Origin of the sequence: Acetobacter lovaniensis, assembly GCF_014207635.1 — a bacterium.
GTDB lineage: Bacteria > Pseudomonadota > Alphaproteobacteria > Acetobacterales > Acetobacteraceae > Acetobacter > Acetobacter lovaniensis.
In genome coordinates this window covers 170,710-226,971 of sequence record NZ_JACHIE010000001.1, presented here as the reverse complement: position 1 = coordinate 226,971, position 56,262 = coordinate 170,710, and the positions used below count along the sequence as shown (strand labels likewise).

The 56,262-nt window shown below is 60.2% G+C and carries 51 protein-coding genes and 1 tRNA gene (2 of these 52 cut by a window edge); 35 read left to right on the top strand and 17 right to left on the bottom strand.

The genetic code is table 11. The features are described 5' to 3' along the window. The 3 genes from HNR55_RS01065 to HNR55_RS01055 form a co-directional block, all read right to left on the bottom strand. Nucleotides 1-1,013: the 5' portion of a PhoH family protein gene (locus tag HNR55_RS01065; protein WP_373318136.1), read on the bottom strand. The gene continues 85 nt to the left of window position 1, outside the view; only the first 1,013 of its 1,098 coding nucleotides appear in the window; its start codon is at nt 1,011-1,013; the stop codon falls past the left edge of the window. After that, complete coding sequence (gene miaB, locus HNR55_RS01060) at nt 1,010-2,428, bottom strand: tRNA (N6-isopentenyl adenosine(37)-C2)-methylthiotransferase MiaB (protein ID WP_166110157.1); 1,419 nt, start codon at nt 2,426-2,428, stop codon at nt 1,010-1,012. Before miaB ends, HNR55_RS01065 begins: the two co-directional genes overlap by 4 nt. Nucleotides 2,429-2,601: 173 nt before the next feature. Then, the gene (locus HNR55_RS01055; protein ID WP_166110155.1) at nt 2,602-3,690 is read right to left on the bottom strand and encodes a lysophospholipid acyltransferase family protein; all 1,089 of its coding nucleotides are present in this window, start codon (nt 3,688-3,690) and stop codon (nt 2,602-2,604) included. Nucleotides 3,691-3,937: 247 nt separating this feature from the next. Between HNR55_RS01055 and HNR55_RS01050 the strand changes: the two genes are divergently transcribed. Further along, nucleotides 3,938-5,875, top strand: coding sequence for an autotransporter assembly complex protein TamA (locus tag HNR55_RS01050; protein ID WP_373318137.1), 1,938 nt, complete (start codon nt 3,938-3,940; stop codon nt 5,873-5,875). After that, a complete protein-coding gene (locus tag HNR55_RS01045) occupies nt 5,875-10,095 on the top strand; it encodes a translocation/assembly module TamB domain-containing protein (protein WP_166110152.1) in 4,221 nt (1,406 codons plus the stop codon). The genes HNR55_RS01050 and HNR55_RS01045 overlap by 1 nt, the downstream gene beginning before the upstream one ends. 58 nt (nt 10,096-10,153) lie before the next feature. Here the strand turns inward: HNR55_RS01045 and HNR55_RS01040 are convergent, their stop codons facing one another. Continuing rightward, nucleotides 10,154-10,954 carry an exodeoxyribonuclease III gene (locus tag HNR55_RS01040; RefSeq protein WP_166111212.1) on the bottom strand — a complete coding sequence of 267 codons (801 nt, stop codon included), beginning with the start codon at nt 10,952-10,954 and terminating at the stop codon, nt 10,154-10,156. A 116-nt stretch (nt 10,955-11,070) separates the two neighbouring features. Between HNR55_RS01040 and HNR55_RS01035 the strand changes: the two genes are divergently transcribed. The 6 genes from HNR55_RS01035 (at nt 11,071) to HNR55_RS01010 (ending at nt 16,397) form a co-directional block, all read left to right on the top strand. Then, nucleotides 11,071-12,153, top strand: a complete 1,083-nt coding sequence (locus HNR55_RS01035; protein WP_166110149.1) for a dipeptidase — start codon at nt 11,071-11,073, stop codon at nt 12,151-12,153. Nucleotides 12,154-12,400: 247 nt separating this feature from the next. Continuing rightward, a complete protein-coding gene (uvrC, locus tag HNR55_RS01030) occupies nt 12,401-14,314 on the top strand; it encodes an excinuclease ABC subunit UvrC (protein ID WP_166110146.1) in 1,914 nt (637 codons plus the stop codon). A 120-nt stretch (nt 14,315-14,434) separates the two neighbouring features. Then, nucleotides 14,435-15,004 (top strand): CDP-diacylglycerol--glycerol-3-phosphate 3-phosphatidyltransferase, encoded by a 570-nt coding sequence (gene pgsA, locus HNR55_RS01025; protein WP_166110143.1) that lies wholly within the window; start codon nt 14,435-14,437, stop codon nt 15,002-15,004. A gap of 70 nt (nt 15,005-15,074) precedes the next feature. Then, complete coding sequence (locus tag HNR55_RS01020; protein ID WP_166110140.1) at nt 15,075-15,608, top strand: hypothetical protein; 534 nt, start codon at nt 15,075-15,077, stop codon at nt 15,606-15,608. 53 nt (nt 15,609-15,661) lie between these two features. Next, nucleotides 15,662-15,925: a molybdopterin converting factor subunit 1 gene (gene moaD / locus HNR55_RS01015; RefSeq protein ID WP_095348910.1), complete on the top strand. Its 264-nt coding sequence runs from the start codon at nt 15,662-15,664 to the stop codon at nt 15,923-15,925. A gap of 7 nt (nt 15,926-15,932) precedes the next feature. Beyond that, nucleotides 15,933-16,397 (top strand): molybdenum cofactor biosynthesis protein MoaE, encoded by a 465-nt coding sequence (locus HNR55_RS01010; RefSeq protein ID WP_166110136.1) that lies wholly within the window; start codon nt 15,933-15,935, stop codon nt 16,395-16,397. Between the two features lie 34 nt (nt 16,398-16,431). On the opposite strand, the gene HNR55_RS01005 is transcribed toward HNR55_RS01010, so the two are convergent. After that, nucleotides 16,432-17,703, bottom strand: a complete 1,272-nt coding sequence (locus HNR55_RS01005) for an adenosylmethionine--8-amino-7-oxononanoate transaminase (RefSeq protein ID WP_166110133.1) — start codon at nt 17,701-17,703, stop codon at nt 16,432-16,434. Between the two features lie 58 nt (nt 17,704-17,761). Between HNR55_RS01005 and HNR55_RS01000 the strand changes: the two genes are divergently transcribed. The 3 genes from HNR55_RS01000 to bioD are packed head-to-tail and all read left to right on the top strand — an operon-like array spanning nt 17,762 to nt 21,062. Beyond that, nucleotides 17,762-18,976 (top strand): aminotransferase class I/II-fold pyridoxal phosphate-dependent enzyme, encoded by a 1,215-nt coding sequence (locus tag HNR55_RS01000; protein WP_166110130.1) that lies wholly within the window; start codon nt 17,762-17,764, stop codon nt 18,974-18,976. Further along, a complete protein-coding gene (locus tag HNR55_RS00995) occupies nt 18,973-19,665 on the top strand; it encodes an alpha/beta fold hydrolase (RefSeq protein WP_166110127.1) in 693 nt (230 codons plus the stop codon). The genes HNR55_RS01000 and HNR55_RS00995 overlap by 4 nt, the downstream gene beginning before the upstream one ends. Then, complete coding sequence (bioD, locus tag HNR55_RS00990) at nt 19,662-21,062, top strand: dethiobiotin synthase (RefSeq protein ID WP_166110124.1); 1,401 nt, start codon at nt 19,662-19,664, stop codon at nt 21,060-21,062. Before HNR55_RS00995 ends, bioD begins: the two co-directional genes overlap by 4 nt. 69 nt (nt 21,063-21,131) lie before the next feature. Here the strand turns inward: bioD and lexA are convergent, their stop codons facing one another. Together lexA and HNR55_RS00980 are read right to left on the bottom strand one after the other, a co-directional pair. After that, nucleotides 21,132-21,785, bottom strand: a complete 654-nt coding sequence (gene lexA / locus HNR55_RS00985; RefSeq protein WP_166110121.1) for a transcriptional repressor LexA — start codon at nt 21,783-21,785, stop codon at nt 21,132-21,134. Between the two features lie 85 nt (nt 21,786-21,870). Beyond that, the gene (locus tag HNR55_RS00980) at nt 21,871-23,142 is read right to left on the bottom strand and encodes a molybdopterin molybdotransferase MoeA (protein WP_184382502.1); all 1,272 of its coding nucleotides are present in this window, start codon (nt 23,140-23,142) and stop codon (nt 21,871-21,873) included. A gap of 69 nt (nt 23,143-23,211) precedes the next feature. On the opposite strand from HNR55_RS00980, the gene rpmG reads away from it, so the two are divergent. Further along, a complete protein-coding gene (rpmG, locus tag HNR55_RS00975) occupies nt 23,212-23,379 on the top strand; it encodes a 50S ribosomal protein L33 (RefSeq protein ID WP_003623017.1) in 168 nt (55 codons plus the stop codon). 124 nt (nt 23,380-23,503) lie between these two features. Here rpmG and HNR55_RS00970 read toward each other — a convergent pair whose 3' ends face one another. Both HNR55_RS00970 and eno read right to left on the bottom strand, forming a co-directional pair. Next, the gene (locus HNR55_RS00970) at nt 23,504-23,833 is read right to left on the bottom strand and encodes an FtsB family cell division protein (RefSeq protein WP_166110115.1); all 330 of its coding nucleotides are present in this window, start codon (nt 23,831-23,833) and stop codon (nt 23,504-23,506) included. 178 nt (nt 23,834-24,011) lie between these two features. Next, complete coding sequence (gene eno, locus HNR55_RS00965) at nt 24,012-25,292, bottom strand: phosphopyruvate hydratase (protein WP_166110112.1); 1,281 nt, start codon at nt 25,290-25,292, stop codon at nt 24,012-24,014. Nucleotides 25,293-25,472: 180 nt separating this feature from the next. Between eno and HNR55_RS00960 the strand changes: the two genes are divergently transcribed. The 5 genes from HNR55_RS00960 to HNR55_RS00940 all read left to right on the top strand — a co-directional run bounded on the left by HNR55_RS00960 (nt 25,473) and on the right by HNR55_RS00940 (nt 28,628). After that, a complete protein-coding gene (locus HNR55_RS00960; protein ID WP_166110109.1) occupies nt 25,473-25,949 on the top strand; it encodes a DUF3429 domain-containing protein in 477 nt (158 codons plus the stop codon). Between the two features lie 105 nt (nt 25,950-26,054). After that, nucleotides 26,055-27,023 carry a glycine oxidase ThiO gene (gene thiO, locus HNR55_RS00955; RefSeq protein ID WP_086645873.1) on the top strand — a complete coding sequence of 323 codons (969 nt, stop codon included), beginning with the start codon at nt 26,055-26,057 and terminating at the stop codon, nt 27,021-27,023. Nucleotides 27,024-27,043: 20 nt separating this feature from the next. Beyond that, the gene (thiS, locus tag HNR55_RS00950) at nt 27,044-27,241 is read left to right on the top strand and encodes a sulfur carrier protein ThiS (protein ID WP_166110105.1); all 198 of its coding nucleotides are present in this window, start codon (nt 27,044-27,046) and stop codon (nt 27,239-27,241) included. 5 nt (nt 27,242-27,246) lie between these two features. After that, nucleotides 27,247-28,023, top strand: coding sequence for a thiazole synthase (locus HNR55_RS00945; RefSeq protein WP_165924968.1), 777 nt, complete (start codon nt 27,247-27,249; stop codon nt 28,021-28,023). Then, nucleotides 28,020-28,628: a thiamine phosphate synthase gene (locus tag HNR55_RS00940; protein ID WP_166110102.1), complete on the top strand. Its 609-nt coding sequence runs from the start codon at nt 28,020-28,022 to the stop codon at nt 28,626-28,628. The genes HNR55_RS00945 and HNR55_RS00940 overlap by 4 nt, the downstream gene beginning before the upstream one ends. Nucleotides 28,629-28,670: 42 nt before the next feature. On the opposite strand, the gene recG is transcribed toward HNR55_RS00940, so the two are convergent. Continuing rightward, nucleotides 28,671-30,818, bottom strand: coding sequence for an ATP-dependent DNA helicase RecG (recG, locus tag HNR55_RS00935; protein WP_166110099.1), 2,148 nt, complete (start codon nt 30,816-30,818; stop codon nt 28,671-28,673). A 68-nt stretch (nt 30,819-30,886) separates the two neighbouring features. Between recG and HNR55_RS00930 the strand changes: the two genes are divergently transcribed. Both HNR55_RS00930 and mfd read left to right on the top strand, forming a co-directional pair. Further along, on the top strand, nt 30,887-31,216 hold the full coding sequence (locus HNR55_RS00930; protein WP_166110096.1) for an FAD assembly factor SdhE: 330 nt from the start codon (nt 30,887-30,889) through the stop codon (nt 31,214-31,216). A gap of 50 nt (nt 31,217-31,266) precedes the next feature. Beyond that, nucleotides 31,267-34,743: a transcription-repair coupling factor gene (mfd, locus tag HNR55_RS00925; protein WP_166110094.1), complete on the top strand. Its 3,477-nt coding sequence runs from the start codon at nt 31,267-31,269 to the stop codon at nt 34,741-34,743. Nucleotides 34,744-34,807: 64 nt separating this feature from the next. Here mfd and HNR55_RS00920 read toward each other — a convergent pair whose 3' ends face one another. Next, complete coding sequence (locus HNR55_RS00920) at nt 34,808-35,734, bottom strand: hypothetical protein (protein WP_184382499.1); 927 nt, start codon at nt 35,732-35,734, stop codon at nt 34,808-34,810. Nucleotides 35,735-35,799: 65 nt separating this feature from the next. Between HNR55_RS00920 and HNR55_RS00915 the strand changes: the two genes are divergently transcribed. Beyond that, on the top strand, nt 35,800-36,792 hold the full coding sequence (locus tag HNR55_RS00915) for a bile acid:sodium symporter family protein (RefSeq protein WP_166110091.1): 993 nt from the start codon (nt 35,800-35,802) through the stop codon (nt 36,790-36,792). Nucleotides 36,793-36,831: 39 nt separating this feature from the next. Next, on the top strand, nt 36,832-38,307 hold the full coding sequence (locus tag HNR55_RS00910) for a pyridoxal phosphate-dependent decarboxylase family protein (RefSeq protein ID WP_184382498.1): 1,476 nt from the start codon (nt 36,832-36,834) through the stop codon (nt 38,305-38,307). Here the strand turns inward: HNR55_RS00910 and cobT are convergent. The 3 genes from cobT to HNR55_RS00895 all read right to left on the bottom strand — a co-directional run bounded on the left by cobT (nt 38,304) and on the right by HNR55_RS00895 (nt 41,930). Further along, nucleotides 38,304-40,214: a cobaltochelatase subunit CobT gene (cobT, locus tag HNR55_RS00905; protein ID WP_166110085.1), complete on the bottom strand. Its 1,911-nt coding sequence runs from the start codon at nt 40,212-40,214 to the stop codon at nt 38,304-38,306. The two genes, HNR55_RS00910 and cobT, sit on opposite strands and share 4 nt — an antisense overlap. Before the next feature lie 30 nt (nt 40,215-40,244). Then, complete coding sequence (locus tag HNR55_RS00900; RefSeq protein WP_086645883.1) at nt 40,245-41,252, bottom strand: AAA family ATPase; 1,008 nt, start codon at nt 41,250-41,252, stop codon at nt 40,245-40,247. A gap of 66 nt (nt 41,253-41,318) precedes the next feature. Next, nucleotides 41,319-41,930: a J domain-containing protein gene (locus HNR55_RS00895; protein WP_166110082.1), complete on the bottom strand. Its 612-nt coding sequence runs from the start codon at nt 41,928-41,930 to the stop codon at nt 41,319-41,321. A gap of 51 nt (nt 41,931-41,981) precedes the next feature. Between HNR55_RS00895 and HNR55_RS00890 the strand changes: the two genes are divergently transcribed. Both HNR55_RS00890 and HNR55_RS00885 read left to right on the top strand, forming a co-directional pair. Continuing rightward, nucleotides 41,982-42,320: a BolA family protein gene (locus HNR55_RS00890; RefSeq protein ID WP_166110079.1), complete on the top strand. Its 339-nt coding sequence runs from the start codon at nt 41,982-41,984 to the stop codon at nt 42,318-42,320. Further along, nucleotides 42,317-42,874 (top strand): LolA family protein, encoded by a 558-nt coding sequence (locus HNR55_RS00885; RefSeq protein WP_166110077.1) that lies wholly within the window; start codon nt 42,317-42,319, stop codon nt 42,872-42,874. The genes HNR55_RS00890 and HNR55_RS00885 overlap by 4 nt, the downstream gene beginning before the upstream one ends. On the opposite strand, the gene lipB is transcribed toward HNR55_RS00885, so the two are convergent. After that, nucleotides 42,852-43,562: a lipoyl(octanoyl) transferase LipB gene (gene lipB / locus HNR55_RS00880; protein WP_166110074.1), complete on the bottom strand. Its 711-nt coding sequence runs from the start codon at nt 43,560-43,562 to the stop codon at nt 42,852-42,854. The genes HNR55_RS00885 and lipB overlap by 23 nt on opposite strands. Nucleotides 43,563-43,636: 74 nt before the next feature. On the opposite strand from lipB, the gene HNR55_RS00875 reads away from it, so the two are divergent. The 4 genes from HNR55_RS00875 (at nt 43,637) to moaA (ending at nt 47,510) form a co-directional block, all read left to right on the top strand. Further along, nucleotides 43,637-43,722, top strand: a tRNA-Leu gene (locus tag HNR55_RS00875). A gap of 334 nt (nt 43,723-44,056) precedes the next feature. After that, nucleotides 44,057-44,941: a UTP--glucose-1-phosphate uridylyltransferase GalU gene (gene galU / locus HNR55_RS00870; RefSeq protein ID WP_166110071.1), complete on the top strand. Its 885-nt coding sequence runs from the start codon at nt 44,057-44,059 to the stop codon at nt 44,939-44,941. Then, complete coding sequence (gene pgmG / locus HNR55_RS00865; RefSeq protein WP_166110068.1) at nt 44,941-46,350, top strand: phosphoglucomutase/phosphomannomutase PgmG; 1,410 nt, start codon at nt 44,941-44,943, stop codon at nt 46,348-46,350. The genes galU and pgmG overlap by 1 nt, the downstream gene beginning before the upstream one ends. Nucleotides 46,351-46,493: 143 nt before the next feature. Then, nucleotides 46,494-47,510 (top strand): GTP 3',8-cyclase MoaA, encoded by a 1,017-nt coding sequence (gene moaA, locus HNR55_RS00860; RefSeq protein ID WP_166110065.1) that lies wholly within the window; start codon nt 46,494-46,496, stop codon nt 47,508-47,510. A gap of 29 nt (nt 47,511-47,539) precedes the next feature. Here the strand turns inward: moaA and HNR55_RS00855 are convergent, their stop codons facing one another. After that, a complete protein-coding gene (locus HNR55_RS00855; protein ID WP_166111207.1) occupies nt 47,540-48,406 on the bottom strand; it encodes a methyltransferase domain-containing protein in 867 nt (288 codons plus the stop codon). A 63-nt stretch (nt 48,407-48,469) separates the two neighbouring features. Between HNR55_RS00855 and HNR55_RS00850 the strand changes: the two genes are divergently transcribed. The 4 genes from HNR55_RS00850 to HNR55_RS00835 all read left to right on the top strand — a co-directional run bounded on the left by HNR55_RS00850 (nt 48,470) and on the right by HNR55_RS00835 (nt 50,741). After that, nucleotides 48,470-49,252: a double zinc ribbon domain-containing protein gene (locus HNR55_RS00850; protein WP_166110062.1), complete on the top strand. Its 783-nt coding sequence runs from the start codon at nt 48,470-48,472 to the stop codon at nt 49,250-49,252. Nucleotides 49,253-49,329: 77 nt separating this feature from the next. Further along, a complete protein-coding gene (gene grxC, locus HNR55_RS00845; RefSeq protein WP_166110060.1) occupies nt 49,330-49,590 on the top strand; it encodes a glutaredoxin 3 in 261 nt (86 codons plus the stop codon). 42 nt (nt 49,591-49,632) lie between these two features. Beyond that, complete coding sequence (locus HNR55_RS00840) at nt 49,633-50,112, top strand: DUF1178 family protein (protein WP_166110058.1); 480 nt, start codon at nt 49,633-49,635, stop codon at nt 50,110-50,112. Between the two features lie 113 nt (nt 50,113-50,225). Then, nucleotides 50,226-50,741: a DUF2147 domain-containing protein gene (locus tag HNR55_RS00835; RefSeq protein WP_166110055.1), complete on the top strand. Its 516-nt coding sequence runs from the start codon at nt 50,226-50,228 to the stop codon at nt 50,739-50,741. Nucleotides 50,742-50,793: 52 nt separating this feature from the next. Here the strand turns inward: HNR55_RS00835 and ubiG are convergent, their stop codons facing one another. Next, nucleotides 50,794-51,534 carry a bifunctional 2-polyprenyl-6-hydroxyphenol methylase/3-demethylubiquinol 3-O-methyltransferase UbiG gene (ubiG, locus tag HNR55_RS00830; protein ID WP_166110052.1) on the bottom strand — a complete coding sequence of 247 codons (741 nt, stop codon included), beginning with the start codon at nt 51,532-51,534 and terminating at the stop codon, nt 50,794-50,796. A 171-nt stretch (nt 51,535-51,705) separates the two neighbouring features. On the opposite strand from ubiG, the gene HNR55_RS00825 reads away from it, so the two are divergent. The 4 genes from HNR55_RS00825 to ispG all read left to right on the top strand — a co-directional run. Beyond that, nucleotides 51,706-52,959, top strand: coding sequence for an aspartate kinase (locus tag HNR55_RS00825; RefSeq protein WP_086645896.1), 1,254 nt, complete (start codon nt 51,706-51,708; stop codon nt 52,957-52,959). Then, a complete protein-coding gene (locus HNR55_RS00820) occupies nt 52,952-54,040 on the top strand; it encodes an NAD(P)H-dependent flavin oxidoreductase (protein ID WP_166110049.1) in 1,089 nt (362 codons plus the stop codon). The genes HNR55_RS00825 and HNR55_RS00820 overlap by 8 nt, the downstream gene beginning before the upstream one ends. A gap of 37 nt (nt 54,041-54,077) precedes the next feature. Beyond that, on the top strand, nt 54,078-55,322 hold the full coding sequence (locus tag HNR55_RS00815) for a helix-turn-helix domain-containing protein (protein ID WP_260400819.1): 1,245 nt from the start codon (nt 54,078-54,080) through the stop codon (nt 55,320-55,322). A gap of 138 nt (nt 55,323-55,460) precedes the next feature. After that, nucleotides 55,461-56,262, top strand: the 5' portion of a protein-coding gene (ispG, locus tag HNR55_RS00810; RefSeq protein WP_166110046.1) for a flavodoxin-dependent (E)-4-hydroxy-3-methylbut-2-enyl-diphosphate synthase. 359 nt of this gene lie beyond the right edge of the window; the window shows 802 of its 1,161 coding nt (coding positions 1-802); its start codon is at nt 55,461-55,463; its stop codon lies off the right edge, out of view.

The following is a 56,262-nucleotide window of genomic DNA, read 5'->3' as shown; positions in this document are numbered from 1 at the left end:
GCTTCAATAATGCGCGCGACCAGCTTGTGTCGCACAACATCAGCGGCTTCAAAACGGCAAATGGTAATTCCCTTGACGTTTTCAAGCGTATCCACCGCATCCTGCAGGCCCGAGGGCGTGTCATGCGGCAGGTCAATCTGGGTCAGGTCCCCGGTTACAACCATGCGTGAGCCCGGCCCCAAGCGGGTCAGGAACATCTTCATCTGCGCGATGGTGGTGTTCTGGGCTTCGTCCAGAATAACATAGGCATGCGAGAGCGTGCGCCCGCGCATGAAGGCAAGGGGGGCGACTTCAATCTCACCCGCACTCATGCGGCGCATGACCTGATCACCGGGGAGCATGTCGTGTAGCGCGTCATAGAGAGGGCGGAGGTAGGGGTCGATCTTGTCCTTCATGTCTCCGGGCAGAAAGCCGAGCCGCTCGCCCGCTTCCACCGCAGGGCGGGAGAGAATGATCCGGTCAATGGAACCTGCCAGCAGGAGGGAGACCGCCTGAGCCACCGCAAGGTAGGTTTTGCCCGTCCCCGCAGGGCCGATGCCGAACACAAGCTCCCTCGTGGCAAGGGCGCGCATGTAGCTGGCCTGTCCGGGGGAGCGGGGCTCTATGTTGCCCTGACGCAGCCGGATAACGGGCAGAGTGGGGTCCTGATTGGCAAAGGGCGTTGCCGGAGCAACAGACAGGGGGAGGGTAGGTCTGCTTTCATGCACTCTGGACATGCGTATGGCCGCCTCTACTGCGCTGATGTCTATGGTCTCGCCTGCTGCCAGTTTCTGGTACAGCAGGCTCAGGGTCGTGCGGGCGAGGGATGTGGTTTCTGGCAGACCCCGGATGGAAATGCGGTTGCCGCGTCGCGCAACGTCCACTTCCAGCCCTTCTTCCAGGCAGCGCAGGTGCCTGTCGTGGTCTCCGACCAGTCGGGCAAGCAGCGCGTTGTTTTCAAATTGCAGGGTGACGGGCTGAGCCAGCTCCGTAACCGCGACGGAAGGAGGGGGGGACGTGCGCGTGGTATTCAAGCGTATACATTCTCCTCTTCCAGAATACCGCCCAGCGAGTTTGTCAGGCGTTCTGTTATGCGGACTGGCACCGTCTGGCCGATCAGGCGGTCAGGGCCGATCACATGGACCGGCTGGAGCCAGGGTGAGCGTCCTGCAATCTGCCCGGGCTTGCGCCCTTTGCCAGTAAACAGGACGGGCACGGTCTTGCCAACCATGGATGCGTTAAACGCATCCTGCTGTTCGCGCAGGAGTTTCTGCAGGGCTTGCAGGCGGGCATCCTTTACGTCCTCGGGCACCTGCAGGGGCGCGCCTGCTGCCGGGGTGCCGGGGCGGGGGGAGTATTTAAAGGAATAGGCCAGCGCAAACCCCACATCCCGCACAAGCTGCATGGTGGCTTCAAAATCCTCATCCGTCTCGCCCGGGTGGCCGATAATAAAATCGGAGGACAGGGCAAGGTCCGGCTTGGCCGCGCGCAGGCGGTGCACAAGGTCGCGGTATTCATCGGCCGTGTGGCCACGGTTCATGGCGCGCAGAATACGGTCGGAGCCGGACTGCACGGGCAGGTGGAGAAACGGCATGAGCTCTGGCAGGTCGCGGTGGGCTGCGATCAGCGCATCATTCATGTCCCGCGGGTGGGATGTGGTGTAGCGGATGCGGGACAGACCGGGGATTTCCGCCAGCGCATAGGCCAGACGGGTCAGGTCCCATACCGTGCCATCAGGGCCTTCGCCATGATAGGCATTGACGTTCTGCCCCAGCAGGCTGATCTCGCGCACGCCGCTTTGGGCCATGCGGCGGGCTTCGGCCAGAACGGACTGCACGCTGCGGCTGCTTTCCGCTCCGCGGGTGTAGGGGACCACGCAGAAAGAGCAGAACTTGTCGCACCCTTCCTGAATGGTCAGGAAGGCTGTGTAATTTCCCGGTGTCTGCGGGGCTTCGGCTTCGGGCAGGAAGTCGAATTTCTGCTCGGTGGGGAAGTCGGTTTCGATCACGGCATTCCCCGCACGGGCCGCACGGGCCACCATTTCTGGCAGGCGGTGGTATGTCTGCGGGCCAAGCACAATGTCCACATACGGTGCACGGGCCAGAATTTCCTGCCCTTCGGCCTGTGCTACACACCCGGCCACGGCAATAATGGTCTGCTGGCCTTCCGCCTTGCGGGCTTCCTTGATCAGCCGCAGGCGGCCGAGTTCGGAAAAAACCTTTTCCGCCGCACGGTCACGGATATGGCAGGTATTAAGGATGATCATATCCGCCGTATCGGGCGTATCCACCGGCTGGTAGCCTAATGGCCGCAGCACATCCCCCATGCGTGCACTGTCATACACGTTCATCTGGCAGCCCCACGTAATTACATGCAGGGCGCGTGATGGTGCTGTCTGGTCGGGGGTTCGGGTCATGATGGCTGCCACTCCGCTCTGCCGCAGGCCCATTCCATACGGCGGAAAGAGGACATCAGGCGTGCGGTGGCGTAGGTCAAGCCTCTTTTCTCACCGCTTGGTGGGGTGTGGTCTGGAATGGTGCTTGATAAGAGCCATGCCGTGCCGGACAGAGTGGCCTCCCGCCGTGAACAATGCGCAGGTCGTTTTGAGGCGACGGACGCTGGTTATGTCCTCTTTTTCAATGAAGCAAAAAATAGGGCTGCTCTGTCAAGCAGCAGTTTTGTTTTCTTCACATGCGCGGGCAAAAAATTGGCGGGCAGGGATGCGGGGTTGAACCGGCCAGGCTGAACGCGCGGCTCGCGGTTCTGCCGCATATCGGCACAGCCATCGGCCACGGCTTTCCATGCGGCCTCCGCCAGCGCCTTGCGGCTGGGGAACAGGTCGGGGTCCAGAGGCTCGTGCAGCACAACGGTTACGTGTGAGCGCTTCCACTGCAAAAGCTGCCAGAGGTGCGGGCCCAGATCCATATCCCCGTACCATGAAAAAACAGGGCGGCGGAACCGGCTGACCGGCAGGCCTTCCAGTTCGTCATAAACAAGGGAGACGGGCTGTATAAGAGGCGCCATGCCGGGTTCGTAGGTTACGGGCAGCAGGCTTGCGTCCATGCCGTCCTTGAGTCTGGGGAGTTTGGCAATGGCAAAGAAGGCGGACATGAACGGCAGAACGCGCGAGCCATCGGAGGATGTCCCCTCGGGGAAGAGGATCAGGTTATCCCCGTTCACCATACGCTGGATCATCTGGTCCCGTTCGCGCCCGGTGGTGCTGCGCTGGCGGCTGACAAAAATGGTGCGGCCGATATGGGAGACCAGCCCCATGACCGGCCATTTTTCAATATCCCCCTTGGCCACAAAAACAGAGGGCAGCAACGTGCCCAGCACGGGGACATCCAGCCAGGACATGTGATTGGAAATATAGATAACAGGCCGCTCGCCCCGCCTGCGGGCCTTGATGCCCCCAACCGTGCCCACCCTTTTGCCCCGGACTGTCATACGCAGGCCAATGATACGGCACAGCACACCCCAGATCACCCGTGTCCAGCGGATTTTGGCCGTGCCGGGTACGGGCAGCAGGCAGGCTTCAAACCCGACGGAAAGTGGCACCCATACCAGCACTCCGGCCAGACGTATGGCCGAGCGAGCCTGCCCCACACGGCGGAACAGCATATCTACCCATGACGGAAGGGGTGAGATCGGAGCGGTGGCAGGCGTGCCCGGAGGCAGGGACTGCGTAGGTTGGTCAGGCTTGGTGCGCATGGTCCTGCTTCTGCCAGAGGCTGGCCGGATGGGCCAAGGAGCGGGCAGCAATGTGGAAGAAACACATAAACATGCGTTCTCATACCGCGAAGAGGGGGGAGGGGACAATCCACCGTGTGAGAAGGTTTTTTTGGCGGAATACCCAATTTTTGTCATGGTTATGGTTGTAGGTGAGGGGAAACATGTAAAAATAAGCCCGGGCAACGCGCCGCATAGCCTTCATGCAGCAACAGACAGACAGGACAGAGTGGCCGTTTACAACCGCAATAGACTTGGCAGGTTTACTGGCTCTGCGAATCGGCTTCTGGCTGGAGTGGCGCTGTGGAGCGTTCTAACGTGTGGTGCGCACGCGGCAGACCCGCAACCCTATGTGACAAATCTTGACCCAACCGGGCAGAGCGATCTGGATACCGCGCTCAAGGCTTCGTCCGATCTGTTAAGCCTGCAATCCACGCGGGCGGTTGGCCCGTTTGCGCTGGCCGGGCGCGTGCGCAACGAATATGATCGCCTGCGCGGTGCGCTGGAAAGCTGCGGGTATTACGGCGGCACGGTGCATATCATGCTCCGCAATGGCAAACAGGGCATTGCCATGGATGGGATGTCCAGCGCTCTGGCGTCATGGCTTGGGGCTGTTCCCGAGCATGACAGGGTGGATATTACCGTTAGAATTGATAAAGGCCCGCTCTTCCACCTTGGTTCGGTCAAGCTGGTAGAAAGTGCTACTGGCGTTGCGCCGCACCTTACCCCCGACCAGCAGAAAGCGTTTGGCCTGCACACAGGCCAGCCCGCCATAGCCGCAGATGTGCTGGCCGCAGGTGGCCGCCTGATGGACGCGCTGCGCGAGAGCGGGCACGCGCTGGCACAGGTGGACAAGCCCATGGCCTACCTGCGCCCGGATACCAGAACAGTGGATATTGTGTACCCTGTTGTTCCCGGCCCCATACTGGATGTTGGCAGGATCAGCATGGAGGGACTCAAGCAGGTGCACCAGTCGTTCGTGCGCAGGCGGCTGAGTGTGCATGAAGGGGAACTGTACCAGCCATCCCGCATAGAAGCCGCACGGCAGGACCTGACCACTCTGGGTGTTTTTTCCAATGTCTCGGTCAGGGATGCCTCCAGCAAGGCGGTCAATGGCACCATGCCGCTGGACTTTTCCTTTCAGGAAGGCAAGCGCCATTCCATTGGAGGCGAGCTTGGGTATTCCACGGACCTTGGCGCGCGTGTGGGGGCGTCATGGACTCATAACAACCTGCTCGGCAATGCCGAGCGCCTGCGCCTGACAGCCCTGATTACCGGCCTTGGCGGGTCTGCCCAGCAGGGGCTGGGGTATGATGTGTATGCAGATTTTTTCAAGCCTGACTTTCTGGAAAGCAAACAGAACCTGAATGCCCGCATAGAGGGCCTGCGGCAGTTGTTCTGGTCCTACCGGCAGACGGCATTGCTGCTGCGTGGGGGCATAACCCGCCCACTGGCCAAAAACTGGAACGGCAATTTTGGTCTTGCCGCGGAGCAGGAAAGAATCGAACAGTTCGGTGTCTCCCGCAGTTATACCATTCTCTCGGCTCCATTGTCGGGCATGTATGACAATACAGGGGTGGGTAACCCCATAGAACCCGCAACACATGGCGTGCGCGCAAGCATTAACGTGACCCCCTCTGTCTCTCTGGGCAGCAAGGGAGCTGGTACATCGTTCTTTGCAATCATGAACGCAACAGCCTCAACCTACGTGGACCTGCACAAGCTGGGCATAAGCCCTCCGGGGCGGAGTATTCTGGCATTCCGTGGGACCATTGGCAGTATTCAGGGCGCAGGCACATGGGACATTCCGCCAGACCAGCGCATGTATGCGGGGGGAAGTGCTACGGTGCGTGGTTATCGCTGGCAGGGCGTTGGGCCGCAGTATGGCCATACCAAATATGCCATTGGCGGCACCTCGCTGGATGCGGGAACGGTGGAATACAGGCAGCGCCTGTTTAAAAGTTTTGGTCTGGCCGCCTTTGCCGATGCCGGGCAGGTGGGCAGTAACAGCATGCCCTTTACCGGAACCCTGCGTGTGGGTGCAGGTGGTGGCGTACGGTATTACACACCTATCGGTCCGGTCCGGCTGGATGTGGCGGTACCACTTAACCGCGCGCCACGTGGGGATTCGTGGGATTTGTATATCGGGCTGGGGGAAACGTTCTGATGCCGGAAGTCATACCCACATCCACTCCCCCGCGCAGCCTGTGGCGGCGTGCAGGCCGCTTTGCGCTGATAACCGCAGGCTCGCTGGCTGGTATTGGCGTGCTGGCGACAGCCTTACTGCTGGTGGGCGTCAATACAGGGCCGGGGCGGAGGATGCTGGTGCGCCAGACCGCATCCCTGACCGGGGGCATGGTCACGCTGGAGGGGGTGTCTGGCCGTTTTCCCGATAATCTGCATGTTAAAACGCTGGCGATCCATGACCGGCAGGGTGCCTGGCTGACACTGCATGATGTCCGGTTCGACTGGTCCCCCATGGCCATGATGTGGCGGCAGGCCCGCATTTATGAGTTTAGTGCGAGTGTTCTGGATATACCACGCCTGCCCGTGTCCGACCCCACGCCACAACCAGCCCAGCCCGAGTTATCCTCTCCCTCAGCCCTGCGTATGGGGGTGGATATCCGCAAGCTGGAAGTCGGGCGGATTAATGTGGGAGCTTCTCTTGCCGGGCAGGCTGCCAGCTTCCGTGTGAGCGGTCATGGCAGGCTTGCCAGCATTGACGCGGTTATCAACGGGCTGAGCCTGCCAAAGCTCCCCCGTTCCGATATTGCCATACAGGTTACGCGGCTCGACCAGACCGGGCAGGTCAGCCTGACCACGACAACGGGGAAAGGCAGACTTGCCCTGCACCTGAATGCGAGCGAAGGCGCAAATGGCGGGTTTGTGGCAACCCGGCTAGGTATGCCGCAACTGGCTCCCATAGCGCTCAGGCTGGATATGCAGGGCCCGGTTACGGCCAGCACTCTGGCATTTTCGGCCTCCGCCGGAGCGGTGAGCGCACAGGCACGCGGCACGCTGGACCTGCTTGCACAGCAGATGGCCCGGCTGGAGGTTTCCGCCCAGTCACCACAGCTTGATCTTGCGTCCGATATCGGGTGGCAGGCCGTACGTCTTGCTGCCCGTCTGAATGGCAAAATGGTGGCGCCTCACGGTACGGCGCAACTGGAGGTGGACCAACTGGCCGCTTCGGGTGTGCAGGTGGGTACGTTGAATCTCCGTTTTGCGGGGGAAGGGGGTGACGCCACCGCCGTGGCCGAACAACTTCACCTGACACTCACAGCCGACGGGCTGCGCCTGCCGGGTAAGGCGCCCACACTGCTGGCGGCGGCCCCACTCAGGCTGGACGCCGTAGCCAGACCAGCCGAGCCAGGGGTGCCGGTGGTTTTTACCCTTGACCATCCTGTTATTGCCCTTTCGGGTTCTGTGCAGGCTGCGGCCCCGCAGCGTGGTACACTCAGCCTGAACGTGCCTGACCTGCTGCCTGTTGGCGAGGCGGCAGGGGTGCCCCTGCGCGGGCATGCAAGCCTGAATGCACGTTTTGACCGCCCCCGTGACGCGCAGGGGGAGACGCATTTTGCCACCGACGGCCAACTGGCCATAACGGGTGGGCAGGCGCAGGCCGCAGGGCTTATTGGCCCGGATGGGCATTTTGCCCTTGCCGCAGCCATGCACCCGCTCCCGGCGCAGGGGGGCATGGCGGCCGGGCAGCAGATTGACCTGTCCTCATTCACCCTGTCGGGTCAGGCGCTGGACGCCAGGGTGCAGGGCCATGTGCAGACAGGCCGCAATGTGGACATAACGGCCAATATCGGCCTGCCCGTGCTGGAAAAACTGGCCCCTGCCTTGCGGGGAGATACCAGTATGGTGCTCGCCCTCAAGGGACCATTGCAGGATGTTGTCGCCACATTGGGGGCAAAGGCCAATCTGGGCACTGCGACAATGCCCAAGGGGGCTCTGGCGCTGGATGCGGCGGTTGCACATCTGCCATCGGCCCCTCAGGGCACATTGGCCCTTGAAGGCACGCTGGACCGTGCGCCAGCGCAACTGTCTGTGGCGTTTGGGCAGGCAATGGATGGCACGCGCCATCTTGACCTGCAAAAGCTGTCCTGGAACAGCACAAAAGGGGAGGGTGCGCTGACGTTCGCCCCCAAAGAGCTGGTGCCGCAGGGGGACCTGAACCTGACTGTTGGCAGGCTGGCCGATTATGCTTCCCTTGTTGGCCAGACAATAGCGGGTTCGCTGGTGGCGTCAGTCAATACCACCACGGCCGAGGACAGGCCTGTTGTGGCCCTCAAGCTCAAGGGGAATGTGCAGACCTCCACATTCAGGGTGGGGTCGATTGCGCTGGCGGGTTCCATAACCGACCCGGTTGCCCACCCCACTCCAGACCTGACCCTGCGCCTTGGGGGGCTTGTGGCTGCCGGGGTAAGCGGGCAGGCGCAACTGAGTGCTAAAGGGCCGGATACGGGTATGGTGCTTTCCGCACAGGTGGGGCCAGCAAGCTGGCTGGGCAGCCCCCTGATGCTGAACACACAGGCTGTGCTGAACCTGCCGGATAAACAGCTCAAACTCCAGAATCTGAGCGCTACGGCAAAGCAGGAAACCCTGCGCCTGCAAGCGCCAGTGCTTGTTTCGTTTGGAGAGACACTGGGGATTGACCGCCTGCGTGCGGTGCTGAGCACGCAAGGCAGTCAGCCCGCCACGCTGGATGTGGCAGGGCGGATAAAACCCGGCCTGTCCGTTACAGCGGATATTCGCAATGTAACCCCGGCACTGGCGCACCCGTTTATGCCGAATTTTAACGCTACGGGTGTCGTATCACTGAACGCCAGACTTTCTGGCACGCTGGATAAGCCTGAAGGTCAGGTGCAGATCAGGGGCAGCAACCTGCGCATGGCGGGTAGTTCTGCCGTGGCCTCTATTCCTGCAATGGAGGTGGCGGGCACGGCCAATCTTGCCCGCACACAGGCGCAGGTGCAGCTTGATGCGGCAGCCGGAAGCAAAATGGGCCTGCATGTGCGTGGCAATGCGCCCCTGTCCAGAACGGGGCCGCTGGATTTACAGGCCAACGGGAATCTGGACCTGAGCATAGCCAATGGCCTCCTCGGAGCGCAGGCCCGGCAGGCGCAGGGGAAGGTGCAGATGGCTCTTCAGGTTCGTGGAACGCCAGCCTCTCCCGCCATTATGGGGGCGATTGACCTGATCAATGCGGATTTTCAGGATTTTGCGCAGGGGGTTCATCTAAGCGCCATTAACGGGCGTGTGGTGGGGGCGCGGGACCGGATTGTTATTCAGACACTCAGCGCAAAAGCCGGGGATGGCACGCTGGGTGCAAGCGGCTTTGTGGGTGTTGCCATGCCGGGTATGCCCATGGACCTGCATCTGTCTGCCAAGGACGCGCGCCCGGTTACAAGTGACCTGCTGACCGCGGTACTCAATGCCGACATAACCGTGCGCGGGCAGGTACAGACACGCATGGACGTGACCGGTGGGGTAGACCTGCGGCGTGTGGAAATCAATATTCCCAATTCGCTCCCCGTATCTGTTGCGCGTCTGGATATCATCCGCCCCGGTGAGGAAAAAAAGCAGGTGGAGGAAGCCATGGCCGCCTCCACGCATCGGTCCGTTATCGGGCTGGACCTTAAGCTGACATCACCGGGCAAGTTTTTTGTGCGCGGGCACGGGCTGGATGCGGAAATGGCAGGTCGCCTGAATGTAACGGGAACGGCACAGGCCCCCGTTGTAACCGGCGGGTTTGACCTCAAACGCGGCAATTTTGATCTGGCAGGGATTTCGCTCAACTTTACCAAGGGTCGGGTCGGCTTTAATGGTTCGGGCGTTGGACACAAGCTTGACCCAACGCTTGATTTCGAAGCCGACCGCGCCGTGGAAGGCCAGACGGCCATGCTGAAGGTAGGAGGCTATGCCAGTGCCCCCAAAATCAGCTTTGATTCCGTACCTTCCCTGCCACAGGATCAGATTCTGGCCATGCTGCTGTTTGGCACGGATGCCCGCTCGCTTTCTTCCACGCAGATGGTGGAAGTGGGCACAGCGCTGGCGACCCTGACCGGGCTGACCACCTTTGACCCCATGGGCACCCTGCGTAAAACCCTGCATCTGGACAGGCTGGCTGTTGGCGGCGGTTCGGGCGTTGGTCGTGGTGGCGCCAGTGTGGAAGCTGGCAAATACGTCATGAAAGGTGTTTACGTGGGGGCCAAGCAGGCCACCTCTGGTTCGGGCACACAGGCGCAGGTGCAGGTGGACCTGACAAACCACCTTAAACTCAATACCACGGTGGGTACCGGTGGGTCCGTAACAGGCTTTACCACGCCAGAAAACGACCCGGGGAGCAGCGTGGGGCTGGTCTGGCAGTATCGTTATTAAAGGGGCGTGAGCGTTAGTCACGCTCCGTGGAGCGCTGCATCCGGAGCAGCGTGTCTGTTCAGGACTGAGGCTGAATGTCCATGACCACAGGCACATGGTCGGAGGGGGATGGCCAGTCTCTGGCCTCTTCCAGCACGGACATGCTGGCCAGTTCGGGCACCAGATCGGGGGTGACCCAGATGTGGTCCAGCCTGCGGCCCCGATTGGACTTGCGCCAGTCCTTGTTGCGGTAGGACCACCATGTGTACAGCTTGTCCGTGGGGGGGACAAAACGGCGCATGGCGTCCACAAAGCCGGTCTGCTGCCACTGGGTCAGGCGCTGGGTTTCCGGCGGTGTGTGGCTGACAATTTTCAGCAGTTGCCTGTGGTTCCACACATCATGCTCAAGGGGGGCGATGTTCAGGTCGCCCACCAGCACCGTGCGGGCTGATTTTTGCTGTGCAAACCACTGTGTGGCTTCGTCCACAAAGGCAAGCTTGTGGGCAAATTTGGGGTTGGTCTCGGGGTCCGGTTCATCCCCACCCGCGGGGACGTAAAAATCATGCAGGGTGATGTCACCCCCCGGAGCATGGACGGTGGCGGCAACATGGCGGCAGTCTTCCTGAGCGTACCATGTCGGTGTGTCCACAACCGGGCTGAGCGGCAGGCGTGAGAGAATGGCCACGCCGTTGTACCCCTTCATACCCTTGTAGTGCAGGTGTTCAAACCCAAGGGCGCGCACGCTCTCAAGCGGGAAAAGTGCGTCTGTCACCTTGGTTTCCTGCAGGCAGACAACGTCTGGCAGCAAGGCGGTGGTCAGCTTTTCCAGCAGCGGCATACGCAGGCGGAGGGAATTGATGTTCCATGTCACAAGTCGCATGGGCAGGGCATGGCGTATTGTGTGAGGGAGGGCAAGCAAAAAGACGGATGTCCCCATGAACACAGGGGCGGGAGGACTCTTGCATTTTCTGGCAACCACCCCATGATATGAGAAGCATGGATACCCAACGCCCCCAGCCAGCCCCCCCGCAGGATGCCGTAATCCTGCACCGCGCCCTCCTGACACTCGATAGCCATATCGACATTCCATGGCCTGACCGGGCCGATGCGTTTGAGGATACTCCCCAGCGCAAGGTGGACCTGCCTAAAATGCAGCGTGGCGGCATGTCGGCGGGCTGCTTTGTGGCCTATACGGCACAGGGGCTGGTTACAGCGCAGGCGCACGCACAGGTGCAGCAGGAATGTCTGGCCATGCTGGACGCCATCAATACCATGCAGGGCACACATAATGGAGTAACGGCCCGGATATGCTCCCGCGTGGCTGATATTCGGGCGGCCCACGCCCAAGGTGTGATCGCGGTTATTCCCGCCGTGGAAAATGGTTATGGCATGGGCGAGGACCCGGCTGGGCTTGGCGCATTTGCCCAGCGCGGCGCGCGGTACGTTACCCTGACCCATAACGGGCATAACGCTCTGGCGGATGCGGCCATCCACCGCCCCGGTCTGGGGGATACACCGCAAAAACACGGCGGGCTTTCCACCCTTGGACGTGAGGCCGTGCGGGAGATGAACAGGCTTGGCCTGCTGGTGGATGTGTCCCATGCGTCCAAGCAGACCATGTTGCAGGCTGTTGAGGCCTCGGCCACGCCGGTTGTCGCCAGTCATTCCTGTGTGCGCACATTGTGTGACCATCCACGCAATCTGGACGATGAGCAGCTTGATGCACTCGGGGCCAGTGGCGGGCTGATCCAGATAACCGCCATGCCAGCCTTCCTTAAACCCAAACCGGAGGAGGGGCGGCGCTCTGCCGGTGTGGCTGATCTTGTGGACCACATTGACTATGTGGTGCGCAGGCTTGGTCCTGCGTATGTCGGGATTTCTTCCGATTTTGATGGTGGCGGCGCACTGGCGGACTGGCAGGATGCAACGCAGGGCGCCAACATTACCGCCGAGTTGCTGCGCCGGGGGTATGACCGCAGCGAGATAGCAGCCTTCTGGGGAGAGAATTTTTTGCGGCTTCTGGAAAAGGCGGAGCAGGTAGCGGAACAAAGCAGGATTACAGTTCACGCCGCAGGTTGAAAATTTTGTCCACTATTCCTCTTGACACGCTCTATTTTCAACAAAGAGTTTGAAAAAGCAATGACAAGTTAAGAGTGTTTTGGAGTAAAATCCTTTTAAATCAATGACATGATGTGTTTGATTAAAAAATATGCAATCCGTTGGAAAGGCTGAAAATCTGCCGTTTGCACCCTTTCAGCCCCGCATCGTCCACAGACTTATCCACAAAAACGGTGGATGAAATTGATCGCCCCCCAAAGAGTGCCAGATGACTGCACAGAATTCGTCACAGGATAACGCGGAGGCTCAGACCAACGCCCAGCCCGGCCTTCCGGACAGAGGGGTGGAAGTCATACGTCACGCCCTGCGCACCATGCCTTTTGCTCCGGGGGTTTACCGCATGCTCGGGGGCAAGGGGGAGGTGCTGTATGTGGGCAAGGCGCTCTCTCTTAAAAAACGTGTCACGTCCTATACGCAGGTTGGCCGTCTGCCCGAACGCCTGCGGCGCATGGTGTCGGAAACGGCCTCCATGGAAATCGTGACAACCCATACAGAGGCCGAAGCCCTGCTGCTGGAGGCCAATTACATCAAGCGGATGAAGCCCCGCTTCAATATCCTCCTGCGTGATGACAAGAGCTACCCGTGGCTGATGCTGACAGATGGGCAGGACTTCCCCCAGATTGCCAAGCACCGTGGCAAGGCGGTCAAGGGGGCCAGCCTGTGGGGGCCTTTTGCCTCCGTATGGGCGGTCAACCAGACGCTGAACCTGATCCAGCGCGTGTTTTTGCTGCGTTCGTGCGCGGATTCCGTTTTTAACAGCCGGAGCAGGCCGTGCCTCCTGTTCCAGATCAAGCGCTGTTCCGCTCCGTGCGTGGAGCGCATAGACCGGCAGGCTTACGGGCAACTGGTGGAGCAGGCGCGGGATTTTCTGTCCGGCAAGGACACCGCATTGCGTGAGACACTGGGTGCGGACATGAACAGGGCGGCGGATGAGATGGATTTCGAGCGCGCCGCCGTGCTGCGCGACCGTATTCGCGCGCTGGCGCAAATGCAGGATTCCAGCGTGATCAACCCTGCCTCCTTGCAGGATGCGGACGTGTTCGGGCTATGGCAGGAGGCGGGGCAGACCTGCATTCAGGTCTTTTTTGTACGTGGCGGGCGCAACAATGGCAGCCGCTCGTTTTTTCCGGCTCATGCGCAGGATGAGGCCCCGGCTGATATTCTTTCCGCCTTTATTGCCCAGTTTTATGATGACAAACCTTGCCCGGCACAGATTCTGGTCAACCATGCTCTGGCGGAAAGCCCGCTCATGGCCGAGGCGCTTGCCCTGCGGCGCGGCAAAAAGGTGGAGATTCTCAACCCGCAACGCGGCGAGAAAAAACAGGTGGTCGATCACGCCGTAGCCAACGCGCGGGATGCGCTCAACCGCAGGCTGGCCGAAACAGCAGGGCAGGCCAAGCTGCTTCAGGGCGTTGCGGATGTGTTTGCGCTGGATGCTCCGCCTGAGCGTATAGAGGTGTATGATAACAGCCACATTCAGGGCGCGCATGCCTATGGGGTGATGATTGTGGGCGGCCCGGAAGGGTTCAACCGCAAGGCGTACCGCAAGTTTCGCATCAAAGGCCCTGTTACACCGGGGGATGACTTTGCCATGATGCGCGAAGTGCTGGAGCGCCGCTTTGGCCGCGCCCTGCGGGAAGCAGAGGAGGGAGATACCTCCAACTGGCCCGATGTGCTGCTGATAGACGGCGGTGCAGGCCAGTATTCCGCCGTGCGGGCGGTGCTGGATGAACTGGGTGTAACGGGCGTCAAGCTCGTGGGGATCGCCAAGGGGCCGGACAGGGACGCAGGGCGGGAGTGGTTCCATACCGACCATACGGAGCCTTTCCAGCTTCCGCTGCGTGACCCGGTTCTGTATTATCTGCAAAGGCTGCGGGATGAAGCGCACCGCTTTGCCATTACCACGCATCGTTCGGGGCGCTCCAAGGCACTTGTCACGTCTGAGCTGGATGACATTCCCGGTATTGGCCCCGCGCGCAAAAAAATGCTGCTCAACACCTTTGGCTCGGCCCGGGCAGTCAGGCAGGCGGGGCTGGAGGCGCTGGAGGCGGCGCCGGGTGTCAGCCGGGAACTCGCACGGGTGGTTTACGGGCATTTTCACCCCGGCTGGTCGCCAGACTAGGCGGGGTGGGTGTTTTTTGCGTACCGATGGCTGCCTTGCAGCCAAATCGTGGATGGGTGACGACTTTGCGATAGGTCAAACCATTCCAGTATGGTGGAAAATGCGCTAGCATGCGCTCCAATGCTGACAGACCTGCCCAACGTCCTGACTCTTTCGCGTATTGTGGCCATTCCCATTGTGGTTGGATTTGCCGCATGGGGTACGCCGCAAACAGATGCGTTGGCCTGTCTGCTGTTTATTCTGGCCGGTATTACCGATTATTTTGATGGCAAGCTGGCACGTTCTCGCCACCAGTTGTCCGACTTCGGGCGCATGTTTGACTCCATAGCCGACAAACTGCTGGTAGGGGCCTGCCTTATGGTGCTGGCGGGCTTTTTGCGCCTGCCATACCTGAGCCTGTGGCCTGCCATTATCATTCTGTGCCGCGAAATTCTGGTATCTGGCATGCGTGAGTATCTGGCCGAGCGGCGTGCCAGCCTGCCCGTAACCCGGCTGGCAAAATGGAAAACCGGATTCCAGATGACCGCCATAGGCTTTTTGCTGGCGGGGGATGGAACGGGCACGCTGCTGGGTATTCCCTGGCTGCCCGTTGCCCTGATTGGCGCGATACTGCTCTGGATTGCCGGTGTGCTCACAATGATTACCGGCTGGGATTATCTGACCAAGGGTTTGCAGCACGTCGATCTGTAGTAGCCTTTGCGCCAGAATGGGCAGCATTGGTCCTGTGGCAGACAATACTGACGGAATGCGGAGTCTGGGTATGCGAAAAGCCGCTCTTCTTGGAGTGTGCGTGATGATGAGCGGATGTGCAGGCTTTGAGAAAGTCATGTCCGACACCATCTCCCTACCCGGTGAAAACCCCAATGCCCCGGCTGGTTCGGACCTGAACATGCGGCGTGTGCAGGGGCAGGCCACAAAGGAAGTGCCTATTCTGCCGCAGGGGGGCAATATATGGCCCGGCCCACCTGAGCCGCTGCCAACGCTGGAAGATGTCGCCAGAGGCCGCATGAGCAGCCAGACAGGGGCGGAACTGCCAGCAACAGGCCCGCAACTGGCAGATGGGCAGGAAATCAGTCTGGGCGAGCAGGAGAGCATCCACAAAGGGGTTGTCAGCCCGGCCCGGTACGCTGCGCCAGAGCTGGGACGCACCAGCGGCCAACCCGTAAACGCAGGCAGGCCCGTGCCTGCACCTATTGAAATTCCCAATGGGGATGGCACAACAACCCTTGTTCATTCGGATGGTTCCATCAGCACCATTGGCGCCCCCGGCCGTCAGGGGCTGCCTGTGCATTAGCGCAAGCGGTGCGCAGGACGTGCTGGTAAGGTAAAAGGTTGGTAAGGCGGATTATGGCAGACCGGGTAACAGTTTTGTTTTTTGCAGCACTGCGTGAGCAGATCGGTCAGGAAAGCCTGAGCGTGACCATACCCGCATCCGGGGTTTCGGTTGCCGCCCTGCGTACCCAGATTGAAGGGGCAGACCCCGCCATTGCGCAGGCGCTGGCGGACCAGCCCAAACTGCGCGTTGCTGTGAACAGAACACTCAGTACATTTGAGCAGTTGGTTACGCCGGGGGACGAAGTTGCCTTTTTTCCACCCATGACAGGGGGCTGAGCAGGCCATGGTGGTGCATGTTGCGGTGCAGGCCGCTCCATTTGACGTAGGGGTGGAGGCTGAACGCCTGAGTGCGCTTTCTCCCCTTACGGGTGGAGTGGGGCTGTTTGTCGGGCAGGTGCGTGGCGGGCAGGGACTCCGTGCCATGACGCTTGAACACTATCCGGGCATGACCGAAGGAACCCTGCACGCGCTGGCGCAGGAAGCACTGGCACGGTTTGACCTGACCGGCTGCACCGTAATCCACCGCGTAGGGCGGCTGGAGGTAGGGGCGGGCATTGTTTTTGTCGGGGCCGGGGCCGCGCACCGGGGTGCGGCACTTATGGCCACCTCCTTTTTGATCGACAGGCTAAAAACCGGCGCACCATTCTGGAAGCGCGAAGAATATGACGATGGTCGTACTATCTGGGTCGATGCGCGCGAGACGGATGAAGAGGCCGCCCGCGCGTGGATGAGTAATCCGACCGCCTGAGCGTGCCCCTTCCTGCCCGGCGCTTAAGCCGGGCTTATTCTGCCAGTACGGTATGGATTGTGCGGCACAGGAACCGCAGGTCTGCCTCGGTTATGGTAAAAGCCGGGGTCAGGTACACAATATTCCTGAAAGGCCGTATCCACGCGCCGTGTGCTATCAGCTTCTGGCGCAGCCTGTCCGGGTTGCCCAGTGTTTCCAGCTCTACAACGCCAATGGCACCAAGTGTGCGCACGTCCCGCACACCGGGGAGCGTGCGGCATGGTTCCAGTGCTTCGGTCATGATCGTGTTGATCGCGGCAACCTGTTCCAGCCGTGGTTCTGTTTCAAACAGGTCAAGGGCCGCATTGGCGCAGGCGCAGGCCAGCGGGTTGGCCATAAAGGTGGGGCCATGCATCAGGGCATGCTCGGGGTTATCGGACAGGAACGCCTCAAACACATGCCGCCGTGCAACGGTCGCGGCCAGGGCCATGGTGCCGCCCGTAAGGGCTTTGGACAGGGTGATGATGTCTGGCGTAATACCGGCCTGATCGCAGGCAAACAGGGTACCGGTACGGCCAAACCCTGTAAAAATTTCGTCCAGAATCAGCAGCACATCATAGCGGTCTGCTGCTTTGCGGACTGTGCGCAGGACTTCTGGCGCATGGAAAAGCATACCCCCGGCCCCCTGCACCAGCGGTTCCATGATAATCCCAGCCAGTTCATGCGCATGGCGTGCAAGGAGCGCCATAAAAGCCTGCGTGCTGGGGGCATCTACTGGCAGGGGAGCTATAACGTGCTCGGTCAGTGCGGGGCCGTACAGGTGGTGCATGCCTTCTTCGGGGTCGCATATGGCCATGGTGGCCAGTGTGTCCCCGTGGTAGCCGCCCCGAAAAGCCAGTAATCGGGTGCGCTGGCGTTCGCCCCTGTTCAGCCGGTACTGGATGGCCATTTTCATGGCGACTTCCACCGCAACCGAGCCGGAATCGGTAAAAAACACCCGTTCCAGATCGCCGGGCAGTAGTGCGCATAATCTGCTGGCAAGGCGTAAGGCGGGTTCGTGCACCATGCCGCCAAACATGACATGGGGCATGGTCCCCAGCTGCTCCGTAACGGCCTGGCGGATATGGGGGTGGTTATAGCCGTGGCAGGCTGTCCACCATGCGGCAACACCATCTACCAGCACGCGTCCATCGGTCAGGGTAATGTGGCTGCCCTGGGTGCTCCGTGCCGCCAGAGGCGGGGAGGCTGTCTGCATCTGGCTGTAAGGAAGCCAGATATGGGGCAGACCCTGCTGGTACCAGTCGGGCATGGAGGCGGGTGCGGACATGCTGTGGTGTTCCTGTAGATGATTGACCCGGAGGGCTGGCTCCGGCACCACAGATGTCATGACGCGGTTTGACAATCTTTTCCAGCAGGGGCTGGCCGGTTTTGCGGAGCAGGGGCGTATGCGCTCCTGCAAACAATGGCATGCGGCAGGCCCCGGCCTTTTGCAGCGCCCCGATACGGGTGCTGTTCTGGTTGATTTTTCGTCCAATGATTATCTGGGCCTGCGCACCCACCCGCGCCTGCTTGAGCGGGCCATTGCATGGGGGCAGGCAGAAGGGAGTGGAAGCGGGGCTTCGCGCCTTGTTACGGGCACTCCACCCCAGACCATGGCGCTGGAGCAGCGGCTGGCTACGCTTAAAGGCATGGAGGCGGCCCGCATATTTTCGTCCGGCTGGCAGGCCAATGCATCCGTGGTGCCTGCTCTTGCCCGTTTTTCTGCTCAGGTTATGGGGGCGCGGGCCGTTATTGTGGCGGACAAGTTCATCCATGCCAGCCTTTACCATGGGTGTGCTGCCGCAGGGGTAACGCCCAAACGCTTCAGACATAACGATATGGCGCATCTGGAGGCTCTTCTGGCGCAGGATGCAGGGGCAGGGCTGAAAATTGTCCTGACCGAGAGCGTGTTCAGCATGGACGGGGACCGGGCGGACATGGCCCGGCTCCGTGCCATAACCCGGCGGCACAATGCCTTTTTGTGTGTGGATGAAGCCCACGCCACAGGTATTCTGGGCGCGCAGGGCAGGGGGCTTGCCATTGGGCAGGCGGACCTTGTTGTTGGAACTTTCAGCAAGGCGCTGGGTGGAATGGGAGCCTTTGTCGCGGCATCCGATGCCGTGTGCCGTTGGCTGGATAATACGGCATCAGGCTTTATTTATTCCACGGCACCTTCGGCCATGGTGCTCGGGGCTGTGGAGGCCGCACTGGACCTTCTGCCCGATATGGAAGAGGCCCGCGCACATGTGGCGGAGCTTGCCTGTGGCTTCAGGCAGCGCATGGGGCTGGCCGGGCTGGAGGTTGGTCCCTCCACGACCCAGATTGTTCCCGTTGTGGTGGGGGCGGAGCAAACGGCGCTCGCACTGGCGCAGGCTGTTGAGCAGGCTGGTTTTCTGGCGGTTGCCATTCGCCCGCCAACGGTGCCGCCGGGTGGCTGCCGCCTGCGGGTTGTTTTTCACGCTCACCATACGCAGGAGCAGATGCACGCTCTGGCTACCGCCATTATCAGTGCTGCGGCTCAAAATGGCATTTTGCAGGAGCATGGAGCCTTGGGCGCATGAGGCCGGTTAAGCCCGTATTTGTGCATGGCTGGGGGTTTGGTTCGGGGTTCTGGGCACCGGTGGTGGACGCTCTGGGGTGGACGGATGCGCTGATTCTGGACCTCGGTTTTCTGGAAGGTTCAGCTCCCGCATCCCCAATGCTTGCCGCGCAACATTTGCAGGCCGTGCAGGTGCCAGGCGAGGCATTGCTGGGGATTGGCCATTCGCTGGGCTTTTTGTGGTTGGCCGAGCATATGGCGCTCTCCCCCACGGATCGGTTGGTGGGGATTAACGCTTTTGCCGCCTTTGCCGCGCGGGAGAGCTTTGCTTCTGGCGTGCCAGTCCGGGTTTTGCAGCGTATGCTCAAAGGGCTGTCAAACACGCCGGAAAAGGTTCTGGCCGATTTTTACAACCTTTGTGGCGCATCTGGCCCCAGCATGGCGCCATGTGCGCCTAATCTGCGCGACGGGCTGGACCTGCTGCTGGCAGGCGATGCCCGACCTGCACTGGCAGCCAAAGCTGGGCAATACGGTATTCTGGCGGCCCGGCAGGACCCGGTAGCCACCCCTGCCATGACGGAGCAGAGTTTTGCCGGGTGCGCAGCCGTGCAGTGGGTGGACGGCGGGCACCTGCTCCCGCAAACGGATGTGTCAGCCTGTGTAACGTTCCTACAGGCTGCGCGCAGGACAATGGAACAGGACGTACAATGACAGACCCACAGCACAGGGAGCGGATACGCCGCAGCTTTGACCGGGCCGAAGGGTATGACAGCGCCGCAACGGTCCAGCGCTTTGCCGCCCACAGCCTTGCCGCACGGCTTGTCCATGCGCTGGACGGCAGAAAACCCATCCGTATTCTGGAAATAGGGTGTGGTACCGGCTTGCTGACTGAACTGTTGGCCCGGCACTGGCCAGAAGCACGGATTATTGCAACCGATTTTGCCCCGCAAATGCTCGAACGCGCCAGACGTCGCGCCTCCCCGCGGACAGAGTTCAGACTCATGGACGCCGCCAACCCCACGGTTGAAGGCCCGTTTGATGTGGTCTGCGGTAATCTGGTCATGCAGTGGCTGGAGCAGCCCGGAGAGGTGCTGGAAAGGCTGGGTGGGCTTTTGGCTCCGGGGGGTGTGCTGGCGGTTTCTACCCTGCTGGACGGGACATTCGCGGAATGGAAAGCCGCCTGTGCGTGCGAAGCTGTGCAACCTGCCACACCGCATTATCCTCAGGCCGGGAAGATACAGGCATGGACGCCATGGCTGTTCGCAGGTCTGTGGGAGAGCGAGAGCTGTGTGCAGGCTTTTGGCTCCGGTCTGGAGTTTGTCAGGCACCTCAAGGCAACGGGGGCTTCTGTTTCGCTGGCCGGGCGTAAACCAATGGGGGCGGCAGCGCTCCGGCGGGTTGCGCGAAGGCTGGATCAGTCCGGGGCCGCCATAACGTGGCAACTGGCTTATGGCTGTTTGCGCAAACCGCCGGTTGCGGGTGTGTTTGTTACGGGCACGGATACGGGGGTGGGGAAAACTCTTGTTTCCGCCTGTCTGGTCCGGCGCTGGCAGGCTACTTACTGGAAGCCCCTGCAAAGTGGTCTGGCGGATGAGGCAGGAGATACCACCACCGTTGCCCATCTTGCGCAGGGGGCTGAGTGTCTGCCGCCTATTGGGGCATTTCAGGCTTCTCTTTCTCCTCAGGCCGCAGCCGAGGCGGAGGGCGTGCATGTAAGCCGCGCGCAGCTTGCGTTGCCTGAAGTTGAGGACGGCAGGCTGCTGGTGGTGGAAGGTGCTGGTGGGGTGATGGTCCCCGCAACGGATGACCTGATGATGCTGGACCTGGCCGCAATATGGGGGCTGCCGGTTGTGCTGGTGGCCCGTAGCGGGTTGGGCACGCTCAACCACACACTGCTCAGCCTACAGGCATTGCGTAGCCGCGGGGTAGCTGTGGCGGGGGTCGTGCTGAATGGCCCGCCTAATCCGGCTAATAGCCGCACCATTGCGCAACTGGGCAAGGTTCGCATTCTGGCAGAGGTGGCGCATCTGCCAGCACTTTCACCTGCTTCCGTGGCGGAGGTAGCGGCCACATTCCCGGCGTGGGAGGCCGTCTGCACAAGGCCTTGACGGCATATGCGCGTTTAAAGGCAGGGAAATCACAATGGCCACGTCCTAATCAGGCGTGGCCCCTGGTGTTTAGTACTGGCGGATCAAACCGGCCAGATGGCCTTGAATAACCAGCCGTTCAGCAGGAACAATGCGGGTTTCGTAGCGGGCATTGGCGGGTTCAAGGGCGATCATGTTGCCTTTGCGGCGCAGGCGCTTGAGCGTGACTTCCTGCCCGTCAATCAGGGCGACGATAATCTGCCCGTTTTCAGCCTGATCCGATTTTTTGATAATGACCTGATCGCCATCCAGAATCCCGGCTTCGATCATGGAATCCCCGGCCACTTCCAGCGCGTAATAATCTCCCGAACCCAGCATGTCTGCGGGGATGGAAAGGGTGTTGGAGGTGTCCGCCATGGCTTCAATCGGCAGTCCGGCAGCAATGCGGCCATAAAGCGGGATTTTAACCGGGTCCTGCTTCTGCCGGGTAAAACTGCCGCGGATGACGTTGGTGGGCAGTTCCTCTTTCATTTCGGGGAGCTGGATGACTTCCAGCGCACGGGCGCGGTGATGGTGGCGACGCAGAAAACCGCGTTCTTCCAGCCCCGAGATCAGGCGATGGATACCGGACTTGGAGCGCAGGCCCATGGCTTCGCGCATCTCGTCAAAAGAAGGAGAAAAGCCGGTCTGCTTGAGGTGCGAATCAATGAAAAAAAGAAGCTTGTGCTGTTTTCGGGTCAGCATGTCGCACCTCGGTCTGGCTGTTTGGAATGGAACATCAATCTTATGGTTTGTTCTATGTAAGTTCTTGTTTTTGTCAATATTAAAATCAGGGCAGTGGCATAATCTGGCAAGGTGTGCCTGCTTTTTGGGCGGGAGCGCGGGGAGGGCGTACAATAAGTGCCTGACTTTTGGCCAGAATATTCAGTTGTGCCGACCCCTGCTGTTCAAACGGTGTGGCTACAGGCAGGCCGTCGGCGGTGGTCTGGAGTGTGGCCCGCAAAAAATCCTGCCGCTGGTCATTTTCGGGTACATCCGCGCCCAGTAATGCGGTCTGGGTCTCCAGAGTGTCTGCCACGCAGGCCCCCATGAGTTTGCGCAGGGCAGGCAGCACAAACACCAGACTGCAAACCAGTGCTGCAACGGGGTTGCCGGGCAAGCCAAGCACAGGCATGCCGTTGAGTGTGCCGGACATGAGCGGTTTGCCCGGACGCATGGCAATTTTCCAGAAGTTCTGGACAAGCCCGGCTTTTTCCAGCGTTGGGCGCACCAGATCGTAAGCCCCCACACTGGCACCGCCAATGGTGATCAGCATGTTCAGATCACGGGTATGGGCAAATGCGCTGGAGAGCGATGTGGCATTGTCGCGCGCAACGGGCAGCACAATGGAGTCTGCTCCGTTCTGCCCCAGCAGGGCTGCCAGCATGAAGGAGGCGGAGTTGAAAATGCCATCAGGTGGGGCGGTATCACCGGGCAGAAGGATTTCGTCCCCCGTAGCCAGAATCCCCACACGGGGGCGGCGGAACACCGGCAGCCAGACCAGCCCGCCAGCGGCCGCCAGCCCTATATCCCGCGGGCCGAGTCTGCTGCCTGCGCTCAACAGCACGGCACCTTGGGCAAAGTCCTGTCCCTGTGGGCGAACGAACTGCCCTGCTGTGACAGCCTGCGTGAGCAGGACCTGCTGGTCTGTCCGCTGTGTGTTTTCCTGAATAATAACGGCATCCGCCCCGGCAGGTATCTGGCTACCTGTAAAAAGCCGGATACAGTCACCCGCAGCCACGGTGCGGGCAGACGGCCTGCCTGCGGGGGCCTCGTCTATAATCCGCAATACAGCGCCCGGACGGGTATCTGCCGCCCTTACGGCGTATCCGTCCATTGCAGACACACAGACTGGCGGGTTGGCCCTGCGTGCCTGCACGTCCTGAGCCAGAATGCGGCCACATGCGGCACTCAGGGCGACGGTTTCCTGACCGCACGGCAGCAGATTTTCCAGAATTCTGGCCCGCGCGGTTGCCACATCCAGCATGAATTCGTCTCCTTTTGGCGTCCGTGGCGCCATATTGATGTAAGAAAGCTTGACCTTTTGCCTTTGTATGCGCATTTTGCCGCAACTTGAACACCGCCGGAGCCGTATGGACCGGCTCTGTAAATATGTTCTGCTGAGGAAGTCATGGCCAAGACCAACGTCATCAAGATCCGTCTCGTCTCGACGGCTGACACCGGTTACTTCTATGTGACCAAGAAAAATGCCCGCGCTCACACGGGTAAAATGGAACTGAAGAAGTACGACCCGGTTGCACGCAAGCACGTCGTATTCCGTGAAGCCAAAATCAAGTAATTCTGGCCAGATCGGTATCTTATAAAAAAACGGCGCCATTGCGCCGTTTTTTTATGTGGGTTTTTTATGCAGGGCATACAGGCTCACGCCCGGTCAACCCGGCTGGCACATGTGCTGGGTAGGGTTAAAAAAGCGGATCGCGCCGGTCGTAGGGGACAACCACATCATTGCGGTTGGCCATGTTCAGCATGGCACGGGCACGTTCATCCAGAATATCCGTATCCAGCGTGTTTTCACGCAGGCCATTGACGCGGCGCTTCCATGCGTTCTGTTCGGCCTGTGCGTCCGTGCGGGCCTGTTTGGCCTGTTCCAGCAGGCCAAGCTGCTGCTGGTAGGCCTGCATGCCGTGGTCGCCCTGTGTGGCGTTCCAGCCAAAGTAACCGGCAATGCTTAAAAATGCCAAAGGTGGCACCACGGCGCGTACAACGCGGCGAAAGAAACGGCCAATCTGCACTTTTGGTCAGCTCCTTGCCAGAGTCGTGGTTACCAAGAGACATGAATACAGCGTAATCTGTAACTCATGTTACGCCAGATAGGGAAGGGTGTTGCATACAAAAAAAAGCCGGTCCCACAAGGGACCGGCCTGATCTGGCGTTGCATAGGGGCAGAAAACCCTGCCTGCGCTCCAGTCTTTAGCTGTTTTTGAGGATCGTACGGCCTGCATACTGGGCGGCTGTAACCAGTTCCTGCTCAATACGGATGAGCTGGTTGTATTTGGCCGTCCGGTCGGAGCGGGAGAGCGAGCCGGTTTTGATCTGCCCGCAGTTGGTGGCAACGGCCAGATCGGCAATGGTGGAATCTTCCGTCTCACCCGAGCGGTGGCTCATAACGGCGGTGTAGCCTGCCCGATGGGCCATTTCCACGGCCTGAAGGGTTTCTGTCAGTGTGCCAATCTGGTTCACCTTGACCAGCAGGGAGTTGGCAATGCCAGCCTTGATCCCGCGGCTGAGGCGCTCAGGGTTGGTGACAAACAGGTCATCGCCCACGAGCTGCACTTTTTTGCCCAGTGTCTGCGTCAGCAGTGCCCAGCCTTCCCAGTCATCTTCTGCCATGCCGTCTTCAATGGAAACAATCGGGTAGCGGTTTACCAGATCTTCCAGATAAGCGACCATGCCTGCGGAATCGAGGCTCTTGCCTTCACCTTCCATGACGTAGTGGCCGTTTTTGAAGAATTCCGTGCTGGCGCAGTCCAGTGCAAAGGTTACGTCCTGCCCGGGGCGGTAGCCTGCGGCTTCCACGGCGCGGGTAATAAAGCCCAGTGCCTCATCAGCCGATTTAAGGGCCGGGGCAAAGCCACCTTCATCACCGACATTGGTGTTCAGGCTCGCAGCGCTCAGCGCTTTTTTCAGATGGGCAAAAATTTCAGACCCCCAGCGAATGGCGTCCGCAACGGTTGGCGCGCCCACGGGCTGGATCATGAATTCCTGAATGTCGATCGGGTTATCCGCGTGCTGGCCACCGTTCACGATGTTCATCATGGGAACAGGCAGGACATGGGCGAACGACCCGCCAACATAGCGGTACAGCGGGACTTCCAGTTCCGCCGCCGTTGCCTTGGCCACAGCGAGCGAGACGCCCAGAATGGCATTGGCCCCCATGCGGCTTTTGTTGGGGGTGCCATCCAGATCAATCATGGCGTTGTCGATGTCGATCTGGTCAGAGGATTCCGCCCCCTGCAAGGTGGGCAGGATTTCGCTCTCAATGTTTTCAATGGCGCGGAGCACGCCTTTGCCACCATAGCGCCGTGCATCACCATCGCGCAGTTCCACGGCTTCATGTGCGCCGGTTGACGCGCCAGAGGGAACAGCCGCGCGGCCTTTGGCACCGGATGCCAGTTCCACGTCCACTTCCACGGTGGGGTTGCCACGGCTATCCAGAATTTCGCGGGCGATAATGTCAACAATGGCGCTCATGGTGTTTGTTCCTGCTTGTCAGTGGCACTGGCTGGGGCTGGTGCCGTCGTTTCTTATTCTTGAATCTATGATGCTACCTGTATGGAGCTTTCCTCCACGCGGTTGCTAGTGGCAGCGTCTTGGGCTTTTCTGTCAACACTGAGAACAAGAAAATACAGAGAAAAGGGTGTCTGTTCCCCTATGAAGAAGCTTCCGTTTCTGGGTGTGGTTCTGATGCTGGCAGGGGTTGTGCCCTATGTCTTATGCACATGCGCCATAGTGTTTTACGATTCCCACGTCCCCGTGCCCAATCTGCTCATGGCCGAACTGTTTTACGGAGCCATCTCCCTTTCCTTTCTTGGTGCCGTGCACTGGGGGCAGGCGCTGGAGATGGAACGCACCATTATTGTAGCGTCTGCCGCACATACGGACCATGTGCGTCTGCTGGCGGGTGTTGTGCCCGCTCTGCTGGGCTGGGTTGCAGCCTGCACGGGGTTTATGTGGCATCCTCTGGCCGGGATTGCCGTGCTGATAGCTGCATTTGCACTTGTCGCCATGGCCGAGCGCGCGGCATGGCGGCGCGGCTGGGTACCGCCGGGCTATATGGGCGTACGCTGGATTGTAACGGCGGTTACGGAGTGTTGTCTGCTTATGGTGCTGCTGGTTCGTTTTTTGTGAATGGCAGACGCTGGACCGGTGCGCTAAAAACTGTGCCGGGTATGTTATAACACGCAGGTGTCGCATAAGACGCGCATATCAGTCAGGAAGTGGAAAGCAGGGCTTATGAACGGCAAACCGCGCATTCTGGTAAAAGGTGCAGGTGTGGCGGGGCTGACCGCCGCCGTAACACTCGCGGAGCGTGGCGGGGTTGTAACCCTGTATGACTGTGCGGAGCGGGTCGGGGCTGGTGCATCATGGATGGCGGGCGGCATGCTGGCCCCATGGTGCGAGGCGGAATCGGCTCCGGCGGAAGTTACGGCCCAGTCGGTCGATTCGGTGGACTGGTGGGCAACCCATGTTCCCGGTGTTGTAAGGCAGGGCAGTCTGGTGCTGGCCCCCGCGCGTGATGTGGGGGAACTGGCCCGCTTCGGGCGGCGTACCTCGCACTACGAAACCGTAGGTGAGGCCGATATTGCACGGCTGGAGCCGGACCTTGCCGGGCGTTTTCAAAAAGGCCTGTTTTTTGCGGATGAAGGGCATGTAGACCCACGCAAGGCCCTGCCTGCACTGGCCCATGCGCTGGAGCAGATGGGAGGGCAGGTGCTGGTGGCCCCCGAGCCCGCCCCGGACGAGGCCGGGTTTGACTGGGTGGTGGACTGTACGGGCCTGAGGGTAAGGGATCAACTCGACCACCTGCGCGGCGTTCGTGGCGAAATGCTGCTGCTCCATTGCCCAGATGTTATTCTGCACCGGCCCGTACGCATGCTGCACCCGCGTATTCCGGTTTACATCGTGCCGCGTGATAACCATGTATTCATGGTCGGTGCGACCATGGTGGAAAGCGAGAATGCGGGCGGCATGACCGTACGCTCCATGATGGAGCTGCTCAATTCCGCATGGACCCTGCACCCCGGCTTTGCCGAAGCGGAAATTCTGGAAATGGGAACAGGCCTGCGTCCATCCTACCCCGATAACATGCCCCGTGTGGTGCGGCAGGGGCAGCATATTTATGTTAATGGTATGTACCGCCATGGTTTTCTGCTCTCCCCCGCTCGGGCACGGGAGGCCGCAGATCTGGTTTTTGGGTCCTAAACCCCAAGGAGTAATGCCCGATGAAAATAACCGTCAATGATGAGGCGCAGGACGTATCCGCCACAACCCTGGCAGGGCTGATTGATGAGCTGGGATACGCCGGTGCGCGGATTGCCACTGCGCTGAATGGGCAGTTTGTCCCAAAAACCGAGCGCGAGCGTGCAGCGCTCGTAGTCGGCGCGCGGGTGGAAATTGTTGCCCCTATGCAGGGGGGGTAAAAAGCATGACGGCGTTATTTTACGGGCAGGCACTCTCCTCCGCCCTTATGCTGGGCACAGCGCAGTACCCATCCCCCGAAATCCTGCGTGATGCCGTTCTGGCCGCGCGCCCGGGGGTGTTGACCGTCTCCCTGCGCCGCGAGTCCGCCGGGGAGCGGGCCGGGCAGGCATTCTGGTCTTTGGTGCATGAACTGGGTGTGCCCGTTCTGCCCAATACGGCGGGGTGCCACACGGTCAAGGAGGCCGTAACAACCGCGCATATGGCGCGCGAGGTGTTTGGCACGGACTGGATCAAGCTTGAGGTGATCGGTGAGGCAGATACACTCCAGCCCGATGTGTTCGGGCTGGTGGAGGCCGCACGGATTTTGAACGAGGAAGGGTTTAAGGTTTTCCCCTACACCACGGAAGACCTTGTGGTAGCCGAGCGTCTGCTGGCCGCAGGGTGCGAGGTGCTTATGCCGTGGGGGGCTCCCATAGGCTCTGGTAAGGGGCTGAACAACCTGTTTGGCCTGCGGGCCATGCGGGCACATTTTCCCTCCGTGCCGCTGGTGGTGGATGCGGGCATTGGTGTGCCCTCCCATGCCGCTCAGGCGTTGGAACTGGGGTATGATGCCGTGTTGATCAACACCGCCGTAGCCAAGGCGGGGGACCCCGTGCGCATGGCGCAGGCTTTTGGTCTGGCTGTGCAGGCCGGTATGCTGGCACGTATGGCCGACCCGATGGAAGCGCGCGATATGGCCGCCCCATCCACTCCCGTTGCAGGAAAGGCATTTTTGGGATGAGCACACTACCACAGAAGTTCTATCCGGTTGTGGATCACGCCCAGTGGGTCAAACGCCTTGGCGCTGCGGGTGCGCGTTTTATTCAGCTACGGCTCAAGGACCTGCCAGGTGAGGAACTGCGCGCACAGGTGCGTCAGGCGCGCACGTATGCGGCAGAGCATGACGTTTGTCTGGTGCTGAACGATTTTTGGCAGCTCGCGCTGGATGAGGGTATTTCCTACATCCATCTGGGACAGGAAGATCTGGATACGGCAGACATGCCGGCCATTCGCAAAGCGGGGCTGCGCGTGGGCATAAGCACGCATTGCCCGGAGGAACTGGAACGCGCTCTGGGCCTGACTCCCGATTATGTGGCGCTGGGGCCGATATGGGAAACCCGGCTCAAAAAAATGGCGTTCGGCCCGCAAGGTGTGGAAAAACTGCGTGAGTGGAAGCAGCGTATCGGCACCATGCCACTGGTTGCCATTGGCGGCATAACGCTGGAGCGTGCGCCGTCGTGCCTTGCCGCCGGGGCGGATTGCGTTTCGGCCGTATCCGCCTTTACCCAGCACGCGGACCCGGAAGGGCAGGTTCGGGCATGGCTGGAAGCCACCACAGGCGTGTGACGCCACCGCAGGCGTACAGCTTGCCTGCGTGGTGGGTGCGTTTTATCCGCCGCTAAAAATGCGGGAGGCGTCCGCCTTGCCAAAAAGGGTAAGCAGCACACGGGCCGAGGCCGGGAGCCGGTAGGTGCCGGTTGGTCTGGCCCCTGTGTCGGGCAGAATACGTTGGGCTTCGGCGTGGGCGGTGTCGAGCAGCAGATCAACCAGAATTTCCGGGGCCATGCGGTATTCGGGTAGGCCCGATTGCCTGCGGCCTGTCGCTTCCCCCCCGCCGCGTAGGCGAAAGTCCTCATCCGCGATCAAAAAACCATCTTCCGTCTCGCGCAGGCAGGCCAGACGGCGGCGGGCTGTCTGCCCCAGTCCCGCATCATGCAGCATTAGGCAGTAAGAGGCCTTGGCCCCCCGGCCCACGCGCCCGCGCAACTGGTGCAACTGGGCAAGGCCAAAGCGTTCGGCATGCTCAATGACCATGATGGTTGCACTGGGCACATCCACCCCGACTTCGATTACGGTTGTGGCGACCAGAATACGGGTGCGGCCGTTGGCAAAATCCTGCAGGGCCTGTTCGCGCGTGTTTGTGTCCTGCCGCCCGTGGGCGATGCCCACCAGATCACCAAACCGGTCGATCAGAGCGGCCTGCCGGGCTTCGGCTGCGGCAATGTCGAGCGCTTCGCTCTCGGACACAAGCGGGCAGACCCAGAATATCTGGGCCCCGGCCTCAAGGGCGCGGCTAATGCCCTCAAGCACATCGTCCATGGTGCTCAGGCTGTGCAGGGAGGTGCGGATAGGCTTGCGGCCAGATGGTTTGCCCTCCAGACGGCTGACCTGCATATCCCCAAACTGGGTGAGCAGCAGGGTACGCGGTATGGGGGTTGCGGTCATGACCAGCATATCCGCCTTGTGGCCTTTTTCCACCAGTGTCAGGCGCTGGTCCACGCCAAAGCGGTGCTGCTCATCCACCACGGCCAGCCCAAGGTCTGCAAATTTTACGCTTTCCTGCACCAGTGCATGGGTGCCGACCACCAGCCTGGCTGTGCCGTCCGCCATATCTGCCAGAGCCTGCTTGCGGGCCTTGCCTTTGACCGAACTGCATAAAAACGCCACCGGCACGGGGGACAGGCGCGTAAAGGTTGCAGCATGCTGGCGGGCCAGAATTTCGGTCGGGGCCATAATGGCGGCCTGCGCGCCTGCCTCCACCGCCCGGAGCATGGCCAGCAGGGCCACCAGTGTTTTGCCTGCCCCCACATCGCCTTGCAGCAGCCTGCTCATGCGGTGGGGGGCGGCCATATCGGCTTCTATCTGCCGCAGTACATGCGCCTGCCCGTGTGTGAGCGGGTGTCCGAAGGCGGCAAGAGCCTGCTGTTGCAGGTGCCCATTGCCCTGCATGCTGCGGCCGGGGCGGCTGCGGGTGGCCTGCTGGGCAATGCGCATGGCAAGCTGGTCGGCCAGTAGCTCGTCACAGGCCAGACGGGTCTGTGCGCGGGAGCGCTCTGCCTGCCAGCTGGTGCCTGTGTGGCTGTCGGGAATACTGTCTGGCCTGTGCATCCATGTGAGAGCGGTGACAAAATCGGGCCAGTTTTTTTGCGCGATCAGGGCTGGGTCATGCCATTCGGGCAGGTCCGGGGGGAGCAGGGCCAGCGCTGCGGTCATGGCCTGGCGGACCTGCCCGGCAAACAGGCCCGCAGTCAGCGGCCAGACCGGGTCCAGCAGGGGAATGCGCTCAATTTGGCGGGCGGGAAGCAGGTAGTCGGGCGAGGTCATGCACAGCCGCTCACCAAACCGTTCGATTTTGCCCGATACGGCAATCTCCGCCCCGGTGGTGGCCTGCTTGGCCTGCCATGGCGAGAAAAAAGCAATTTCCAGCAACCCGGTCCCGTCCGAGAGCGTGGCCCGCCACGGCTGGCGGGTGCGTGGGGTAGGGGCGCGCACGTCCTGCACCGTGCCGCAAACTGTTGCAATTGTGTCAGTCCTGAGTTGTGCCACAGAAGGGCGCAGCCGCCTGTCCGTTACACTTTCGGGCAGGCAGAACAGCAGGTCCGTGACCCGAGAGCCACCGGCAATTCTGGCCAAAAGCCGCGAGCGGGCGACATTAACGCCGCTCAGGCTGTCGAGCGGGGCGGTCAGGGCCTGCAGGGCAGGCACGTTCGCCCATTGCGGAACCGAAGCGGATGTGAAGGATGGGGGGCTGGACACGGACGGTATACAGGCCTCTGTTTGCAGGCTGACAGACAGGAACAGCCCCGGTATAGGACAGCAACGCCATGCAACACAATTTTACAACGTCTTCGCATACGCTTCCCTCCAATGCATCCGCCGGGGAGGAAGACGCTCTGGCGGCCCGTCGTCGGCGGCTCAAGTTCCGTGCCAACCATCGCGGCACGTTTGAGACTGATATCCTGATCGGTGGCTTTGTGGAGGAAACAGCAGACAGCCTGAACGCCGCAGAACTGGCGGACATGGAAACCATACTCGAAATGCCCGACCCCGACCTGACCGACTGGCTGTTTGGCCGTCTGCCCTTGCCGGAGGAAAAAGCAACCCCCATGTTGCGGCGCATGGTTGAGGCATGCCGCGCAAGGTGCGGAAAATAAAATTTTCTTTCCGTAAGGGAAGATCAGGCAGGACAAGAGAAACAGGGCCTATGACAGCAGACACAGGTGTAGCAGCAGACCGTCGGATTGCCACTATTTGGGGCGTGCCGGAGGGGTACGATGCCCTTTTGCTTGCCCGGCGCGCGCGTGAGCATAAGGGGCCTTTGCTGCACATAGCCCGCAACGATGCCTCCATGGTGCGGCTGGCGGAGACGCTGGCCTTTGTTGCGACCGATGTGGACGTGCTGCGTTTTCCCGCATGGGACTGCCTGCCATACGACCGGGTTTCGCCCAACCCGACAATCGTGGCCGAACGGGTGGCCACACTGACCCGCCTGCTCGAACCTTCGGGGGGTAAGCCGCGCCTTGTGCTGACCACGGTTAACGGCGCAATCCAGCGCGTGGCTCCGCGCAAGACCTTCAAGGGCCAGTCTCTCACTATCCGGACGGGGGAAAGTCTCGACCAGTCCCTGCTGATCGAACTGCTGATCGCCAATGGCTACACCCGCACCGATACGGTGATGGAGGCAGGGGAATTTGCAACACGCGGCGGTATTTTCGACCTGTACCCCGCAGGTGCGCCCGAGCCTGTACGCCTTGATCTGTTTGGGGATGAGGTGGAGAACATCCGCGCCTTCGACCCCGGCACCCAGCGCTCGACCGAAAAGCGGGATGGGCTGGTGCTCTGCCCGGTATCCGAATTTTCGCTCGATGCGGCCAGTATCTCCCTGTTCCGCACCGGTTGGCGGGATGCGTTTGGCCCCGCCGCGGCGTCCGACCCCCTGTACGAACATATTTCCGACGGACGGCGCTACCCCGGAATCGAACATTGGCTGCCTCTGTTCCATGAGCAGATGGAAACCCTGTTCGACTACCTGCCCGGTGCCGCACTCTCGCTCGACTATCAGGTGGAAGACGTTCTGGCCGCCCGGCTGGATATGATTGCCGACCATTATCAGGCCCGCAAAATGCCTGTGCGGGAGGGGGAAACGCCCTATCGCCCGTTACCCCCACACCTGCTGTACATGGACCTTAAAGGGTGGGAAGCCTCCATTGCCCGCCTGCCTGCCGTGGCGTTCAGCCCCTATGCGCAGCCCGATGGCGCGGCGGGCATGGATGTGGGCGGCAGACCGGGCAAGATGTTCTCCAAGATCGTGCCGGGTGCGCAGCGCGAGCAGGTGTTTACCCTGCTGGGCGAGCAGGTGCGGGAATGGGCGCAGGTTAAACGCCGGACCTATGTGGCCGCATGGAGCAAAGGCTCGCGCGAGCGGATTGGCGTGCTGCTGCGCGAACACGGTGTGGCGACAGAGACGTTTGAGACATGGGAGCAGGCGAGCAAGGCCAAGGCTGGCCCCGTAGGGCTGCTGACCCTTGGGTTGGAACGTGGTTTTGTGGCCGAGGATGTGGCGTTTGTATCCGAGCAGGATCTGCTGGGCGAGCGCATAGGCCGCCCACCACGCCGCCGCCGCCGCGCGGATGAACTGATTGCCGAGGCCAGTGAACTGTCTGCTGGGGATCTGATAGTTCATCAGGACTACGGCATAGGCCGGTATGACGGGCTGGAAACTGTGAGCGTAGGCGTGGCCCCGCATGACTGCCTGCGCCTGTTGTACGATGGTGGGGAAAAGCTCTACCTGCCGGTAGAAAATATTGAACTGCTGAGCCGTTTTGGCTCGGATCAGGCCGGGGTATCGCTCGACCGTCTGGGCGGGGTCGCCTGGCAGAACCGCAAATCGCAGATGAAAAGCCGCATCCGCGATATGGCGGGTGAGCTTATTCGCACCGCAGCGGCCCGCGCGCTCAAGGAGGCGCCTGAACTGCTCCCGCCCGAAGGAATGTGGGACGAGTTCTGTGCCCGCTTCCCCTTTGTGGAAACAGAGGACCAGTCCCGCGCCATTACCGATGTGCTGGAGGATATGTCCTCCGGCCGCCCCATGGACCGGCTGGTGTGTGGGGATGTGGGCTTTGGCAAAACCGAGGTTGCTCTGCGGGCCGCGTTTGTTGCCGCCATGTCCGGCGGGCAGGTGGCCGTGGTTGTGCCCACCACCCTGCTGGCCCGCCAGCATTACCGTACCTTTGCCGCGCGCTTTGAGGGCTTCCCCATCAAGGTGGCCCAGCTTTCACGCATGGTAACAGGCAAGGAAGCCACGGAGGTCCGCAAGGGGCTGGCCGATGGTAGCGTGAATGTGGTGATCGGCACCCATGCCCTGCTGGCCAAGACTATCAAGTTCGCAGCCCTCGAACTGCTGATTATTGATGAAGAGCAGCATTTTGGCGTCTCGCATAAGGAAAAGCTGAAGGCTCTGCGTGAGGATGTGCATGTGCTCACCCTCTCCGCCACACCTTTGCCCCGCACGCTCCAGCTCTCGCTCTCCGGTGTGCGGGAGATGAGCCTTATTGCAACGCCGCCCACGGACCGCCTTGCCGTGCGGACCTTCATTATGCCGTTTGACAGCGTGGTAATCCGCGAGGCCATTCAGCGTGAGCGCTTCCGCGGGGGGCAGATTTTTTGCGTAGCCCCCAGAATTGAAGACCTGGACCAACTGGCTGAACGCCTGAGCAGCATTGTACCCGATGCCCGGGTGGTACAGGCCCACGGCCGCCTGTCTCCCACGGAGCTGGAACGGGTGATGACCGAGTTCTCCGATGGCCAGTACGATATCCTGCTCTCCACCAATATTGTGGAAAGCGGGCTGGATATGCCTGCGGTCAATACGTTGATCATTCACCGGGCCGATATGTTCGGCCTTGGCCAACTTTACCAGCTCCGTGGGCGCGTGGGGCGTGGCAAGCAGCGTGGCTACGCGTACCTCACATGGCCGCAGACACACACATTGTCCGCTTCGGCGGAAAAGCGGCTCGAGGTCATGCAGACGCTCGATACACTGGGCGCTGGCTTTACGCTGGCCTCGCACGATCTGGACCTGCGTGGTGCGGGCAACCTGCTGGGGGACCAGCAGTCCGGCCATGTGCGTGAGGTGGGCATTGAGTTGTACCAGCAGATGCTTGAAGACGCCGTAGCCGACCTGCGTAGTGACAAGGGGCGGAGTACGGAAAACGACCGGGACTGGACCCCCAATATTGTTATGGGGCTGCCTGTCCTTATCCCCGATGCATATGTGCCAGACCTGCCAGTGCGTCTGGGACTTTACCGTAGAATCAGTGCTCTGGCGTCTGATGCTGAGCTGGAGGCTATGGAGGCGGAACTGGTGGACCGTTTTGGCGCGGTTCCCGAGGAAGTTAAAAACCTGCTTGATATTGTTGATCTTAAAAGACTTTGCAGGCAGGCCGGTGTGGAGCGGGTGGAGGCAGGCCCCAAGGGCATGGTGCTCCAGTTCCGCAACAACAGCTTTGCCAACCCCGGCGGCCTTGTGCAGTGGATGGGCCGCTGGAAAGATGGGGTGGTCCGTCTGCGGCCAGACCACAAAATGGCTGTTGTGCGGGAATTGACCAACGTGCAGCGGATTGACCTTGCCCGTAAGGTGCTGCGTGAACTTGCCAATCTATGTGCGCGTGAAATGGCCTGACGGAATACCCCACCAGTTGAGTGCCAGTGCCCTCCGCACGGAACAGCCCGTGCGGAGGATATGGTTATTTGATGGGTAGGGGAAAACCGTTAACTGTAAGAACGCCACCTTCCCATGTGGTGTCCCACGTATTCTGCTCACCCGCGCGGTGGCTGACCAGCCTGCCCAGCACAAGGCCTGCGGCCAGTTTCATCTGATGTGCTGCGCGGGCTTTTTCTATCAGTTCCTCCAGATTGGAAATTTCCAGATGTCCGGAGGCGGATGTGGCCGCAACATCCCCTGTTAGCGTGGCCTGACCATGCCCCTGTAGCCTGACCGTGCCTTCGGATGCTTCAAAGCTGCTTATGGTGGCGTGCACGGCGGGGGCTGCCGTACTCCGCCCGCCTATGGCGCTCATAAGTGTCGGCAGTTCCGATGTGGGGAGCGAAAATGCAGCATGGGCCGCAGAAGGCATCAGTTGCTGGTTAAGCACGTTGTGGAAGGATAACCCGCTCATGCTCAGGGTTGCTGCACTGGTCCGCGGGGTGGCGGCACCCTGAATCTGGTAGTGCGCCATTGTGGCGTTGACGTGTGCCGCCCCCTGTTCAACCGTGGCGTTGTTCCACGTCAGGTCGTAATGCCCGCCGGACTGGAGGCTGCTGGTCACCAGTCTGCCCTGTTCCATAAGCCACTGGGTGCAGGCTGCATTGTGGTGCCCGGTCATGGCGGAAACCAGCAGCAGGGATGCTGCCTGCGCCAGATCCTGCGTGGCCTCCGGGCTGGATGCCTGACCGGTAAAGACAAGTTTTTTAACATGCAGGCTGGTTGTGCCACTGGGGGCGCGTACGCTCAGGTCATGGTAAATCAGGCCTTTGGGAGTGTCTTCCTCCGCACTGGCGCTTACGGTTGCGCATGCGGTGGGAGGAGCGGCTAGGGCGGTTTCTGCGGTGGCGATGGTGCAAAGACTCACGACCCCGAGAAGATGGAGGGAAAAAGGAGAGTTCTGCTTCATTTCATCATGAAGGTGCCGTAAGTAAAAATTGCAGGCAACAAGATTATCATGGAAGAGCCCCAACCGTGCGCTTTTTGAAAATTGACCCCTTTTTGCTGGGGCTGCTGGCCTCTGTTCTGCTGGCAACGCTTGTGCCGTGCCATGGGGCCGCGGTGCCGGTTTTTCACTGGCTGTCTGTCGGGCTGATTGCGCTCATGTTTTTTTTGCAAGGTGCGCGTCTGTCACGCAAGGCTGTGCTGGATGGTATGGTGGCATGGAAGCTGCACCTGCTTATCCTGAGCTGCACGTTTGTCCTGTTTCCGCTTTTGGGGCTGGCGGCTCACGCTCTGTTCCCCGGTCTGTTGCAGCCCGATATATGGATGGGTGTGCTGTTCCTGTGCTGCCTGCCGTCCACGGTACAGTCTTCCATTGCGTTTACCTCCATTGCCGGGGGTAACGTGCCTGCCGCCGTGTGTGCGGCCACGGCGTCCAACGTGTTTGGTATTTTTATTACCCCCGTGCTGGTGGGGCTGGTGCTGAGCCAGCATGGTCAGGCCACAGGGAATCCGCTGGATATTGTTTATCAGCTTCTGCTCCCGTTTATTCTGGGGCAGGTGTTGCAGCCGTGGCTTGGGGCATGGGCGCACCGGAACAAGAAAATCCTGTCTTTTTCTGACCGGGGTTCGGTTCTGGTCGTTGTTTACGCCGCTTTTAGCGATGCGGTCATGCAGGGGCTGTGGCACCGCCTGCCCATGGCTGAACTGGGCATGATTGCCATTGCGGATTCAGTTCTGCTGTTCAGCGTGCTGGGCCTGACCATTTTTGGTGGCCGCCTGATTGGCCTGCCCCTGAAGGACGAAATTGCCGTGGTGTTCTGCGGCTCCAAAAAAACGCTGGCATCTGGTGTGCCCATGGCCAACGTTCTGTTCCCGCCTGCCTCCGTGGGGGTTATTGTTCTGCCGCTCATGATGTATCACCAGATTCAGCTTTTTGTCTGTGCCGTGCTGGCCCGCAGGTTTGCCCGGCTCAGTCAGGAGCACGATCATGCTTCCACAACGCCAGCACAGCAGTCTGGCTAGGGCGCATTGGTTGAAGTCATGCAAGAGGAGAGCAAGGTTGTGGCGGGTCTGGATCCTGAAGACTGGGAAGAACTGAAAGCTCAGGGGCACCAGATGCTGGATGATATGCTGGAAAATATCCGCCATGTCTCCCAAGGCCCCGTCTGGCAACCTATGCCTGCTTCTGTGCGCGAGGGGTTCAGGGATGCCCCGCTCCCTGCCAGTGGGCAGGAACTGGGGGCACTGTACCAGCAGTTCACGCAAACCGTGCAGCCCTATGCCGTGGGCAACCGGCACCCACGCTTTATGGGCTGGGTGCATGGGGGTGGCACCGCACAGGGTATGCTGGCAGACATGCTGGCCGCAGGGTTAAACGCCAATCTGGGCGGGCGTGACCACGCACCAGTAGAAGTCGAGCGGATGGTTATCCGCTGGGCCGCGGAAATGTTTGGTTTTTCCCCCGAAGCCACGGGGCTGCTGGTAACCGGCTCATCCATGGCCAACTTTATTGCCATCCTGACTGCCACCCGCAATGTGAGCGGAGGGCAGGACCTGCGGCAGCAGGGTGTTGGTGGCCGCAGGCTGGTGGGTTATGCGGGCGAGAGCGCACATGGTTGCGTAGCCCGTGCGTTTGATATGGCCGGGCTGGGCGAGCAGGCCTTGCGCCGTGTGCCAATGGACAGCGCATTCCGCATGGATATGGCAGCCCTTGAGCGCATGGTTGCGCAGGACAGGGCTGCCGGGTTTGAGCCGTTTCTGGTCGTTGGTACGGCAGGAACGGTGGACACGGGCAGTATTGACCCGCTGAATGCACTGGCCGATCTGGCTGCGCGGGAGGGGCTCTGGTTCCATGTGGATGGGGCTTTTGGCGCGCTGGCCAAGCTTGCACCAGACCTGGCCCCTTTGCTTGCTGGTCTGGAGCGGGCCGATAGTCTGGCCTTTGATTTTCATAAATGGGCGCAGGTTCCATACGATGCAGGCTGCGTGCTGGTGCGCGAGCCGGGCAGGCAGGCGGCAGCTTTTGCGCAATCCCTCGCATATCTCTCACGCGAGGAGAGGGGGCTTGCAGCGGGTGCTCCATGGTTTTGTGATCTGGGGCCGGATCTCTCACGCGGGTTTCGGGCGCTCAAGGTCTGGTTTGCGCTGGCAGGGTTTGGCACCCAAAAGCTGGGGCAGGTAGTAACCCAGTCCTGCGCATTGGCGCAGGAACTGGCACGGCAGGTGCAGGCCACGGCCCAGTTGCAACTGCTGGCACCTGTAACACTGAATATTGTGTGTTTTCGCGTAGTTGCGCCTGATGTGGAGGACCTTGATCGTTTGAATGGGGAACTGGTCAAAGACCTGCAACTGAGCGGCGTAGTTGCGCCATCCACCACCCGGATCGGGGGTGTGCTGGCTATTCGTGTGGCACTGGTTAACCACCGCACGACCAAGGCAGACATCGCTATTCTGCTTGACGCCGTACATTCCTTTACGGAAGTGCGTCTGGCGCATGCGAAGATGATGAAAGAACTGGCGGATACGCCGCAGGCTTAAGCCCGCTTGCGCATCCGCTTTTCATCAAACAGGGCGGAAAGGGACTGGAGCATGGTTCCCCCCAGTTCCTCCGCATCGATAATGGTAACGGCCCGCTGGTAGTAGCGGGTCACGTCATGGCCGATACCTATGGCGCTCAGTTCCACCGGGCTGCGGTTTTCAATCATGCTGATCACTTCGCGCAGGTGGTCCTCCAGATAAGAGGCCGGGTTGACGGACAGCGTGCTGTCATCCACCGGAGCGCCGTCCGAGATCACCATAAGAATCTTGCGGGCCTCGGGGCGGCTTTTAATACGCCGCCATGCCCAGAGCAGGGCCTCGCCGTCTATGTTTTCCTTCAGCAGCCCTTCACGTAGCATCAGGCCCAGATTGGTGCGTGCACGCCGCCACGGTGTGTCCGCACCCTTGTAAACAATGTGGCGTAGATCGTTCAGGCGGCCGGGGTTTTCGGGCTTGTTGTTCTGCACCCAGAGTTCGCGGCTTTGTCCGCCTTTCCATGCACGGGTGGTAAAGCCCAGAATTTCCACTTTTACACCGCAGCGTTCGAGCGTGCGTGCCAGAATATCCCCGCAGGATGCGGCAACGGAAATGGGGCGACCGCGCATGGAGCCGGAATTGTCGATCAGCAGCGTGACCACTGTATCGCGGAACTCCGTATCTTTTTCCTGTTTGTAGGAGAGAGACAGGCGCGGATTGACCACAATGCGCGACAACCTGCCTGCATCCAGCATGCCCTCTTCCAGATCAAACGACCAGGAGCGGGTCTGCTGCGCCATAAGGCGGCGCTGGAGCCGGTTGGCCAGACGGGAGACAACCCCGTGCAGCGTGGCTAATTGCAGGTCAAGCTGGTGCCGCAGGCGGGAGAGTTCCTCGGGGTCGCACAGGTTTTCGGCCAGAATTTCTTCATCAAAACTGGTGGTATAGGCGTGGTAGCCTTTGGCGGTCTGGCCCGGTTCGATCTCTTTACGGTTGCCCGGCCCTGCGGCATCTCCCGTGCCTTCGGCAGAGCCGGATTCCTGCTCTACCTCCGGGGTGTTGTCGGCGGCATCCGCACTGCCCGCCATAAGCTGGGGTTCGGACACCGCATCGGACATATCCGGCGCCGCGCCGGAGGTTTCGTCCTCCTGCTCGGGGGGGGGCTGTTCGCTGTCATCCTCGTTGGTGTCTGACGCATTGCCCGAGTTCGCATCTTCTTCCTCCTGATCGGAGAGGGAGTCGTCATCGGTTAGTGCGCAGGCGGCCAGCAGTTTGCGGGTCGCGCGGGAATAGGCTTTCTGGTTATCCTGATCAGCGGCCAGTGTGTCCAGTGCGGCCAGTGCGTCTTCGGGCAGGCTCTGCTTCCACTGTTCCATAATGGCTCGGGCTGATTCGGGCAGGGGTTCGCCTGTCAGCTTTTCACGCGCCAGCAGTTCCAGCCCCACAACGGGGGAAAGCTGGGCGGCATCGGTCATATGATCCAGACCAGCGGCGCGGATTTCCTGCTCCAGCCTGTGGCGCAGGTTGGCGGCAACGCCTTTCATGTGGCGGGCCCCTATGGCTTCCACACGGGCCTGTTCCAGTGCGTCATACACTTCGCGGGCAATGGTGTCTGCCGGGCGGCGGGCGGCATGCAGGTCAAAGTCGTGGTGTTTCAGCCGCAGGGCCTGTGCGTCTGCCGCACCACGCAGGCGCTGTGCTTCTTCCTCATTCAGGTTGAGGGAGGGGGAGGGGAGGCGAATTTTCTCCCCCAGACTGATCGGGGCCATGGGCATGTTGCCGCTATGGAAGGAGACATTGGTCTCCTTCCGCCCGCCAAGGGCGCGTAGCGTTGCCTCGGTTGCCTGCTTAAAGGCATCGGCCCGTTTTTCCGCCTCCTTGCGGGAGAGGCGGATGGACGGGTTGCCCGTGTTGTTTGCCTGATCAGCCATAACGCCCCCTGTCTGTGTAGATTATTTCTGTCAGGCAGGGCGCTTGGGCAGGGGGCTGCTGTTAAAACAACGCTGGTAATATTCCGCCACCATGCCGCGCTCGGCCTCGTCACACTTGTTGAGGAATGTTACGCGGAAGGCAAAAGCCAGATCCTTGAAAATAAGGTCATTTTCTGCCCACGCGATAACCGAACGGGGGGACATGACCGTGGACAGATCCCCCGCCATGAACCCTGCGCGCGTCAGCCCGGCCAGAGCCACCATATTGCCAATTTTTTCACGCTCGGCCTTGTCGTCCGCCGCAATGCCCAGACGGGAGCAGACAATGCCGACTTCCTGCGCATGGGGCAGGTAGTTGAGCGAAGTCACAATGTTCCAGCGGTCCATCTGCCCCTGATTGATCTGCTGGGTGCCATGGTACAGGCCAGTAGTATCGCCCAGCCCCACGGTGTTGGCCGTGGCAAACAGGCGGAACCACGGGTTGGGGGTAATGACGCGGTTCTGGTCAAGCAGGGTCAGCTTGCCCTCGACTTCCAGAATACGCTGGATCACGAACATGACATCCGGACGCCCGGCATCGTATTCATCAAACACCAGTGCGCAGGGGCGTTGCAGGCACCATGGCAGCAGCCCTTCCTGAAACTCGGTGACCTGCTGGCCATCCTTGACCACAATGGCATCCTTGCCCACCAGATCTATGCGTGAAACGTGGCTGTCCAGATTGATGCGGATGCACGGCCAGTTCAGGCGGGCTGCAATCTGCTCCACATGGGAGGATTTGCCCGTGCCATGGAAGCCCTGCACCATAACGCGGCGGTTAAAGGCAAAGCCTGCCAGAATGGCCAGCGTTGTATCGTGGTCAAACAGGTAGGCCGTATCAATCGGGGGGACATGCTCGGTACGCAGGGAGAAGGCGGGAACCTTCAGGTCGGAATCGATCCCGAATACCTCACGGACACTGACTTCCGTATCCGGTACGGAAACCGCCGAAATGGGCGGAAGATCAAGAGCTGCTGTCTGGGGGCTGGAATCCGTCATGATTATCCGTCTGATCGTAAGGGGTTCAAAACAAAACCGGCGGGCATACCGGAGCAGGATACAGGATCAGCCTGCTTTTTCGAGTTCTTCCGTCTGCAGATGTGCCTTCACAATAGTAAAGGCAACGTTGATCTTTTTCAGACGTTCCTCTGCCGCAAGGTCCCCCTGATTGGTATCGGGGTGATGTTTGCGGGCAAGGGCGCGGTAATGCGTTTTGGCGTTTGCCAGCGTAACCGGCCAGTCCAGCCCCAGAACGGCGAGTGGTTCGCGCAGATGGGCAGGAATCCGTGGCTCGGCCTGTGCGCGGGCCCGGTCGGCGCGGGCGCGGCGGTTCTGGCCCAGTATGTCCAGCGGGTCCAGAATATCGTCTTCGTTGGGCATGGTGCGTTTGCTCTGGCCCGGCCCCTGACCAAACGCCCATGTTGGCCGGTCCCAGCTTATATCGGCCCGCAGATGTGCTTCTATCTGGCCGGGAGACATGCCTTTGTAATAGTCCCACCGCGCATTGTATTCACGCACATGCTCCAGACAGAACCAATAATACTGGTTCAGGCTATCGCGGGAGCGGGGCGCGCGGTATCCTGCCGGGCTTGTACAGTCCGGCATGTCGCAGCAGCGCTGCGGCGCGTTGGGATCAGGATCAAACGCGCGGGGACGGGTGTTCCTTCGCTTCATCATTCATCGTTATTTGCGTTGCAAATGCTTTGGTCGCAAGAGGTGAGTTGCCATATGACCAGTCTTTCAGACCCAACATCATCCTCCATATCAGGTGCCACGCGCGCCGTACGGGTACGCAAAGTGCTGGAAACAGCGCTTTTTCCGACCAGATTGGACATACAGGACGAAAGCCACCGCCATGCTCACCATGTGGAGAAGCCACGCGGCCCCAGTGCCGGTGCGACGGAAACGCACTTCCGCCTTTATATTGTCTCGCCTGTGTTTGAAGGCATGAGTCGCGTCGCGCGCTCACGCAAGGTGCATGACCTGCTGGCCCCCGAACTGGCGGATGGCCTGCACGCACTGGCGCTAACCGTGCGCACCCCGGCGGAAGAAGAGGCAACTGCATGAGCAAGGGGGTCTTCAGCCGGCGTTCCCTGTTTGCCCTTGCTCCACTTGTGCTTGCAGCCTGTGCAACGCAGCAGGTGGGGAGTGGGCCACAAAACGCCACGGTCAGCCGGGTGGAGGCGTATTTCCGCACGGTTAACCTGCAGGATGCGCCGTTTACGCAAATATGGCCCAATGGTGCCAGTGGCGGCGGGCTGATCACTTACCGCCCCGGTTATCTGGATATGCGTTTTACCACCCCGCATGAGATGGAACTCAAGGCATCCGAGCGTTCAGCCGTGTTTACGGATGCAGCCAATGGATCGGTCACCCATATCGGTCTGGGCCATAGCGCGCTGGGGATGTTGCTTGGCAACCCTGTGCGCCTGTCTGGCCCGGTCATGGTTTCCGACGTTCAGCAGCAGCGCGGCCTTGTCCAGATTTCGCTGACCAGAGCGGATAACCCTTCACAAGGGTTGGTCACGCTCCGGTTCAGGGACGAACAGGGTGCCTTAAGCCTGTATGACGTGCGTATTCTGGATGCGCAGCGCAAGCTTACGCAAATTCGACTGGACTAGGGGCCACCTCAACAGGTGTCAGGGCAGATGGCGTGCTGCCAAATACGGTGTGCCACGCCGCTGCCAGAGCAAGGTCCAGATCCTGCATGCTGGCCTTGATGCCCAGTTTTTCAAAACTGGTCACGCCGTATTCCCGAATCCCGCAAGGTACAATGCCCTCAAAGTCTGGCAGGGCAGGGGCCAGATTAATGGCCACGCCATGCCAGCTTACCCAGCGGGAGACACGTACACCTATGGCCGCAATTTTTTCCTCTCCCCCTGTCTGCGGGTTGGTAACCCACACGCCTACCCGACCTTCCCGCACCTCTCCGCGCAGGCCAAAACTGGCGAGTGCGGTAATAATCCACGCTTCGAGTGCCTGCACATAGGCGCGCAGGTCGCGCGCAGGGGTGTTGCCGTGGGGGCGTTGCAGGTCAAGCATGACATAGGCCGTGCGCTGGCCCGGCCCGTGATAGGTCCACTGTCCACCCCGGCCTGCATGGTAGGTAGGGTATCCCGCAGGGTTGAACAGGTCCTCCGCCTTGGCAGATGTGCCTGATGTGTACAGGGGCGGGTGTTCAAGCAGCCATACGCGCTCGGCGGCCTCTCCCGCCCTTATGTCTTTGGCAATCTGTTCCATTCTGCTCAGGGCCGCAGGGTAAGGCACCAGTTTTTTGCTTATTTCCCATAAAATTTGTTCTTTGGTCATTGCCGCCTGCTTATGGTTCGGTTATAGGGCTTCCTAACACACGGTATCGCCTTTTTTGGTACCGTTTGTCACGTGCGGTCGTGGCGGAATGGTAGACGCGCAAGCTTGAGGTGCTTGTGGGGGAAACCTCGTGGAAGTTCGAGTCTTCTCGACCGCACCATTTTCTTTCATGACAAAATGTTATGTTATGAACGGCAAAAGGCTGGCGCCTTGAGCCGTTTTTTTTCGTTTGCACGCAATTTTTCTGCAAATTGGGCGGAAGTTGTCACATTCACGCCGTTCTTTTGCTGTCAGTTGCGGTGTAGAAGCATGGTTGTGATGATGTAAGAGAGACCATGCAATCGGCCACGGATACAAGGCGCAATGTCAGCCAGCATTGTTGGCGGTCTTGATCTTTTTCCGGCACAGGCGGGCAGTGGGGCGGATGCCCCCATGTTCTGGCCTGATCAGGTCGGATGGTCTCAGGTTTAACTTGATTTAAAGGTGTTCTATTCGTGTCCAATCCCAAGCCTTTACGTAAAGCAGTCCTGCCAGTTGCGGGGCTGGGAACGCGCTTTTTGCCTGCCACCAAGGCCATGCCAAAAGAAATGCTGCCGGTCGTGGACAAACCCCTTATCCAATACGCAATTGATGAAGCTCGCGCCGCAGGTATTGAAGAGTTCTGCCTGATTACCGGCCGCGGCAAAGATTCCCTGATCGACTATTTCGATATTGCCTATGAGTTGGAAAGCACGCTCAAGGAACGCAACAAGGTTGACTGTCTGGAGGCGCTGGAACCCAGCAGCATTCAGGCGGGTTCGCTTATTGCCGTGCGCCAGCAGGAACCGCTTGGGCTTGGGCATGCCATCTGGTGCGCACGCTCCTTTATTGGCAACGACCCGTTTGCCATCCTGCTGCCTGACGACATGGTGATGTCGCAGAAAGGCTGCCTGAAGCAACTGGCTGAAGCGTATTACGAAACCGGGGGCAACGTGGTTGCCGTGTCCGAAGTGCCGCGTGAGCATACCAACCGCTACGGTATTCTGGACACAGGCCGGGATGATGGCCGCCTTGTGGAGGTCAAGGGGTTGGTTGAAAAACCCAAACCCGAAGATGCGCCGTCCAACCTGTCCATTATCGGGCGTTATATCCTTACCCCCGATGTCATGCCGCATCTGGCCAAGCTGGAAAAAGGTGCCGGGGGCGAAGTGCAGCTGACAGACGCCATGGCCAAAACCATTGGTCACGTGCCGTTTCATGGCCTGCGGTATGAAGGCGTGCGTTACGATTGCGGCAACAAGCTCGGCTTTTTGGAAGCCCAGATCGCCTTTGCGCTCGAACGCCCTGAACTGGCTGAAGGCGTGCGCGAATTCCTCAAGAAATATGAGGGGCAGAACTAATGTCTTTTGCGCATGACTTTGAAGCAACAAGCCTGCGGGAATACGATATTCGTGGGATTGTCGGCAAAACACTGAGTGCGGAAGATGCGTTTGCCATCGGTCGCACATTTGGCAGCCTTGTCCGCCGCAATGGGGGCAAAACGCTGGTGGTCGGGTATGATGGCCGCCTGTCTTCCCCCATGCTGGAAGAAGCTCTTGTAAAAGGGGCTCTGGAATGTGGTCTGGATGTAACCCGTGTTGGGCGTGGTCCTACCCCCATGCTGTATTATGCATCCGCCACGCTTGATGCGGATGGTGCCATTATGGTGACGGGCAGCCACAACCCGCCCAACTATAACGGCTTTAAAATGATGCTGGCGGGCAAGCCGTTCTTTGGTGCCCAGATCCGTGAACTCGGGGACCTGTCTGCCAGGGGGAATGTGGTTGCCGCAGAACAGGGCACCGTACGCACGATTGATGTGCGTGATGACTACGTCAAACGCCTTGTAAAGGATTATGACGGCGGTACGCGTAAGCTCAAAATTGTCTGGGACAACGGCAACAGCTCCGCAGGCGAAGTGCTGGAAAAAATGGTCGCGGCCCTGCCGGGCGAGCATATTGTGCTCAATGCTGCCATTGATGGCACATTCCCTGCCCATCATCCGGACCCCACGGTTGCCAAAAACCTTGAGCAGCTTATTGCCGCGGTCAAGGACAATCACGCCGACCTTGGCATTGCCTTTGACGGGGATGCAGACCGAATCGGGCTGGTGGACAATAAGGGCGAGATTCTGTGGGGCGACCAGATTCTGGTCCTGCTGGCGCGGGATGTGCTCAAGAGCCATTCCGGGGCAACCATTATTGCCGATGTCAAAGCCAGTCAGGTGCTGTTTGATGAGGTCGCACGCGCTGGCGGCAAGCCGCTCATGTGGCGTACGGGGCATTCGCTCATCAAGTCCAAGATGGCGGAAACCGGCTCCCCGCTGGCAGGGGAAATGTCCGGGCACATCTTCTTTGCCGACAAATGGTACGGGTTTGATGATGCACTTTACGCCGGTGTGCGTGTGCTCGGCATTGTAGCGCGGTCCACAGAATCGCTTGCCGCATTCCGTGAGGCCCTGCCTGCTACGCTTTCCACGCCGGAAGTCCGCTTTGACTGCGATGACCACCGCAAGTTCAAGGTGATTGAGGAAGTCGCCGAACGCCTGCGTAAAGCTGGCGCTGACGTGTCTGAAATTGACGGCGTGCGTGTTAACACGACTGATGGCTGGTGGCTGCTGCGCGCATCCAACACGCAGGCGGTGCTGGTTGCCCGCGCAGAAGGGCGCGACAGCGCAGGACTGGAACGGCTGAAGGATGCTCTGGTGGAGCAGCTTGAGCACTCCGGCCTCTCCAAACCTGACTTTTCGGGTAACAACGCGGGGCACTAACCTCCGTTTTTTCAACTTGCCTGCTGCATACGGCCCGCTTAAAGCGGGCCGTATGTTTTTTACGGGGCAAGGTGCTGTTTCTGCTGCGCCGGGGTGCTCTTTTGCATTTAAAGCCGCAGAGGTTTCTGATATAAAGTGTACCTATGTTGTCCTCTTTAACGGACCCCGCCGGAAGGCGGATTTCCTACCTCCGTCTTTCTGTAACCGACAGATGCGACATGCGGTGTGTGTACTGCATGTCCGAACAGATGTCGTTTTTGCCACGGGCGGATGTTCTGGATTTTGAGGAGCTTCTGCGCCTGAGCCGGGTTTTTGTGCTTCATGGCGTGCGCAGGCTGCGCATTACGGGGGGCGAGCCCCTTGTGCGGCGCGACATCGGGCTTTTCTTCAAGGAACTTGGGACATGGCTGCGCCACCCAGAGCAGGCGGGGCGGCTGGATGAGCTGACATTAACCACCAATGGCAGCCAACTAGCACATTATGCTCCTGTTCTGGCACAGGCTGGGGTCCGGCGTGTGAATGTCAGTCTGGATTCTCTGGATGAACAGCGTTTTGCCAGACTGACCCGTCGGGGCAGGCTGGCCGCAACGCTGGAAGGTATCCGCGCCGCCCGTGCGGAAGGGCTGGCCGTGCGCATCAACACCGTGGCCATGGCCGGGGTGAATGATGATGAGTTTGATGCCCTGCTCGCCTGGTGCGGAGAGATCGGGGCCGATCTCTGCCTGATAGAAACCATGCCGATGGGGGAAACAGGGGAAGACCGTGCCGCGCAGTACCTCTCGCTTGATGCGGTACGGCGGAGCCTGTCTCAACGCTGGACGTTAGAGCCTCTGGCCTACCAGACCGGAGGGCCCGCGCGTTACGTGCGGGTGGCGCAAACCGGGCAGCGTCTGGGCTTTATTACGCCCTTGAGCCACAATTTCTGCGCGACCTGTAACCGTGTCCGCCTTTCCTGCACCGGGCAGCTTTATACCTGCCTCGGGCAGGAGGAAGGTGTGGACCTGCGCCATCTCATGCGCGAGGGGGCAACAGATGCCGCACTGGAACTGGCCATACAGCAGGCCATAGCCCGCAAACCCGTAGGGCATGATTTTCTGCTGGATGGGCAGACAGGTGCTGTATCCGGCCCGCAAAGGCATATGAGCGTAACCGGGGGCTGATCTCAGCCCGGCAGGGTTGTGGGGCGAGATTAAGCAGTTGGTTCCTGCGGGTTCAGGGCATCATGCAAAGAGTGCTGGAACTGGCCGGGCTGTAGAGGAACGGGTTGGGTTGGAGCCGGTGCCCAGCCCGATAAAACAGCCATATGCAGGGGCATGGCAAAGCTGTCAGCCCCCTGTTTTTCCAGCTCTGCTGCGGCAGCGGGGAACATCATGCGTGGCGGTATGGTGCGTGTGCGCTGGGTCAGGGCATTTGTCTCACCCGCTGCACGCAGGTCGGCCATAAGTGCGCTGAGTGAGCGGTAGCGCAGGTCCAGACATTCGGTGTCAATAACAGGTAGGGCAAACCCCGCCCGCTGCATAAGCTGCGCACAGCTCTGCTGCGTGGGAAAAGGTGATACACGGGGCGATACGCCATCGCACACTGCCAGTTCGGCAGCTTCCAGCGCCGTGCGCAGGGGGCGCAATGTGGGGAGTATGGGCATGCTGGCCAGAAAAAGCCCATCGGGCCGCAGAACATGCCGGATCTGGGCAAAAACACCGGGCAGGTCGTTCACCCAGTGTAGAGACAGATTGGCAATGACCAGATCAAAACTATGCGGGGCAAACGGCAGCCATTCCGCATCCGCACAAACACGCATTCCTTCGGAGCGGGTGACGAGGCTGGAGGAGAGGTCCATGCTGGTGGTGGCAATGCCCCGCGCGCCAAGGCGTGAGCTAATGGCACCACGCCCGCCTATATCCAGTACCGCGGAAAAACTGCGCACCATATCGTCCAGCCGGTCGAGCAGCAGGTCGGCGGTAATGTCCAGCACGGGCATAATGCCATCCAGCCTGCGTGCCGCACGGTCCCTGTGCCGCCTGACGGCTTTGCGGTCAAAAATAACAGGTGTATCCATAAAGGCAGATGTGCGCGTATCCACACTTTTTGCCAAGCCGCCAGCCATGACAAACCTGTGTTTATGCTAGGCGCACGCGCTGTGGCGCAACTGCGCGCCCTTGGGCAGATGGGGTTGGGGGTCCTTTACCCGCCAGCCTGCCTGCATTGCGGGGCGGATGTTGCGCAGCATGGCCTGCTTTGTGCCACCTGCTTTACGCATCTGCGGGTTGTCGTTGCACCATTTTGCAAGGCGTGTGCCGTACCGCAGGTAAGTGCCGCAATGCTGGGTGTGAATGGCCTGTGTCCGGTATGCGAGCGGCAGCCTCCTGTATGGGGGCAGGCCCGTGCCGCGTTTGTTTATGAAAGCGTGGCAAGGGAGCTGATTTTAAAGCTTAAATATGCCGATCAAACCGAAAACACATCTTTTCTGGTCCAGCAGATGGTGCGGATAGGGCAGGATATTATGTGTGGTGATGCGCTGGTGGTGCCCGTGCCCGTGCATCGCTGGCGGTTGTTCAGGCGGCGTTATAATCAGGCTGCGTTGCTGGCGCATGGCGTGGCAAAACTGGGCGGCCTGCATTGCCTGCCCGATGCCCTGATCCGTGTCCGCTCGACGGTGCCTCTTGCGTCCTTTTCCCGTCAGGCGCGGCGGGAGGAGGTTGCTCAGGCCATGAGTGTGCGTAGCACGCGGGCGCACAGGGTGCGGGGGCGTGATATTGTGCTGGTGGATGACCTGCTTACAACGGGTGCAACCGCTACGGCCTGCACCAATGCCCTGTTACAGGCGGGAGCGCGCAGTGTCAGCCTGCTGGTGGCCGGGGTCGTGCCCGCCCGCCCGGAGGTGGATATTGACCAACCCGGCTAGACAAGGCGCATGAAGCCCATAACATGGCCCAGCAAAAGCTGATTGAATCCATAACCCGGAACCAGTAAGGACAATCCATGCCTGAAATCAAAATCTATACCCAGCCCGGTTGCCCCTACTGCATGCGTGCAGTAGCCCTGCTGGAGAGCAAAAAAATACCGTTTACCGAGGTCAACGCCCCACGCGGCACGCCCGAGCGGGACGAGGCCATAGCCCTGTCCGGTGGGCAGACAACCGTGCCCCAGACCTTTGTAGATGGCAAAGCCCTTGGCGGGTGTGATGACCTGATGCGGCTTGAGCGCACGGGCCAGCTGAATGGCCTGCTCGGGCTGGGCTGAGTATTCATGACGACCAGAAGGTATCTGCCGGGGTAATACACTATGATCTGCTATCGTCTGCGTTGCGCCCATGACCATGTGTTTGAAGGCTGGTACAAAGACAGCAGTACATTTGCCATGCTCAGGCAGAAGAACCTTTTAAGCTGCCCCTCATGTGGCACGTCCAGTGTGGATCAGGCCCCCATGGCACCGGCCATTGTGGGGCGTGCATCTGAGCGTTTGCCACAAAGTGATCCCGCACCCACACCAGACATGGCAGCGCCTCGGGCGCCCGCAGCAGGCCATATTCCCCCCGGCCTGCCAGATGCCATGCTGAGTGCTCTGCGTGACGTGCGGCGCACGATTGAAGAGAATTGTGAAAATGTGGGCAACCGATTTGCCGATGAAGCCTTGCGCATTCATTATGGCGAAGCCCCCGAGCGCGGGATTTACGGTGAAATGTCCCAGACCCAGAGAGAAGAGCTGGAAGAAGAAGGGGTTGCGTTCCACAACGTGCCCTGGGTGCGGGATACGGAGAGTTGAATGTCTGGGCTGACCATATACAAATGGGGGTGGTGTGCAAGAAGGTGATCCCCCACACCTTGATGGGCTGGGTTGGCAAGCCAGACCGCCGCCCGCTTGAGGGAGAGGCAGATATGACAAAGAACGGAAAATGCGGCGCGGTGCATAAAGCCAGAGTGGGGTTTGCTGCCCTGCTGGCTATTTTGCTGGCTGGTGCGCAGGCTGGACCGTCATCTGCCGCAGAACCGGTGTCGAACGATGCCACCTTAATGGGGTACTGGCTTAGTCAGGATCATGACGGCGTGTTCAAAATCGACCGTTGCGGACAAAATCTGTGCGGCCATCTGGTTGGCCTGCGTTACGATGGTACGGATGTACCCCGTGGGCATGATGGCAAATCCGAGTGTAACCTGCTGATGTTAACGGATTTTCGTCCCATGGGCGAAAGTAATGCAGGGCGCTGGGCCGGGCATATTCTGGACCCCGATACGGGACATCTCTATGATTCTCAAATCTGGCTGGCTCAACCCGATGTGCTCAAGCTGCGTGGCTATATAGGGCTGCCTATTTTTGGCGAAACCCAGACATGGACCCGCTACAGTGGCCCCGCCATGGGGCCTGTGTGCAAAATTCCCGATTCAGTCAAATAGGGGGCTGGTCTGGAGTGGGCGTTGAATCTCCAGACCACAAAAAGCTTTAAAGTCAGTATCTTGTAAACGCCGCGATGTAGTTGATGCCGAGATCGCGGGTTTCCTTCCAGCCCATGGGGCCGGGTGCCATGCCTGCTATGGCGGTCATGCGCAGGCCCGCCGCACGGGCATACTGGCCCAGTTCGGATGGCTGGATGAACTTGCGCCATTCGTGCGTGCCTACGGGTAGCAGGCGTAGAATATACTCGGCACCAATCTTGCCAACGGCAAGGGAGCGCAGGGTGCGGTTCATGGTGGAAACAATGACAGTACCCTTTGGCCCTGCAAGCTGGGCCAGCATGTCCATAAATGCCGCAGGATCAGTGACATGCTCGATAATTTCTAATGCCACAACCGCGTCAAATACGCAGCCTTCAGCCACAAGGTCTTCTGCACTGCCATTGCGGTAGTGCAGTGGCCCCGCGTGTTCAGGCAGCGGGCAGGTGGCCAGATGCTCCTTGGCGGCGGCAATACCGTTGGCTGAGGCATCCAGCCCCAGCACGTCGTAGCCTGCTTTGGCAAGGGCTTCGCTCGCAAGCCCCGCGCCACACCCGATGTCCAGAATTTTTGCGCGGCGCGTGGTGCGGCCACGCAGGGGCAGGTGGCGGCTTGCCCAGTCTATGCGCAACGCATTCATGGCGTGCAGTGGGCGCATGGGACCGGAAGGATTCCACCACTGCTCCGCAAGGGCGCTAAACCGTGCGATTTCTTCATCAGAGACGGATGAGGGCGCGTGTGGCGTGGTGGCGTTCATGCAACAAAATCCTTTCCTGCTGGTCTCCCCGCTGGACGAAAGGGGGCCGGGAAGGTTATGTGACGCGCCTTGTAAAGCTGTGCAACCATTCCTGTTCGTCTTTTCTGGCAAAGCTGGGGTCGAACTGGAACTGGTGGCATGTTCTGCGGTTGTCTGGTGGAGAATAAAGCTATGTCCGGTTCCGCACCCCGGATTGTCATGAAATTCGGCGGAACGTCTGTCGGCGACCTTGATCGTATTCGAGCCGTGGCCGAGCGCGTCAAAAAACAGAAAGACGCAGGATGTGATGTTCTTGTTGTCGTTTCCGCCATGGCGGGGGAGACAAACAGGCTTGTCGGTTTCTGCCAGTCCCTCTCTCCCCTGCATGACCCCAAGGAATACGATTCCATCGTGGCCACGGGTGAGCAGGTGACCAGCGGCCTGCTGGCCATTGCGCTGCAGAAGCTCGGTGTGCCCTCACGCTCGTTCGCGGGGTGGCAGGTTCCCATTCTGACCGATTCGGCACATGGCAAGGCCAGTCTGGATACAATTGATGGTACAAAGCTGCTTGGCTGCATGGCCGAGGGTATGGTGCCGGTTGTTGCAGGCTTTCAGGGTGTTGCGCCAGACGGGCGTGTTTCCACCCTTGGGCGTGGCGGGTCCGATACCTCGGCCGTAGCTCTTGCCGCAGCAATCAAGGCGGACCGGTGCGATATTTATACGGACGTGGACGGGATTTACACAACCGACCCCCGTATTGTGCCCAAAGCGCGCAAGCTTGATAAAATTACCTATGAGGAAATGCTGGAACTGGCATCAGTCGGTGCCAAGGTGCTGCAAACCCGCAGCGTAGGGCTTGCCATGCGCGAAGGGGTGCGGGTGCAGGTGCTTTCCAGCTTTGCAGATGGTCCGGCAGTTATGGAAGGGCACCTTCCCGGGTCTTTGGTGGTGGATGAGGACGAAATCGTGGAAAAGAAACTGGTTACCGGCATTGCCTACTCGCGTGATGAAGCCAAGCTGTCGGTCCGGCGCATTCCGGACCGCCCCGGTATTGCCGCAGCAATTTTTGGCCCCATGAGCGAAGCACATGTGAATGTGGACATGATTGTGCAGAGCACAGGCGCAGACGGCACCACCAACATGACCTTCACAACCAGCAAGAGCGACCTGCCGCAGGCGATCAATGTGCTGGAAAGTGTTCGGGACTCCGTGCAGTACGAAGAACTGGCAACAGACCCGGATATTGTTAAGATCAGCGTTGTCGGCACGGGTATGCGCTCGCATGCCGGTGTGGCCAGCACCATGTTCCGCACACTTTCGGAACGCTCCATCAACATTCAGGCCATTTCCACCAGCGAGATCAAGATTTCGGTGCTGGTGGCGGCGGAATACGCAGAGCTTGCCGTGCGGGCCCTGCATACCGCATATGGGCTGGATAATGTCTGAGCAGAACAACACGGTTGCCGTGACCGACGCCCCCACCCAGCCCGAACTGCAACGCGCGCGCAAGCGGCTGGATGCGTTGTGGCGGCGTGGGACCGACTTTTTGGGAACGCAGTACGCCATTCTTGGCGGGGCCATGTCCTGGGTGAGCGAGCGCAATCTTGTGTCCGCCATTTCCAATGCAGGCGGGTTTGGCGTTATTGCCTGCGGGGCTATGGAACCTGCGCGTCTGGCGGAGGAAATTCAGGCAACCCGTGCCCTGACCGACCGCCCGTTTGGCGTAAACCTGATAACCATGCACCCGCAGCTGACCGAGTTGGTACAGGTCTGCCTGGATGCAGGCGTTGGCCATATTGTGCTGGCTGGTGGCATTCCACCCGGTGCGGCCATCAAGGCCATCAAGGACGGCGGGGCAAAGGTTATTGCCTTCTCTCCGGCGTTGGTTCTGGCCAAGCGTCTGGTCAAAATGGGCGTGGACGCGCTGGTAATTGAAGGGGCGGAAGCAGGCGGGCATGTTGGCCCTGTTTCGCTGACCGTTCTGGCGCAGGAAATTCTGCCGCATATCCAGAGTGTTCCGGTTTTTGTGGCCGGTGGTCTGGGGCGTGGGGATGCTCTGGTGTCTTATCTGGAGCTTGGGGCTTCGGGTGGGCAGCTGGGTACGCGCTTTGCCGCGGCGGAAGAAAGCATTGCTCACGAAAAGTTCAAAAAAGCGTTCGTGCGTGCCGCTGCGCGGGATGCCGTAACCTCCGTGCAGCTGGATGACCGTTTTCCGGTTATTCCCGTACGTGCCCTTGGTAACGAGGGCGGGCGGCAGTTTGTTACCCATCAGGCCGATGTGATCCGTCGCTTTCAGTCGGGGGAACTCACGCGTGAGGCGGCCCAGCTGGAAATTGAACATTTCTGGGCTGGTGCGCTGCGTCGTGCGGTTATTGATGGTGATGTCGAACAGGGGTCTGTTATGGCAGGCCAGTCTGTTGGTATGGTAACGTCAGTCCAGCCTGTGGCGCAGATCATTGACGATCTGGTGGAACAGGCGACTGTGGCTTTGGTACGTCAACAACGTCGTATGGATACGGATGGCTGAATACGCCCAAGGTTCTGATCAAGAGCAAGGCTCGCCTTTGCCTCCGCTTCCCGATGTGGAGGTGCTGGGGGTAGGCGAAGCTTTGCGTAAACGCCGCGAGCAGCTTGGCTGGAGCATCGGGGATGTTGCGGCCTGGCTGCGGATTCGCAGCGTTTATCTGGAAGCGCTGGAAAATGGGAATGCCAGCGTATTACCAGCAGAGGTCTATGCTCTGGGCTTTTTGCGGGCATATGGGCAGGCTCTCGGGTTCAATCCCGACCAGATGCTCAAGCTTTATCGTCAGGAAGGGCGGCTGGGTACGCGTAAGCCGGATCTGGATTTCCCCGATCCGCCACCAGACCGCCGCCTGCCGCCTGCCGTTAGCATTTCCCTTGGGTTGGCCGTTATTCTGGCAAGCTATGTGGGGTGGTACTGTTTTGTGGGGCATGCCCCACCTGTGCCCGAACGCGTGCCGCCCGTTGCAACCTTGATGCCCGGTGAGAGTGCAAAGAATGCGCCCTCGCCACAGGTTGCTTCTATCCTGCCTGATCACAACATGGCGCAGCTTCCTCCCTTGCCGGCGGCCCAGCCTGCACCGGCACAGAGCACCCCAGTGGTGCCCACAGGGGCAGATGCGCCCGCACCAGTTAATGCGCCCGGTGTGGTGGACGCACTGGTGGCACCACAACCGGATAAGCCGGTTGCAGGGGAAGTGCCCGCCGTATCTCCTGCGGTTGAGCAGCCTGCTGCCAGTGTGCCAGAAACGGCCAGTGCCAGTGCCAGTGCCAGTGCGGATGCGCCTCTTATGCTCAAGGCGCAGGCTCCAAGCTGGGTGCAGGTCAGGAATGCGGTAGGCAAGGTCGTGTACGACCATATTCTGCAACCCGGTGATGTCTGGACTGTTCCTGCCGATAACGGGCCGTACAGCCTGACTGTTGGCAATGCAGGCGGCGTAGCTTTTGCCCAAGGGGACATGACAACCCCGCCATTGGGGCGGAATGGTGCGGTTCTGCGGCACATTGCCTTAACGCCGGAAGTGGTTCAGCAGGTCCGGGCCGGTGGGGGAGTAAGTGCCACAGGAGTACCAGTGGTTGTGCCGTCACCTAGGGGGGCGACTAGAACCAGCACGGTTGCAACGCCTGCGGCTGATGCGTCCGTAGCACCAGAAAGTGGGGCAGGGCATGTGGCCCAGCCCGCGGTCGAGGTGGCCAAACCACCACCGCACCGTGCGGCTGCACCGCCTGCCGAGCCCAGTGCGGATGACCTGAATGCCCGCCAGTTGAGTGGGGCTGGCGCGCACTGAATGGCTCTTTCCATGCTTTATGTGTAGCCAACCGGACTTGATTTTGGCAGGAAAGCACCAAACCTAGAGCGGGAGACACCGCAGCGCCGAACTGCGGCCAGACCTCCCCCAACTGTCGTTTCGACAAAAGGATGCAAGATGAGCGGCTACCGGCCTTACCAGCATATCGAGCGTCGGAAATCTCGGCAGATCCACGTCGGCAAGGTAGCCGTCGGTGGGGATGCCCCGATTTCCGTCCAGACCATGACCAATACCCTGACCAGTGATGCACAGGCGACCATCGAGCAGATCCGCCGTGCCGAACTGGCCGGGGTGGATATTGTTCGTGTTTCCTGCCCGGATGAGGATAGCACGGCAGCACTGGCGGAAATCGTAAGGGAAGTGAACGTGCCGATCGTGGCCGATATTCACTTCCACTACAAACGCGCCATTGAGGCCGCCAAGGCCGGGGCTGCCTGCCTGCGTATTAATCCGGGCAATATCGGTAGTGCCGAGCGTGTGCGTGAGGTGGTTCAGGCCGCCAAGGATTACGGCTGTTCCATCCGTATCGGCGTGAATGCCGGATCGCTGGAAAAGCATCTTCTGGAAAAGTACGGTGAGCCCAACCCCGAAGCACTGGTGGAAAGCGCACTCGAACACGCCAAGATTCTGGAAGATCATGACTTCCGTGAATTCAAGATCAGCGTGAAGGCATCGGACGTGTTCATGGCGGTTGCGGCTTACCAGCAACTGGCAGATGCGTGCGATTACCCGCTGCATATTGGCATTACCGAAGCGGGCAGCAAGCGTGCAGGTACGGTCAAGTCCTCCATCGGGCTGGGCAACCTGCTCTGGGCTGGTGTGGGCGATACCATGCGCGTTTCTTTGTCCGCCGCCCCGGAAGAAGAAGTGCTGGTCGGGTGGGATATTCTTAAATCCCTTGGCCTGCGGCATCGTGGGG

What these genes read in the sequence shown, in the direction of transcription:
- miaB (WP_166110157.1), bottom strand. Translation starts at nt 2,428, where the DNA reads ATGGGCCTGCGGCAGAGCGGAGTGGCAGCCATCATGACCCGAACCCCC.
- HNR55_RS01055 (WP_166110155.1), bottom strand. Translation starts at nt 3,690, where the DNA reads ATGCGCACCAAGCCTGACCAACCTACGCAGTCCCTGCCTCCGGGCACG.
- HNR55_RS01045 (WP_166110152.1), top strand. Translation starts at nt 5,875, where the DNA reads ATGCCGGAAGTCATACCCACATCCACTCCCCCGCGCAGCCTGTGGCGG.
- HNR55_RS01040 (WP_166111212.1), bottom strand. Translation starts at nt 10,954, where the DNA reads ATGCGACTTGTGACATGGAACATCAATTCCCTCCGCCTGCGTATGCCG.
- HNR55_RS01035 (WP_166110149.1), top strand. Translation starts at nt 11,071, where the DNA reads ATGGATACCCAACGCCCCCAGCCAGCCCCCCCGCAGGATGCCGTAATC.
- uvrC (WP_166110146.1), top strand. Translation starts at nt 12,401, where the DNA reads ATGACTGCACAGAATTCGTCACAGGATAACGCGGAGGCTCAGACCAAC.
- pgsA (WP_166110143.1), top strand. Translation starts at nt 14,435, where the DNA reads ATGCTGACAGACCTGCCCAACGTCCTGACTCTTTCGCGTATTGTGGCC.
- HNR55_RS01020 (WP_166110140.1), top strand. Translation starts at nt 15,075, where the DNA reads ATGCGAAAAGCCGCTCTTCTTGGAGTGTGCGTGATGATGAGCGGATGT.
- moaD (WP_095348910.1), top strand. Translation starts at nt 15,662, where the DNA reads ATGGCAGACCGGGTAACAGTTTTGTTTTTTGCAGCACTGCGTGAGCAG.
- HNR55_RS01010 (WP_166110136.1), top strand. Translation starts at nt 15,933, where the DNA reads ATGGTGGTGCATGTTGCGGTGCAGGCCGCTCCATTTGACGTAGGGGTG.
- HNR55_RS01005 (WP_166110133.1), bottom strand. Translation starts at nt 17,703, where the DNA reads ATGTCCGCACCCGCCTCCATGCCCGACTGGTACCAGCAGGGTCTGCCC.
- HNR55_RS01000 (WP_166110130.1), top strand. Translation starts at nt 17,762, where the DNA reads ATGACGCGGTTTGACAATCTTTTCCAGCAGGGGCTGGCCGGTTTTGCG.
- HNR55_RS00995 (WP_166110127.1), top strand. Translation starts at nt 18,973, where the DNA reads ATGAGGCCGGTTAAGCCCGTATTTGTGCATGGCTGGGGGTTTGGTTCG.
- bioD (WP_166110124.1), top strand. Translation starts at nt 19,662, where the DNA reads ATGACAGACCCACAGCACAGGGAGCGGATACGCCGCAGCTTTGACCGG.
- lexA (WP_166110121.1), bottom strand. Translation starts at nt 21,785, where the DNA reads ATGCTGACCCGAAAACAGCACAAGCTTCTTTTTTTCATTGATTCGCAC.
- HNR55_RS00980 (WP_184382502.1), bottom strand. Translation starts at nt 23,142, where the DNA reads ATGCGCATACAAAGGCAAAAGGTCAAGCTTTCTTACATCAATATGGCG.
- rpmG (WP_003623017.1), top strand. Translation starts at nt 23,212, where the DNA reads ATGGCCAAGACCAACGTCATCAAGATCCGTCTCGTCTCGACGGCTGAC.
- eno (WP_166110112.1), bottom strand. Translation starts at nt 25,292, where the DNA reads ATGAGCGCCATTGTTGACATTATCGCCCGCGAAATTCTGGATAGCCGT.
- HNR55_RS00960 (WP_166110109.1), top strand. Translation starts at nt 25,473, where the DNA reads ATGAAGAAGCTTCCGTTTCTGGGTGTGGTTCTGATGCTGGCAGGGGTT.
- thiO (WP_086645873.1), top strand. Translation starts at nt 26,055, where the DNA reads ATGAACGGCAAACCGCGCATTCTGGTAAAAGGTGCAGGTGTGGCGGGG.
- thiS (WP_166110105.1), top strand. Translation starts at nt 27,044, where the DNA reads ATGAAAATAACCGTCAATGATGAGGCGCAGGACGTATCCGCCACAACC.
- HNR55_RS00945 (WP_165924968.1), top strand. Translation starts at nt 27,247, where the DNA reads ATGACGGCGTTATTTTACGGGCAGGCACTCTCCTCCGCCCTTATGCTG.
- HNR55_RS00940 (WP_166110102.1), top strand. Translation starts at nt 28,020, where the DNA reads ATGAGCACACTACCACAGAAGTTCTATCCGGTTGTGGATCACGCCCAG.
- HNR55_RS00930 (WP_166110096.1), top strand. Translation starts at nt 30,887, where the DNA reads ATGCAACACAATTTTACAACGTCTTCGCATACGCTTCCCTCCAATGCA.
- mfd (WP_166110094.1), top strand. Translation starts at nt 31,267, where the DNA reads ATGACAGCAGACACAGGTGTAGCAGCAGACCGTCGGATTGCCACTATT.
- HNR55_RS00920 (WP_184382499.1), bottom strand. Translation starts at nt 35,734, where the DNA reads ATGAAGCAGAACTCTCCTTTTTCCCTCCATCTTCTCGGGGTCGTGAGT.
- cobT (WP_166110085.1), bottom strand. Translation starts at nt 40,214, where the DNA reads ATGGCTGATCAGGCAAACAACACGGGCAACCCGTCCATCCGCCTCTCC.
- HNR55_RS00900 (WP_086645883.1), bottom strand. Translation starts at nt 41,252, where the DNA reads ATGACGGATTCCAGCCCCCAGACAGCAGCTCTTGATCTTCCGCCCATT.
- HNR55_RS00895 (WP_166110082.1), bottom strand. Translation starts at nt 41,930, where the DNA reads ATGATGAAGCGAAGGAACACCCGTCCCCGCGCGTTTGATCCTGATCCC.
- HNR55_RS00890 (WP_166110079.1), top strand. Translation starts at nt 41,982, where the DNA reads ATGACCAGTCTTTCAGACCCAACATCATCCTCCATATCAGGTGCCACG.
- HNR55_RS00885 (WP_166110077.1), top strand. Translation starts at nt 42,317, where the DNA reads ATGAGCAAGGGGGTCTTCAGCCGGCGTTCCCTGTTTGCCCTTGCTCCA.
- lipB (WP_166110074.1), bottom strand. Translation starts at nt 43,562, where the DNA reads ATGACCAAAGAACAAATTTTATGGGAAATAAGCAAAAAACTGGTGCCT.
- pgmG (WP_166110068.1), top strand. Translation starts at nt 44,941, where the DNA reads ATGTCTTTTGCGCATGACTTTGAAGCAACAAGCCTGCGGGAATACGAT.
- moaA (WP_166110065.1), top strand. Translation starts at nt 46,494, where the DNA reads ATGTTGTCCTCTTTAACGGACCCCGCCGGAAGGCGGATTTCCTACCTC.
- HNR55_RS00855 (WP_166111207.1), bottom strand. Translation starts at nt 48,406, where the DNA reads ATGGATACACCTGTTATTTTTGACCGCAAAGCCGTCAGGCGGCACAGG.
- HNR55_RS00850 (WP_166110062.1), top strand. Translation starts at nt 48,470, where the DNA reads ATGCTAGGCGCACGCGCTGTGGCGCAACTGCGCGCCCTTGGGCAGATG.
- grxC (WP_166110060.1), top strand. Translation starts at nt 49,330, where the DNA reads ATGCCTGAAATCAAAATCTATACCCAGCCCGGTTGCCCCTACTGCATG.
- HNR55_RS00840 (WP_166110058.1), top strand. Translation starts at nt 49,633, where the DNA reads ATGATCTGCTATCGTCTGCGTTGCGCCCATGACCATGTGTTTGAAGGC.
- HNR55_RS00835 (WP_166110055.1), top strand. Translation starts at nt 50,226, where the DNA reads ATGACAAAGAACGGAAAATGCGGCGCGGTGCATAAAGCCAGAGTGGGG.
- ubiG (WP_166110052.1), bottom strand. Translation starts at nt 51,534, where the DNA reads ATGAACGCCACCACGCCACACGCGCCCTCATCCGTCTCTGATGAAGAA.
- HNR55_RS00825 (WP_086645896.1), top strand. Translation starts at nt 51,706, where the DNA reads ATGTCCGGTTCCGCACCCCGGATTGTCATGAAATTCGGCGGAACGTCT.
- HNR55_RS00820 (WP_166110049.1), top strand. Translation starts at nt 52,952, where the DNA reads ATGTCTGAGCAGAACAACACGGTTGCCGTGACCGACGCCCCCACCCAG.